The organism is Streptomyces poonensis (assembly GCF_014650915.1).
Classification (GTDB): domain Bacteria; phylum Actinomycetota; class Actinomycetes; order Streptomycetales; family Streptomycetaceae; genus Streptomyces; species Streptomyces poonensis.
In genome coordinates, this window is sequence record NZ_BMVW01000005.1 from 1 (window position 1) to 57671 (window position 57671).

At 72.2% G+C, this 57671-nt stretch carries 51 protein-coding genes and 1 riboswitch (1 of these 52 running past the window's edge); of the genes, 18 read left to right on the top strand and 33 right to left on the bottom strand.

Features of this window, described 5'->3' with window-relative positions; genetic code table 11:
* Positions 1-471: 3-deoxy-7-phosphoheptulonate synthase (locus tag IE242_RS14940; protein ID WP_189859293.1), on the bottom strand; the 471-nt coding region annotated here is incomplete at its 3' end.
* Between the two features lie 115 nt (positions 472-586).
* Here IE242_RS14940 and IE242_RS39540 point away from each other — a divergent pair.
* Positions 587-649, top strand: coding sequence for a trp operon leader peptide (locus IE242_RS39540; RefSeq protein ID WP_506417246.1), 63 nt, complete (start codon positions 587-589; stop codon positions 647-649).
* 137 nt (positions 650-786) lie between these two features.
* Complete coding sequence (locus tag IE242_RS14945; RefSeq protein ID WP_189859296.1) at positions 787-2655, top strand: anthranilate synthase family protein; 1869 nt, start codon at positions 787-789, stop codon at positions 2653-2655.
* A 105-nt stretch (positions 2656-2760) separates the two neighbouring features.
* Here the strand turns inward: IE242_RS14945 and IE242_RS14950 are convergent, their stop codons facing one another.
* The 4 genes from IE242_RS14950 to IE242_RS14965 all read right to left on the bottom strand — a co-directional run bounded on the left by IE242_RS14950 (position 2761) and on the right by IE242_RS14965 (position 6734).
* Positions 2761-3789 carry a 6-phosphofructokinase gene (locus tag IE242_RS14950; protein ID WP_189859298.1) on the bottom strand — a complete coding sequence of 343 codons (1029 nt, stop codon included), beginning with the start codon at positions 3787-3789 and terminating at the stop codon, positions 2761-2763.
* Between the two features lie 184 nt (positions 3790-3973).
* Positions 3974-4687, bottom strand: coding sequence for a response regulator (locus IE242_RS14955; RefSeq protein ID WP_189859300.1), 714 nt, complete (start codon positions 4685-4687; stop codon positions 3974-3976).
* A 55-nt stretch (positions 4688-4742) separates the two neighbouring features.
* Positions 4743-5990 (bottom strand): MacS family sensor histidine kinase, encoded by a 1248-nt coding sequence (macS, locus tag IE242_RS14960; RefSeq protein ID WP_373299523.1) that lies wholly within the window; start codon positions 5988-5990, stop codon positions 4743-4745.
* A 30-nt stretch (positions 5991-6020) separates the two neighbouring features.
* On the bottom strand, positions 6021-6734 hold the full coding sequence (locus IE242_RS14965) for a lysophospholipid acyltransferase family protein (protein ID WP_229858987.1): 714 nt from the start codon (positions 6732-6734) through the stop codon (positions 6021-6023).
* 255 nt (positions 6735-6989) lie between these two features.
* Between IE242_RS14965 and IE242_RS14970 the strand changes: the two genes are divergently transcribed.
* Together IE242_RS14970 and IE242_RS14975 are read left to right on the top strand one after the other, a co-directional pair.
* Complete coding sequence (locus tag IE242_RS14970) at positions 6990-7811, top strand: alpha/beta hydrolase (protein WP_189859302.1); 822 nt, start codon at positions 6990-6992, stop codon at positions 7809-7811.
* Positions 7804-8544: a hypothetical protein gene (locus IE242_RS14975; protein ID WP_189859304.1), complete on the top strand. Its 741-nt coding sequence runs from the start codon at positions 7804-7806 to the stop codon at positions 8542-8544. The genes IE242_RS14970 and IE242_RS14975 overlap by 8 nt, the downstream gene beginning before the upstream one ends.
* 27 nt (positions 8545-8571) lie before the next feature.
* Here the strand turns inward: IE242_RS14975 and IE242_RS14980 are convergent, their stop codons facing one another.
* The 6 genes from IE242_RS14980 to IE242_RS15005 form a co-directional block, all read right to left on the bottom strand.
* Entirely contained in the window at positions 8572-9330 is a 759-nt protein-coding gene (locus tag IE242_RS14980; RefSeq protein WP_189859306.1) for an endonuclease/exonuclease/phosphatase family protein, read from the bottom strand.
* Between the two features lie 137 nt (positions 9331-9467).
* Positions 9468-10421: an ROK family glucokinase gene (locus tag IE242_RS14985; RefSeq protein WP_189859308.1), complete on the bottom strand. Its 954-nt coding sequence runs from the start codon at positions 10419-10421 to the stop codon at positions 9468-9470.
* Positions 10422-10476: 55 nt separating this feature from the next.
* Positions 10477-10995: a DUF5304 domain-containing protein gene (locus tag IE242_RS14990; protein ID WP_189859310.1), complete on the bottom strand. Its 519-nt coding sequence runs from the start codon at positions 10993-10995 to the stop codon at positions 10477-10479.
* Positions 10996-11087: 92 nt separating this feature from the next.
* Positions 11088-12281, bottom strand: coding sequence for an ArsA family ATPase (locus IE242_RS14995; RefSeq protein WP_189859312.1), 1194 nt, complete (start codon positions 12279-12281; stop codon positions 11088-11090).
* Between the two features lie 142 nt (positions 12282-12423).
* Complete coding sequence (locus IE242_RS15000; protein ID WP_189859314.1) at positions 12424-12867, bottom strand: SRPBCC family protein; 444 nt, start codon at positions 12865-12867, stop codon at positions 12424-12426.
* Between the two features lie 198 nt (positions 12868-13065).
* Complete coding sequence (locus IE242_RS15005) at positions 13066-13821, bottom strand: metallophosphoesterase family protein (protein ID WP_189859939.1); 756 nt, start codon at positions 13819-13821, stop codon at positions 13066-13068.
* 339 nt (positions 13822-14160) lie between these two features.
* Here IE242_RS15005 and IE242_RS15010 point away from each other — a divergent pair, with 339 nt between their 5' ends.
* Complete coding sequence (locus IE242_RS15010) at positions 14161-15957, top strand: AMP-dependent synthetase/ligase (protein ID WP_189859316.1); 1797 nt, start codon at positions 14161-14163, stop codon at positions 15955-15957.
* 58 nt (positions 15958-16015) lie between these two features.
* Here the strand turns inward: IE242_RS15010 and IE242_RS15015 are convergent, their stop codons facing one another.
* Positions 16016-17158 carry a glycosyltransferase family 4 protein gene (locus IE242_RS15015; RefSeq protein ID WP_189859318.1) on the bottom strand — a complete coding sequence of 381 codons (1143 nt, stop codon included), beginning with the start codon at positions 17156-17158 and terminating at the stop codon, positions 16016-16018.
* Positions 17159-17284: 126 nt separating this feature from the next.
* Between IE242_RS15015 and IE242_RS15020 the strand changes: the two genes are divergently transcribed.
* Positions 17285-18514, top strand: a complete 1230-nt coding sequence (locus IE242_RS15020) for a glycosyltransferase 87 family protein (RefSeq protein ID WP_189859320.1) — start codon at positions 17285-17287, stop codon at positions 18512-18514.
* Positions 18515-18524: 10 nt separating this feature from the next.
* On the opposite strand, the gene IE242_RS15025 is transcribed toward IE242_RS15020, so the two are convergent.
* The 5 genes from IE242_RS15025 to IE242_RS15045 all read right to left on the bottom strand — a co-directional run bounded on the left by IE242_RS15025 (position 18525) and on the right by IE242_RS15045 (position 24135).
* A complete protein-coding gene (locus IE242_RS15025; RefSeq protein ID WP_189859322.1) occupies positions 18525-19736 on the bottom strand; it encodes a hypothetical protein in 1212 nt (403 codons plus the stop codon).
* A 51-nt stretch (positions 19737-19787) separates the two neighbouring features.
* On the bottom strand, positions 19788-20798 hold the full coding sequence (locus IE242_RS15030; RefSeq protein WP_189859324.1) for a C40 family peptidase: 1011 nt from the start codon (positions 20796-20798) through the stop codon (positions 19788-19790).
* A gap of 351 nt (positions 20799-21149) precedes the next feature.
* Positions 21150-22190, bottom strand: coding sequence for a C40 family peptidase (locus IE242_RS15035; RefSeq protein ID WP_189859326.1), 1041 nt, complete (start codon positions 22188-22190; stop codon positions 21150-21152).
* Positions 22191-22510: 320 nt separating this feature from the next.
* On the bottom strand, positions 22511-23860 hold the full coding sequence (locus IE242_RS15040) for an NYN domain-containing protein (protein WP_189859328.1): 1350 nt from the start codon (positions 23858-23860) through the stop codon (positions 22511-22513).
* A 35-nt stretch (positions 23861-23895) separates the two neighbouring features.
* Positions 23896-24135 carry a hypothetical protein gene (locus IE242_RS15045; RefSeq protein WP_189859330.1) on the bottom strand — a complete coding sequence of 80 codons (240 nt, stop codon included), beginning with the start codon at positions 24133-24135 and terminating at the stop codon, positions 23896-23898.
* Positions 24136-24290: 155 nt separating this feature from the next.
* Here IE242_RS15045 and IE242_RS15050 point away from each other — a divergent pair, with 155 nt between their 5' ends.
* From IE242_RS15050 to IE242_RS15080, 7 genes are all read left to right on the top strand, one after another.
* Positions 24291-25079 (top strand): rhomboid family intramembrane serine protease, encoded by a 789-nt coding sequence (locus IE242_RS15050; RefSeq protein WP_189859332.1) that lies wholly within the window; start codon positions 24291-24293, stop codon positions 25077-25079.
* 54 nt (positions 25080-25133) lie between these two features.
* Complete coding sequence (locus IE242_RS15055; RefSeq protein ID WP_189859334.1) at positions 25134-25415, top strand: Lrp/AsnC family transcriptional regulator; 282 nt, start codon at positions 25134-25136, stop codon at positions 25413-25415.
* Between the two features lie 143 nt (positions 25416-25558).
* Positions 25559-25915: a small secreted hydrophilic protein gene (locus IE242_RS15060; protein WP_229858949.1), complete on the top strand. Its 357-nt coding sequence runs from the start codon at positions 25559-25561 to the stop codon at positions 25913-25915.
* A 58-nt stretch (positions 25916-25973) separates the two neighbouring features.
* Positions 25974-27338 (top strand): sensor histidine kinase, encoded by a 1365-nt coding sequence (locus tag IE242_RS15065; RefSeq protein ID WP_229858991.1) that lies wholly within the window; start codon positions 25974-25976, stop codon positions 27336-27338.
* A complete protein-coding gene (locus tag IE242_RS15070; protein ID WP_189859338.1) occupies positions 27335-27997 on the top strand; it encodes a response regulator transcription factor in 663 nt (220 codons plus the stop codon). Before IE242_RS15065 ends, IE242_RS15070 begins: the two co-directional genes overlap by 4 nt.
* A 102-nt stretch (positions 27998-28099) precedes the next feature.
* Positions 28100-29518, top strand: coding sequence for an SLC13 family permease (locus IE242_RS15075; protein WP_189859340.1), 1419 nt, complete (start codon positions 28100-28102; stop codon positions 29516-29518).
* A gap of 97 nt (positions 29519-29615) precedes the next feature.
* Positions 29616-30779 (top strand): glycerate kinase, encoded by a 1164-nt coding sequence (locus tag IE242_RS15080; RefSeq protein WP_189859341.1) that lies wholly within the window; start codon positions 29616-29618, stop codon positions 30777-30779.
* Here IE242_RS15080 and IE242_RS15085 read toward each other — a convergent pair.
* The 7 genes from IE242_RS15085 to ctaE all read right to left on the bottom strand — a co-directional run bounded on the left by IE242_RS15085 (position 30769) and on the right by ctaE (position 40263).
* Positions 30769-33015, bottom strand: coding sequence for a serine/threonine-protein kinase (locus tag IE242_RS15085; RefSeq protein ID WP_189859343.1), 2247 nt, complete (start codon positions 33013-33015; stop codon positions 30769-30771). The genes IE242_RS15080 and IE242_RS15085 overlap by 11 nt on opposite strands.
* Positions 33016-33115: 100 nt before the next feature.
* Positions 33116-34477, bottom strand: coding sequence for an aminotransferase class V-fold PLP-dependent enzyme (locus tag IE242_RS15090; protein WP_189859345.1), 1362 nt, complete (start codon positions 34475-34477; stop codon positions 33116-33118).
* A 178-nt stretch (positions 34478-34655) separates the two neighbouring features.
* Positions 34656-34772: riboswitch (SAM riboswitch) on the bottom strand.
* Positions 34773-34849: 77 nt separating this feature from the next.
* Positions 34850-35914 (bottom strand): anthranilate phosphoribosyltransferase, encoded by a 1065-nt coding sequence (gene trpD, locus IE242_RS15095; RefSeq protein ID WP_189859347.1) that lies wholly within the window; start codon positions 35912-35914, stop codon positions 34850-34852.
* 129 nt (positions 35915-36043) lie between these two features.
* A complete protein-coding gene (qcrB, locus tag IE242_RS15100) occupies positions 36044-37687 on the bottom strand; it encodes a cytochrome bc1 complex cytochrome b subunit (protein WP_189859350.1) in 1644 nt (547 codons plus the stop codon).
* Complete coding sequence (qcrA, locus tag IE242_RS15105; protein WP_189859352.1) at positions 37684-38742, bottom strand: cytochrome bc1 complex Rieske iron-sulfur subunit; 1059 nt, start codon at positions 38740-38742, stop codon at positions 37684-37686. The genes qcrB and qcrA overlap by 4 nt, the downstream gene beginning before the upstream one ends.
* Positions 38739-39548 carry a cytochrome bc1 complex diheme cytochrome c subunit gene (gene qcrC / locus IE242_RS15110; protein ID WP_189859354.1) on the bottom strand — a complete coding sequence of 270 codons (810 nt, stop codon included), beginning with the start codon at positions 39546-39548 and terminating at the stop codon, positions 38739-38741. The genes qcrA and qcrC overlap by 4 nt, the downstream gene beginning before the upstream one ends.
* Positions 39549-39642: 94 nt before the next feature.
* Positions 39643-40263 carry an aa3-type cytochrome oxidase subunit III gene (gene ctaE / locus IE242_RS15115; protein ID WP_189859356.1) on the bottom strand — a complete coding sequence of 207 codons (621 nt, stop codon included), beginning with the start codon at positions 40261-40263 and terminating at the stop codon, positions 39643-39645.
* A 212-nt stretch (positions 40264-40475) separates the two neighbouring features.
* On the opposite strand from ctaE, the gene IE242_RS15120 reads away from it, so the two are divergent.
* Positions 40476-40877 carry a response regulator gene (locus tag IE242_RS15120; RefSeq protein ID WP_189859359.1) on the top strand — a complete coding sequence of 134 codons (402 nt, stop codon included), beginning with the start codon at positions 40476-40478 and terminating at the stop codon, positions 40875-40877.
* Between the two features lie 76 nt (positions 40878-40953).
* Here IE242_RS15120 and IE242_RS15125 read toward each other — a convergent pair whose 3' ends face one another.
* The 4 genes from IE242_RS15125 to ctaC form a co-directional block, all read right to left on the bottom strand.
* Positions 40954-42207 carry a L,D-transpeptidase gene (locus tag IE242_RS15125; protein WP_189859361.1) on the bottom strand — a complete coding sequence of 418 codons (1254 nt, stop codon included), beginning with the start codon at positions 42205-42207 and terminating at the stop codon, positions 40954-40956.
* Positions 42208-42337: 130 nt separating this feature from the next.
* Positions 42338-42736, bottom strand: coding sequence for a cytochrome c oxidase subunit 4 (locus IE242_RS15130; RefSeq protein WP_189859363.1), 399 nt, complete (start codon positions 42734-42736; stop codon positions 42338-42340).
* The gene (gene ctaD / locus IE242_RS15135; RefSeq protein WP_189859365.1) at positions 42733-44463 is read right to left on the bottom strand and encodes an aa3-type cytochrome oxidase subunit I; all 1731 of its coding nucleotides are present in this window, start codon (positions 44461-44463) and stop codon (positions 42733-42735) included. Before ctaD ends, IE242_RS15130 begins: the two co-directional genes overlap by 4 nt.
* Positions 44460-45425 carry an aa3-type cytochrome oxidase subunit II gene (ctaC, locus tag IE242_RS15140; protein WP_189859367.1) on the bottom strand — a complete coding sequence of 322 codons (966 nt, stop codon included), beginning with the start codon at positions 45423-45425 and terminating at the stop codon, positions 44460-44462. Before ctaC ends, ctaD begins: the two co-directional genes overlap by 4 nt.
* A 367-nt stretch (positions 45426-45792) precedes the next feature.
* Here ctaC and IE242_RS15145 point away from each other — a divergent pair, with 367 nt between their 5' ends.
* Complete coding sequence (locus IE242_RS15145) at positions 45793-47220, top strand: cysteine desulfurase/sulfurtransferase TusA family protein (RefSeq protein WP_189859369.1); 1428 nt, start codon at positions 45793-45795, stop codon at positions 47218-47220.
* Positions 47221-47245: 25 nt separating this feature from the next.
* On the opposite strand, the gene IE242_RS15150 is transcribed toward IE242_RS15145, so the two are convergent.
* Positions 47246-48220 (bottom strand): carbohydrate kinase family protein, encoded by a 975-nt coding sequence (locus IE242_RS15150; protein WP_189859371.1) that lies wholly within the window; start codon positions 48218-48220, stop codon positions 47246-47248.
* Positions 48221-48353: 133 nt separating this feature from the next.
* Between IE242_RS15150 and IE242_RS15155 the strand changes: the two genes are divergently transcribed.
* Positions 48354-48620: a hypothetical protein gene (locus IE242_RS15155; protein WP_229858952.1), complete on the top strand. Its 267-nt coding sequence runs from the start codon at positions 48354-48356 to the stop codon at positions 48618-48620.
* A 146-nt stretch (positions 48621-48766) separates the two neighbouring features.
* Entirely contained in the window at positions 48767-50473 is a 1707-nt protein-coding gene (locus tag IE242_RS15160; RefSeq protein ID WP_189859373.1) for a hypothetical protein, read from the top strand.
* A 136-nt stretch (positions 50474-50609) separates the two neighbouring features.
* On the opposite strand, the gene erpA is transcribed toward IE242_RS15160, so the two are convergent.
* Entirely contained in the window at positions 50610-50966 is a 357-nt protein-coding gene (gene erpA, locus IE242_RS15165) for an iron-sulfur cluster insertion protein ErpA (protein WP_181659496.1), read from the bottom strand.
* A gap of 347 nt (positions 50967-51313) precedes the next feature.
* Here erpA and nadA point away from each other — a divergent pair, with 347 nt between their 5' ends.
* Positions 51314-52498, top strand: a complete 1185-nt coding sequence (gene nadA, locus IE242_RS15170; protein WP_189859375.1) for a quinolinate synthase NadA — start codon at positions 51314-51316, stop codon at positions 52496-52498.
* 198 nt (positions 52499-52696) lie between these two features.
* On the opposite strand, the gene IE242_RS15175 is transcribed toward nadA, so the two are convergent.
* The 3 genes from IE242_RS15175 to IE242_RS15185 form a co-directional block, all read right to left on the bottom strand.
* Positions 52697-55840 carry an efflux RND transporter permease subunit gene (locus tag IE242_RS15175; RefSeq protein ID WP_189859377.1) on the bottom strand — a complete coding sequence of 1048 codons (3144 nt, stop codon included), beginning with the start codon at positions 55838-55840 and terminating at the stop codon, positions 52697-52699.
* A 202-nt stretch (positions 55841-56042) separates the two neighbouring features.
* The gene (locus IE242_RS15180) at positions 56043-56726 is read right to left on the bottom strand and encodes a response regulator (RefSeq protein WP_189859379.1); all 684 of its coding nucleotides are present in this window, start codon (positions 56724-56726) and stop codon (positions 56043-56045) included.
* Positions 56727-57128: 402 nt separating this feature from the next.
* Positions 57129-57671, bottom strand: the 3' end of a protein-coding gene (locus IE242_RS15185) for a sensor histidine kinase (RefSeq protein WP_189859381.1). It continues 720 nt past the right edge of the window; only the last 543 of its 1263 coding nucleotides appear in the window; its start codon lies off the right edge, out of view; the stop codon is at positions 57129-57131.

The following is a 57671-nucleotide window of genomic DNA, read 5'->3' on the forward strand; positions in this document are numbered from 1 at the left end:
CTCGGGGTCCGGGACGCGGGCCTCCTCCGTGAAGTCGAAGCCGTTGACGGAGTCGCCGCGGTAGGTCGGCAGGGTGACGCCGTCGCGGGTCTCGGTCGGCTTGGAGCGCGGCTTGGAGTACTGCCCCGCGATCCGGCCCACCTTCACCACCGGCACGGAGGCCGCGTAGGTGAGGACGGCGCCCATCTGGAGCAGCGTCTTGAGCTTGTTGCGGATGTGGTCGGCGGACACGGCGTCGAAGGCCTCGGCGCAGTCGCCGCCCTGGAGCAGGAACGCCTCGCCCCTGGCGACGGCTCCCATCCGGGCGCGCAGCTGGTCGCACTCGCCCGCGAAGACGAGCGGCGGATACGACTCGAGGTCCGCGATGACTGCGCGCAGAGCCTCGACGTCGGGGTACTCGGGCTGCTGCGCCGCGGGCAGGTCTCGCCAGGTGTTGCCAGCGCTCGCGCTGGTCTTAGCGTTCACGGTCACGACGTCAACATTACGGTGTCGTGTCGGCCGTCCATTCCCTTGCTCATCAAGTGAGACGAGCTCCGCTCGAAGGAAGGCTCGATCGGAGCAGCCCGCGTCCGGTAGGGTGCCGGGCATGTTCGCGCACTCGACCCAGAACCAGAACTGGTGGTGGACCGCTCCTCCGGCGGCCCGCTGACTGCGCGTACCCACACTTCGCGAAGGCCGCCCGAGAGGCGGCCTTCAGTGTTTTCCGGCAGGAGAACGGCCGCTTCTCTCCCACCGAGCTCCACGGGCTCTGCGAGCCCACCGGAGCCTCACCGAGAGGAACGCCCCATGCACCTGCTCGACCTGCTGGACGACCCCCGACCGTTCGCCCTGCTGCGCCGCCGCACCCCCGGTCACGACCAGGAGACGGTGGAGCTGCTGGTCGGACCGGTCACGACGTACGAGCGGCTCGCCGATCTCCCCGACGAGGGGCTCGCCCTCGTGCCGTTCCGCCAGATCCGCGAGCGCGGCTTCGACGTCCGCGACGACGGCACACCGCTGGCGGTGCTCACACCCGAGGAGACCCACCGCATCCCGCTGGAGCGGGCGCTCGCCGAGCTGCCCGGGCACGACGTGCGTGTCGAGGGCGGCGGCTTCGACGTGGACGACGAGGAGTACGCCGGGATCGTCGGGCGGGTGCTGCGCGAGGAGATCGGGCGGGGCGAGGGCGCCAACTTCGTGGTCCGGCGGACGTACGAGGGGGAGATCCCCGGGTTCGGCAGGGCCGACGCGCTGGCGCTGTTCCGGCGGCTGCTGGCGGGCGAACGGGGCGCGTACTGGACGTTCGTCGTGCACACCGGCGACCGCACCCTGGTCGGGGCCAGCCCGGAGGTGCATGTGCGGATGTCCGGCGGGACGGTCCTGATGAACCCGATCAGCGGGACGTACCGCTATCCGGCACAGGGACCGACGCCGGAGCACCTGCTGGACTTCCTCGCCGACGGCAAGGAGATCGAGGAGCTCTCGATGGTCGTCGACGAGGAGCTCAAGATGATGTGCACGGTCGGCGACATGGGCGGGGTCGTGGTCGGCCCGCGCCTGAAGGAGATGGCCCATCTCGCGCACACCGAGTACGAGCTGCGCGGACGGTCCTCGCTGGATGTGCGGGAGGTGCTGCGCGAGACCATGTTCGCGGCGACCGTGACCGGGTCGCCGGTGCAGAACGCGTGCCGGGTGATCGAACGCCACGAGGTGGGTGGCCGCGGGTACTACTCGGGCGCCCTGGCGCTGCTCGGGCGGGACGCGGGCGGGTCCCAGACCCTCGACTCCCCCATCCTGATCCGTACCGCCGACATCGCCGCGGACGGCCGCCTGAAGGTGGCGGTGGGCGCCACGCTCGTGCGCGGCTCGGACCCGGCGGGCGAGGTCGCCGAGACGCACGCCAAGGCGGCGGGCGTGCTGGCCGCGCTGGGCGTACGCCCCGGCAGGCCGCGTACGGAGGGGGCGCGGCCGCGGCTGGCGGACGACCCCCGGGTGCGGGCGGCGCTCGACGGGCGGCGGTCCTCGCTGGCGCCGTTCTGGCTGCGGATGCAGGCCCCGTCCGCGGATCTCACCGGGCACGCGCTCGTCGTGGACGGCGAGGACACCTTCACCGCGATGCTCGCGCACGTGCTGCGGTCGAGCGGCCTTACGGTCACCGTCCGGCGGTACGACGCGCCGGGGCTGCGGGAGGCGGTGCTCGCGCACAAGGGCCCGGTGGTGCTGGGGCCGGGCCCGGGCGATCCCTCCGACATGGGCGACCCCAAGATGCGCTTCCTGCGGGAGCTGACCGCCGAGGTGATCCGGGAACACCGGCACGGTGTGCTCGGCGTCTGCCTGGGCCATGAGCTGATCGCGGCCGAGCTGGGGTTGGAGATCGTGCGCAAGGAGGTCCCGTACCAGGGGGCGCAGACGGAGATCGACCTGTTCGGGCGCACCGAGACCGTCGGCTTCTACAACAGCTTCGTGGCGGCCTGCGGCGACGCGGCGGCGGCCGAGCTGGCGGCGCACGGGGTCGAGGTCAGCCGGAGCGGGTCGGGCGAGGTGCACGCGGTGCGGGGTCCCGGGTTCGCCGGTGTGCAGTTCCACCCGGAGTCGGTGCTGTCCCTGCGCGGCGCCGGGGTCGTACGGGAGCTGATCGGGCAGGTACAGGGCACTAGCGCGTTCCCGCGGCGCTAGGAGGCGGCCGCCGCACGGGCCGGGAGGACGGGCCGGGAGGACGGCCCGTCCGGTCCGGCCCGTGCGTCGGGCCCGCGGAAGGCCGGCCGGAGGGGTTGCCGCCGGTCAGCCGAAGAAGACCCCGATCTCCTCGTACAGCTTCGGGTCGACCGTCTTCAGCTTCGCCGTGGCCTCCGCGATCGGGACGCGGACGATGTCCGTGCCGCGCAGGGCGACCATCTTGCCGAAGTCGCCGTCGTGGACCGCGTCGATCGCGTGCAGCCCGAAGCGCGTGGCGAGCCAGCGGTCGAAGGCGCTCGGGGTGCCGCCGCGCTGGACATGGCCCAGAACGGTCGTCCGCGCCTCCTTGCCCGTGCGCTTCTCGATCTGCTTCGCCAGCCACTCGCCGACGCCGGAGAGCCGGACGTGCCCGAAGGAGTCGAGCGACTCGTCCTTGAGCACCAGCTCGCCGTCCTTCGGCATGGCCCCCTCGGCCACGACCACGATCGGCGCGTAGGAGGCCCGGAAGCGCGAGGTCACCCAGGCGCACACCTGCTCCAGGTCGAAACGCTGCTCGGGGATGAGGATGACGTTGGCGCCGCCGGCCAGGCCGGAGTGGAGGGCGATCCAGCCGGCGTGCCGGCCCATCACCTCGACGACGAGGACGCGCATGTGGGACTCGGCGGTGGTGTGCAGCCGGTCGATCGCCTCGGTAGCGATGCCGACCGCCGTGTCGAAGCCGAAGGTGTAGTCCGTGGCCGAGAGGTCGTTGTCGATGGTCTTCGGCACGCCGACGACGGGCACGCCGTACGCGTCGGTCAGCTCGGCGGCCACCCCGAGGGTGTCCTCGCCGCCGATCGCGACGAGCGCCTCGACCTCCTGCTTGGCGAGGTTCTCCTTGATGCGCCGGATGCCGTCGTCCCGCTTGAGGGGGTTGGTGCGTGAGGAGCCGAGGATGGTGCCCCCGCGGGGCAGGATCCCCCGCACCGTGGGGATGTCGAGCCGTACGGAGTCGTTCTCGAGAGGACCTCGCCAGCCGTCCCGGAAGCCGACGAAGTCATAGCCGTACTCCTGCACGCCCTTGCGGACGATGCCCCGGATGACGGCGTTGAGCCCGGGGCAGTCGCCGCCTCCGGTCAGTACTCCGACCCGCATGGAAATGTCCCTTCGCCATACGCGTGCCTGGCGTGCGTCACAGACGCACGGCACCTGACACCCGTCACGCTAATAGTGATCCAGGTCACTTTGGCATGCCATGAAAGGTCAATTCCGATGAAATACGGGCGACTTGATCAATAGGGATCAGTCGACGATCACCCGATGGGGTGCATTCACGGGTTTACGCCCCGTCGAGGCCTCTCTCTATGGCATAGCGCACCAGCTCCACGCGGTTGTGCAGCTGCAGCTTGCCCAGGGTGTTCTGCACATGGTTCTGGACCGTGCGGTGGGAGATCACCAGACGCTCCGCGATCTGCTTGTAGCTCAGGCCCTTGGCCACCAGGCGGAGCACCTCGGTCTCGCGCTCGGTGAGCCGGGGCGTGTCGGGCTCGTCGGTCCCCGGGGCCGGGGCGGGCTCGGCGGCCAGGCGCCGGTACTCGCCGAGGACCAGGCCCGCGAGGCCGGGTGTGAAGACGGGGTCGCCGACGGCCGTGCGGCCCACCGCGTCGATCAGCTCCTCGGTGGAGGCCGACTTCAGCAGATAGCCGGTGGCCCCGGACTTCACCGCCTCCAGCACATCCGCGTGCTCGCCGCTGGCCGACAGCACCAGGACCCGGAGTTCGGGGTCCGCGCCCACCAGCTCCTTGCACACCTGCACACCGGGCTTCAGGGGCAGGTTCAGGTCCAGGACGAGGACGTCCGGCGCGGCGGCCTGGGCGCGGCGCACCGCCTGCTCGCCGTCGCCCGCCGTGGCGACCACGTCGAAGCCGGCCTCGGTCAGGTCGCGGGCGACGGCGTCGCGCCACATCGGATGGTCGTCGACCACCATGACCCTGACCGGCCCCTGCCGCCCGGGCCCGTCGGGCCCGTGCTCCGTCTCCGTGCCGTCCGTCATCGCCGTCCCGCCCCCGCCCCGGCCCGCTCCGTGCTCGTCCGTCCCGGTGTCCCGGTCATCTCCGCTCCGCCTTCCCCCGTGTGCCGGTGGTGTCCTCGTGGGACCTCGGTACCTTCAGTTCGACTTCCGTGCCCTGCCCCGGAACCGAGATGATCTCGGCCTTGCCGCCGATGCCGCGCAGCCGTCCCCGGATGGACAGGGCGACACCGAGCCGGCCCTCGCCCTCGGCCTGGGCGAGCCGCCCCTCCTGGATACCGGGGCCGTCGTCGCGCACGGTCACGATCACCTCGTCCGGCTCGTCCTCGACCAGGATCCACGCGCGCGCGTCCGCGCCGGCGTGCCGTGCGACATTGTCCAGGGCCGCCCCGACCGCGGCGGCCAGTTCCCGCGCGGTGAGCGGGGCGAGCGACACCGGGGCGCCCGGTTCGGAGAGGGTGACCTTGGCGCCCGCGTACGGCGTGAGCAGCGCCCGCAGGTCCACCGGGCCCTCGGCGGTCCCGTCCGGCGCGTCCGGCTCCTCCACCAGCCGGACCAGCGCGCCCTCGGCCGCGTCCTCCGAGACCCGGGAGACCGGGGCGAGCCCCCCGGAGACCAGGCTGCGCAGCGCCACCTCCTGCTCGCCCGCCAGCCGGCCGAGCTCCGCCGCCTCGCCGCCGAGGGCGGTCCCGCGCCGCTGCACCATGGCGAGGACCTGGAGCACGCTGTCGTGGATGTCGCGGGCCAGCCGCTCCCGTTCCCTCGTCGCGGCCTCGATCTCCAGGGCGCGGGCGAGGGTGCGCTCGGAGGCACGGGCGACCTCGACGACGTAGCCGATGGCGATGGACGCGATCGTGACGAGCAGGACGTTGTGGACGGTGTCGCGGGTCGGGGCGCCCCGCTCGACGAGGTTGGCGGCGGCGACCAGCGTGGAGGCGAAGGCGGCCCAGCGCCAGCCGCCCTTGATGGCGAAGGCCAGTACGGCGCCGGCGGTCCAGATCGACGGCAGGGTCGGACCGCCGGCCTCGATCCGGGACACGTCGTCGGCGACGCGGGTGAGCAGGATGCCGACGAGCGCGAGCGTGAGATCCACGGCGAGGAACCGCTTGGTGCAGCTGGCCGCGTTGGCGACCCTCGGCAGGGTCGCCAGCGTCCACACGAAGAGGACGGCGAAGTAGGCGATGGCCGTACCGGGACGCACGAACTCGTCGTAGCCGCTGACGAACAGGCCTATCGCATAGAACAGGGTCAGGATGCGATACGCGGTCAGAGCACGCCACAGCGGCTGCTCGACCGACATCCTCATCACTTGCTCGCGCCTGGGCACACGGCTCACCCCCACCCCTGACGGACGCGTCTACGAACCCGAGCGTTCCTTCTGGGCCTGCTTCTCCGCCTTCGCCGCCTCCGCGAGCTGCCGCTTGGCGGCCGTCGCGTACATGTCGACGTACTCCTGGCCGGAGAGCTTCATGATCTCGTACATGACCTCGTCGGTGATCGCGCGCAGGACGAAGCGGTCGTGCTCCATGCCCTGGTAGCGACGGAAGTCGAGGGGCTTGCCGATCCGGATGCCGGGGCGCATCAGCTTCGGCACGACCTTCCCGGGCGGCTGGATCTTCTCGGTGTCGATCATGGCGACCGGGATGACCGGCGCACCGGTGGCGAGGGTCACACGCGCGAGGCCGCCGGGCTTGCCCCGGTACAGCCGGCCGTCGGGCGAGCGCGTGCCCTCGGGGTAGATCCCGAACAGCTCGCCGCGCTCCAGCACCTCGATACCGCTCTTGATCGCCGCCTCGCCCGCGCCGCGCGCCCCGGAACGGTCCACGGGCAGCTGGCCGACGCCCTTGAAGAAGGCGGCGGTCAGCCGGCCCTTGACGCCGGGCGTGGTGAAGTACTCCGCCTTCGCGATGAACGTCACCTTGCGGTCCAGGACCGCGGGCAGGAAGAACGAGTCGGAGAACGAGAGGTGATTGCTCGCGAGGATCGCGGGGCCCTCGGCGGGGACGTTCTCCAGGCCCTCCACCCACGGCCTGAAGGCGAGCTTCAGCGGCCCTCCGATGGACACCTTCATCGCGCCGTACAACAACCGAGTGCCTCCTGTGTTTCGTCGATCAGACCTTAACCCGGAGCGGTGACGTGCGGCCCGGCGGTCCGGGAGGCGGAACGCGTCCCGGACCGTGCCCGGCGGTCGCCGGAGGTCGTTCCGGGTGGCGAAAGCCCTGGTCGGTGTCAGTGCGGTCGCGTACGGTGAAGTACGCCTCGAAGCCTGTGCCGCGTCGGGGCCGTTTTCCCGGTCCTCACCTCCTCACCGAACAGGAGACCGAACGTGCCGGTCCTTCCTGGAGCCGAGCCGTACCGCCACGAGGGCGGGGAGGTCGGCGTCCTCCTCTGCCACGGCTTCACCGGTTCCCCGCAGTCGCTGCGCCCCTGGGCGGAGTACCTCGCCGAGCGCGGTCTGACCGTCTCGCTGCCGCTGCTTCCCGGGCACGGCACGCGCTGGGAGGACATGCGGCTCACCGGCTGGCAGGACTGGTACGCGGAGGTGGACCGCGAGCTGCGCGCCCTGCGCGGGCGCTGTGCGCAGGTCTTCGTCCTCGGGCTGTCCATGGGCGGTGCCCTGGCCCTGCGGCTGGCCGCGAAGCACGGGGACGACATCAGCGGGCTCGTCGTCGTCAACCCGGCGAACAAGGTGCACGGCCTGGCCGCGCACGCCCTCCCCGTGCTCCGCCACCTCGTCCCCACGACGAAGGGGCTGACCGGCGACATCAGGAAGAAGGGCGCCGTCGAGGTCGGCTACGACAAGGTCCCGCTGCACGCGGCGCACTCGCTGCGGACCTTCTTCCGGCTCGTCGACAAGGAGCTGCCGCAGGTCACCCAGCCGCTGCTGCTGCTGCGCAGCCCGGAGGACCACGTGGTGCCGCCGGCCGACTCCGCGCGCATCCTCGGCCGGGTGTCGTCGACGGACGTCACGGAGATCCTGCTGGAACAGAGTCACCACGTCGCGACGTTGGACAACGACGCGGATCTGATCTTCGAGGAGAGCCACGCGTTCATCGGCCGGCTCGCGCCCTCCGCCGACGCCGGCGAGGAGGCGGTCCCGGCGCCGGCGTCGGTGAAACAGCAGGAAGGGACGGCCACTGGTGGCTGAGCAGGACTCCGGGCACGAGCCGGAGGAGAAGGAGGCGCCCCTCGGCGAGCGCGGCGGCGACGCCCGCGGCGCCTCGTCCGGGGACTCCGCCGGTCCGTCCTCCGGCGCGGCTCCGGCTCCCGACACGGCTCCGGGCACGCCCCCGTCCGGCATGCCGTCGGGCGGCGAGCGGGAGGTCCCGTTCGACGAGGACGCCGCGTGGCGGGCGATCGTCGCCGGGTACGGGCAGGAGCCGCCGGACCCGCCGGGCGCGAGGCCGTTCAGGTCGATCGAGGACCTGGCGCTGCCGGAGGCGGAGCCGGACGACACCACCGGGAAGTCCGGCGAGCAGGCCCCCGACCAGCCGTCCGACGAGCAGGGCGGGCCCTCCGGGACCAGACCCCTGGGCAGCTCCGTCGCCTTCGCGCCCGGCGTCGGCGGACCGCGCGACTACCGGCTGGCCGAGCCCGGCGAGGACGACCTCGACGAGGACGACGAGGACGGCGAGGGCCACTTCGTACCGCCCGAGCCGCCCCCGCTGCCCGCGACCGACGCGACGGCCAGGTTCGCCTGGCTCGGGGTGGTCGGCGGGCCCGTCCTGCTGCTCCTCGCCGTGCTCCTCGGCTGGGACATGACCTGGTGGCTGACCACCCTCGGGATAGGCGGCTTCCTCGGCGGCTTCGCCACGCTGGTGATGCGCATGAAGGACGGCGACGAAGACGACGACGACCCCGGACGCGGCGCGGTCGTCTGACCGGCCTGCGACCAGTGCCCAGTCCGGTCAGGACGACGCGGGCACCCTGAGGGCGGCCAGCACCGGCAGATGGTCGGTGGCCGCCCTCAGGTCCGCCTCCGTCACCCCGGAGTGGCCCTGGGGCACCCCGCAGCCCAGTACCTCGACACCCCGCCCGGCGAAGACCGCGTCGATCCGCTTCTTCGGGTCCGTCGGCGTCGAGGTGTACTCGCCTCCCCAGGGGGCCGTCGCCCAGCCGTCCTGGAGCTCGGCGGCCAGCCGTTTGAAGCTCCGGCCGTCCGGGGTGTCGTTGATGTCGCCGCCCGCGACCGTGTGGTCCACGCCCATCCCGGCGAGCCGGTCGAGGAGCAGGCCGGCCTGCTCGTACCGCTCGTCCTTCTGCAGGCTCAGGTGACAGCTGAGCACTCCCAGCCGGGCACCTCCGAACCGTACGACCGCCGTCGCGAAGCCGCGCCGGTGCAGGCCGGGCGTGAGCGGCAGCAGGACGTCCTCGGTGCGTTCGACCGTCGCCCGGAGCGAGCACAGGAGCGCGGGACCGGCGGCGGTGGCGCCGCCCGAGAGAACGACCAGCCCCGAGGCCGCCGCCAGCCGCGCCAGCTGCTTGCGCCAGCGGAAGAACCGGGGGGCCTCCTGGATCAGCACCAGGTCCGGGGCACAGGCCGCGATCACCCGGGCCAGCGCGGCGGTGTCGTCGTGCATCGAGCGGATGTTGTAGCTCAGCACCCGTACGACGGCGGAGCCGTCGGCCTCGGTCCGGGAGGCGGGAAGCACCGTGGTGGTCGCCATGACGGTCAAGATACGCGGCGCCCGCCGCCCCCCGTGACCGGGGCGCGACGGGCGCTGCCGCACGAAGCCCTGCGGCTGTGCGAACGTACGAATCCAGGCGGCTGTACGGAGCCGTCCGGCTACCTGACCGGGTCGGGCTACATGACCGGGTCGGGCTCCCTGGCCAGGTCCGCCGCGCCCACCAGGCCGGCCTTGTTGCCGAGCTGGGCGGCGATCACGTCGGCCACCGGACGCCAGTTGCCGCCCACGAGCCAGCGCTTGTAGGACTTGCGGATCGGGTCGAGGACCAGCTCGCCCTCGTCCGAGAGCCCGCCGCCGACGATGAACGCGGACGGGTCGAACAGCGAGGCCAGGTCGGCGAGGCCGGCACCGGCCCAGCGGGCCAGCTCACGGTAGGAGTCGACGGCCACCGGGTCGCCCTGCCGCGCGGCCATGGAGATGTGCTTGCCCTCGATGCCGTCGGGGGAGCCGTCGCCCAGCGAGAGCAGGACCTCGGCGCGCTCCGGGGTGGCGTTGGCGCGCTGCTTCGCGTACCGCACGAGGGCGCGGCCGGAGGCGTACTGCTCCCAGCAGCCCTGCGAACCGCAGCCGCACAGCAGGCCGTCCGGCACCATCCGGATGTGGCCGAACTCGGCGGCCACGCCGAAGTGGCCGCGGCGCAGCTTGTTGCCGATGATGATGCCGCCGCCGAGTCCGGTGCCGAGCGTGATGCAGATGACGTTGCGGTGGCCCTTGCCCGCGCCGAACTTGTACTCGCCCCAGGCGGCCGCGTTGGCGTCGTTCTCCACCACGACCGGCAGGCCGACCCGCGCCTGGACCTTCTCCTTCAGCGGCTCCTGCCGCCAGTCGATGTTCGGCGCGAAGTAGACCGTCGAGCGCTGGCGGTTCACATAGCCGGCGGCGCCGATGCCGACACCGACGATCTCGTGCCCGGCCCGCGCGCCCTCGACGGCGGAGGCGATGGCGTCCACGATGCCCTCGGGCGTGCCCGGAGTCGGCACCTTGTGGGTCGAGAGGATGTTGCCTTCCTCGTCGACCACGCCGGCCGCGATCTTCGTGCCGCCGATGTCGACGCCGATGGTGAGTCCCATGAATCCCTCAGTTTCGGTCGAGCCCCGCTACGGCCAACCGTACCCGAGGGGACCCTCAGTCCACGTCGATGCGCTCCCCCGGGCCCGGGTCGTCGTCTCCGTCCCGGCCTCCGTCCCGGCGTCGGTCCCGGTCCTCGTCCCGCGCGGTGCCGCCCTGCGTCCAGCGCCGCTCCTGGTTCTCCACCGCCGAGCGGTAGGCGGCGAGCAGCTCGGAGCCGGCCGCGGCGAGATGGTCGAAGACCTGGGGGTTGCGCTCGATCACCGGTTCGACCGCGGCCCTGGCCTGGCGCACCACCTGGTTCACCACCTGCTGGGCCGCGCCCGAGGCGGCCGCCCCGAACAGCGGCGACTGCAGGGCGGACAGCTTGTCGGTGACGGCGTCGACCAGCTTGCGCAGCTCCTCGGCGGCCGAGCCCGGGGGCGGCCCGTACTGCGCGCGGCGCCGGGCCTTCTCCGCCTCGAGGTCCTCCTCGCAGGCCGTCGCCCAGGCGTCCGGGTCGGCCGGGCGGGCGGCTCGCGCCTCGTCGGCCGCCTCCTCCTGAGCGGCGTCGGACGTGGGGCGCTCTTCGCTCATGGCGGACTCCTGACTGGGGTTCGTGTCTTCGACGTTACCCGAACGGAGCCATGCGGTTCACCATGCCCGCCACACGGACGGTCCGGCGCCGTTCAGCGGCCCTTCGGCCACAGCTCCGGGTCCGGCGCGAACCGGATCCGCAGCTCCCCCTCGCGCAGGGAGGCGCCGCTCACCGTGCACCGGCGCAGGGCCGACGGCAGGGGCACGATCCGGCGGAACCGCCCGGCGGTGACGACGAGTTCGTCGCCGCGCCGGAGCAGGTCGAGCTCCTCGCGTATCGCGCCGGGCAGCGGGAGGTGCCAGATCAGTTCGCCGTCGTCGAGGAGCCGGTCGGCGACGGGCCACTCGACCGGGGCGGGCGCCGGGCCGGCCCCGGGCACGTCCAGCGCGAGGAGGTCGTCACCGCCGCGGGGATCGCGCCCGAGGTGGGCCACCTCGCGGACCGGAACGGAGGCGTCCGGACCGCTTCCGTACGTGTCCTGCCATTCCTCCAGGGTCTTGCGCTGCTGGGCCACGGCTCCGGCGAGCCAGGTGTCGCCCGTGGTGCACGGCAGGACGCGGTTGGCGACCAGCGCGTCGAGGCGCAGGCCGCGCAGGGCGAGACCGGTGGCGGCGGTACGCACCTGGTCGGCGCCGGCCGGACCGGGCTCGGCGACCAGCCGTACGGTCGTGGCCCGCTCCGCCAGGACGGCCTGGACGGCGGCCAGTTCGGCGTCCCAGCGGGCGGCCGTCTCGTACAGCCACCCGGCGGGCATGGGCACGCCGGCGAGGCGGCCGAGCATGGGGCGCAGGGCGCGGGCGGCCTGCCGTTCCGGGGGCAGCAGCCGGCGCAGATAGCGGCGCAGCTCCTCGGGGAGCGCGAGCAGGTCGAGGGCGTGCGGGGCCGGGGGCAGATCGACGACGAGCAGGTCGTACGCCTCCGAGAGGACCGCGTCGCGCAGGGCGCGCAGGAGGGCGAGTTCCCCGGCGCCGGGCAGCGGGGTGAGTTCCTCGGCGTCGAGGCGGGCGGCGCCGAGGAGGTCGAGGGCCGTGGCCGCGCGCTCCTGGAGGGCGACGAGGTCCGCCCGGAAGCCCTCGGCCGCGTCGGGGCGCCAGGCGGTGAGTCCGGGCGCCGCCTCGACGGGTCCGGTGCCGGTGGGGACGCCGAGCACGGCACCGAGGCTGTCGGTGCCGTCGGCGCTCAGCACGAGGGTGCGGGCGCCGTCGCGGGCGGCCGCCAGTGCGGTGGCCGCGGCGACGGTCGTACGGCCGCTGCCGCCGGGACCGGTGATCAGGATGGAGCGCATGGAGGTGAACGCTACCCGCGCCGCACGGCGGGGACGTTCGCCGTCCGGTGCGCGGCGCGCTCAGGAGCCGTCCGCCGCTCCGGGGCGGCGCGCTCACGGGCCGACCGCCGCGGGGCTCGTCGCCCCCGCCCGGTCCGGCGGGCTACTTCGCCTCCGACTCGACCGCCTTCTTCAGGCCGGCCAGCGCGCGGTCGATGATGACCTTCTCCGCCTTGCGCTTGATCATGCCGAGCATCGGGATCTTGACGTCGACCGTGAGCCGGTACGTCACCTCGGTCGCCTCGGCGCCGGCCGGCTTCAGCAGGTACGTGCCGTCGAGGGACCGCAGCATCTGGGACTTCACCAGGGTCCAGGAGACCTCGTGGGCGCCGGTCCAGGTGAAGGCGAGCACCTGGTCGTCCTTGATCGCGCCCGCGTCCATGACGAGGTGGACCTGCTCGGCGCGGCCCTGGTCGTCCGTCGCGAGCACCTCCGCCACCTTCACCTCGCCGGTCCACTCCGGGTAGCGGGCGAAGTCCGCGATCACGCCCATGACGTCGGCCGGTGCCGCCTCGATCGTGATGCTCGAACTGGTGTGTTCCGCCATCGCCGTGGCTCCTCCAGATGCGGTCCGGATCGAAGGTCGCCCCTGGCCGGCCGGGCCGGGCCCGGGGAGGGGGTGGGTACGCACGTGTGTGCAGCGTGAAGGCTACCGCGCGACCGCCGGACCTTTCTCATCCGACCTGCTGTTCGTCCGGTTCGCAAGGCCTTCCGCTTCCGGCGCCCTCCGGCCGCCGCGCCTCCCTCACCACTCCAGCACCCACGGCCTCCCGCTGCTCGCGAAGTGCCCGACGTTCACGCACTCGGTCGCCCCGATCCGCATCCGCCGCACCAGCGGCTGGTGGACATGGCCGAAGAGGGAGTAGCGCGGCCGGGTGCGGCGGATGGCGTCCAGCAGGGCACGGCTGCCGCGTTCGAAGCGCCGGGCGACCGTGTCGTACACGAGCTCCGGGACCTCCGGCGGGATGTGGGTGCACAGCACGTCCACCTCGCCGACCGCCTCTATCTTCGCCGCGTACTCCTCGTCGCTGATCTCGTACGGCGTCCGCATCGGCGTGCGCAGCCCGCCGCCCACGAAGCCGAAGGTCCACCCCCCGATCTCCACGCGCTGCCCGTCCAGCACGGTGATGCCGTCCCCGGCGTACTCCGGCCACAGGCGCGGCATGTCGACGTTGCCGTACGTGGCGTACGTCGGGGCGGGGAAGGCGGCGAAGAGTTCGGCGTACTGCTTGCGCACCGCCTTCTCCATCACCGCGGCCCGGTCCTCCTCGATCCCCGCCCACAGCCGGGCCCCGAGGGCGCGGGCCTCCTCGAAGCGGCGGGCGGTGCGCAGTTCGACGATCCGGTCGGCGTTCTCCACCCCGAAGAGGTCGGGGAAGATGCCACGCGAGTGATCGGCGTAGTCGAGGAAGAGCACCAGGTCGCCGAGGCAGATCAGGGCGTCGGCACCTTCCCCCGCCCTGGCGAGATCCCTCGCGTTGCCGTGCACGTCGCTGACCACGTGGACGCGTGTCCCGGTGTGTCCGCCAGTTGTGGATGCCATGTCGATCAAGGGTAGGGGTCATGGGGCAAACGTGAACAGAGATGCCCCTACCTGCGGTTACTCGCCAGTCCCGGAGGCTGTGGACTACTGTGCGCCAGGTAAGTCACCCACATGTGACGGAGAGAACATCTCGTCGGGACCCCCTGTTGGGAGGCCATACCGACGGGTAACGTCCGGGCAGTCCATCCGTGCTCAGGATGTCGGCCGACGACCCCCCGAGCACCAGCCCGATCCTTGGACCGCACCGTCGCAGCAACACAGAGTCGTGGCGCCGGCGCCCTATGAGGAGCAGCAGTCTTGCGCGAGTTCAGCCTTCCGGCTTTGTACGAGGTCCCGACGGACGGCAATCTCACCGACATCGTCCGCAGAAACGCCGCGCAGCACCCGGACGTCGCCGTCGTCGCCCGCAAGGCGGGAGGCGCCTGGCAGGACGTCACCGCCACCGCGTTCCTCGCCGAGGTGCAGGCCGCCGCCAAGGGCCTCATCGCCGCGGGCGTCCAGCCCGGCGACCGGGTCGGCCTGATGTCACGCACCCGCTACGAATGGACCCTGCTCGACTTCGCGATCTGGTTCGCGGGCGCCGTGACCGTGCCGGTGTACGAGACGAGCTCGCCGGAGCAGGTGGAGTGGATCCTCGGCGACTCGGGCGCCACCGCCTGCCTGGTGGAGCTGCCCGCCCACGCGGAGGCCGTGGAGTCGGTGCGGGAGAAGCTGCCCGCCCTCAAGCACGTGTGGCAGATCGAGGCCGGCGCGGTGGAGGAGCTCGGGCGGCTCGGCCAGGACGTCACCGACGAGACGGTCGAGGAGCGCGGCTCGCTGGCGAAGGCCGACGACCCGGCGACCATCGTCTACACCTCCGGCACCACCGGCCGCCCCAAGGGCTGTGTCCTCACCCACCGCAGCTTCTTCGCCGAGTGCGGCAACATCGTGGAGCGGCTGCGCCCCCTGTTCCGTACCGGCGAGTGCTCGGTGCTGCTCTTCCTGCCGCTCGCGCACGTCTTCGGGCGCCTGGTGCAGATCGCGCCGATGATGGCGCCGATCAAGCTGGGCTGCGTCCCGGACATCAAGAACCTCACCGAGGAGCTGGCCTCGTTCCGGCCCACGCTGATCCTCGGCGTGCCCCGGGTCTTCGAGAAGGTCTACAACGCGGCACGCGCCAAGGCGCAGGCCGACGGCAAGGGCGCGATCTTCGACAAGGCCGCCGACACGGCGATCGCGTACAGCCGCGCGCTGGACACCCCGTCGGGCCCGTCGATCGGCCTGAAGATCAAGCACTTCGTCTTCGACAAGCTCGTCTACGGCAAGCTGCGGGCGGTCCTCGGCCGCCGCGGCGAGTACGCCATCTCCGGCGGCGCCCCGCTGGGCGAGCGTCTCGGCCACTTCTTCCGCGGCATCGGCTTCACGGTCCTGGAGGGCTACGGCCTGACCGAGTCCTGTGCCGCGACCGCGTTCAACCCCTGGGACCGGCCGAAGATCGGCACGGTGGGCCAGCCGCTGCCCGGCTCGGTGGTCCGCATCGCGGACGACGGCGAGGTGCTGCTGCACGGCGAGCACCTGTTCAAGGAGTACTGGAACAACCCGGGCGCGACCGAGGAGGCCCTCGAGGACGGCTGGTTCCACACCGGTGACCTCGGCACCCTCGACGAGGACGGCTACCTCAGCATCACCGGCCGCAAGAAGGAGATCCTCGTCACCGCGGGCGGCAAGAACGTCGCCCCGGCCGTGATCGAGGACCGGATCCGCGCGCACGCGCTGGTCGCGGAGTGCATGGTGGTGGGCGACGGGCGGCCGTTCGTGGGCGCGCTGGTCACCATCGACGAGGAGTTCCTGGGCCGCTGGTGCGCCGAGCACGGCAAACCGGCCGGCTCCACGGTCGCGTCGCTGCGCGAGGACGCGGACCTGCTGGCCGCGGTCCAGGCCGCGGTCGACGACGGCAACGCCGCGGTGTCGAAGGCCGAGTCGGTGCGCAAGTTCCGTATCCTGTCCGCCCAGTTCACCGAGGAGTCGGGGCACCTCACGCCGTCCCTGAAGCTCAAGCGGAACGTGGTGGCGAAGGACTACGCGGACGAGATCGAGGCGATCTACCGGAAGTAGCCGGGCCCTGAACCGCTGATGGCGCCCACCCCCGTCGGGGGTGGGCGCCATCAGCGGTTCACAGCAGCTTCTTCAGCCGCTCCGCCAGCAGGTCCCAGCGCCACTTCTCCTCGACCCACTCGCGCCCCCGCTCCCCCATGCGGCGGCGCAGCTCCGGGTCGTCGAGGAGGGTGAGGACACGGTCGGCGGTCTCCTCCGCGGAGCCGCCGCGCACCACCCAGCCGGTCTCGCCGTCGAGGACCGCGTCGGGGGCGCCGCCCGAGTCGCCCGCGACCACGGGCAGTCCCGTCGCGGACGCCTCCAGGTACACGATGCCGAGGCCCTCCACGTCCAGCCCGCCCCGGCGGGTCCGGCAGGGCATGGCGAAGACGTCACCGGCGCCGTAGTGGGCGGGCAGCTCCGACCAGGGCACGGAGCCCGTGAAGCGGACGGAGGCGGCGACTCCGGTCTCCTCCGCGAGCTTGCGCAGGTCGCTCTCGTACGGGCCGCCGCCCACGACGAGCAGCACCGTGTCCGGCTGCCGGGCGAGGATGCGGGGCATGGCCCGGATGAGGGTGTCCTGCCCCTTGCGCTTCACCAGCCGGGAGACGCAGACGACCACCGGCCGGTCGGTGAGACCGAGCCGGGCGCGGACCTCGTCGCCGCCGGAGCCGGGGTGGAAGGTCTTCTCGTCGACCCCGGGCGGCAGTTGGACCATCCGGGCGGCGGCGTCCGGGCTGAGCGCGGTGGCGATGCGGGAGCGCGTGTACTCGCCCAGGTAGGTGATGGTGTCCGTGGACTCGCCGATCCGGCCGAGCAGCTGGCGCGCGGCGGGCAGCTGCGCCCAGCCGGCCTCGTGCCCGTGGGTCGTGGCCACCAGCCGCTCGGCGCCGGCCCGGCGCAGCGCGGGCGCCATCAGGCCGAGCGGGGCCGCCGCCCCGAACCACACCGAGGTGCAGCCGTGCTCCCGCAGCAGCGACACCGCGCGGCGGGTGGCGCCCGGCGTGGGCAGCAGCATCGTCGTGCGGTCGCGTACGACGGTGAAGGGCTGTTCCGCGTCGAAGGCGGCCGTCGCCTCCACGCCCTCCCGGCCGCGCTTCCAGGTGGAGGCGTAGACGACGATCCGCTCCGGGTCCAGGCGCAGCGCCATGTTGTGCAGGAACGCCTGGATGCCCCCGGGCCGGGGCGGGAAGTCGTTGGTCACGATCAGGGTCTTGTGCATCGCCGCCGACCCTACCGAACCGTCACCCCTGGCCGGGTCCGGCCGCGCCTCCCAGCCCACGCACAGCCGTGCGGGAGATAATGCCGTCCCCATCCGCGACGCACAGGAACAGGGGCACACGTGGACATGGCGGGCATACGGCGGATCCCGGTCCTGCTGCTGACGACCTGGGCCGCGACCAGACTGCTCCTGCTGCTGTTCGTCCTCAAGGTGATCGTCTTCCCCGGCCCGGACGTCACCACCGACGTGTCGTCCACCTACCAGGGCTGGTACGAGGTCCTGCGCGCCGGCACGTATCCGCTGGACGACGTGACCTGGCAGTACCCGCCCGTCGCCGCGCTGCCGATCCTCTCCCCCGCGCTGCTGCCGTTCCTGGACTACGCGCAGGCGTTCTTCGTCCTCGTCTGCCTCACCGACCTGGTGGTCCTGGCGCTGCTGCTGTACGCGGGCCGCGGCCCGGGCCGGACCCGGCGCGGCGCCTGGGTCTGGGTCGTGGGCGTGCCCCTGATGGGGCCGACCGTCTACGCCCGGTACGACGTGATGGTGACGGCGGTGGCGGTCGCGGCGCTGGTCGCGGGGGTGCGCCACCCGCGCGTGATGGGTGCGCTCGTGGCCTTCGGCGCGCTGCTGAAGGTGTGGCCGGCGCTGCTCCTGCTGGGCGCGGTCCGGCTGCGGGCGTGGGTCTCGGCGGCGGTGACCGCCGTGGCGCTGGCCGCGCTGTGCGCGCTGGCGATGCCCGGTGCGTTCGACTTCCTGACCTTCCAGCGCGAGCGGGGCACGGAGGTGGAGTCCCTCGGTGCGCTGGTGTTCCATGTGGCCCGCTGGTTCGGGTGGGACGGCGGCGTGTACTTCAACTACGGGTCGATGGAGTTCCTGGGCCCGCACGTCGACGTCGTCAGCCGGGCGGCCCTGCTGCTGAGCGTGCTGGCGTTCGGCTGGCTGCTGCTGTGGCGGCTGCGGGCACGGCGCCTGACGCCGCACACGCTCGCGGACGCCGCCTTCGTGGCGGTGCTGATGTTCACGGTGACGAGCCGGGTGATCAGTCCGCAGTACATGGTGTGGCTGGTCGGGCTCGCGGCGGTCTGCCTGTGCTTCCGGGGCAGCGTGATGGTGCGGCCCGCGTACTGTGTCGTGGCCGCGAGCCTGGTGACCGCGCTGGAGTTCCCGGTCTGGTTCGCGGAGGTGGTCGCGAGCGACTGGTGGGGCGTCACCCTGCTCGTCGTGCGCAACGGCCTCCTCGTCGCCGCCGCCGTGCTCGCCGCCCGGGAGCTGTGGCGGAGCACGGTCACCGCGCCGTCCTCCTCCGTCTCGGTCCCCGGTCAGGCAGCCCGCGCCAGGGAGCCTCTCACGTCCTGACCCGGGGCCCTCAGCCCAGCTGGTCCCGCAGATACTCCCGCCACTGCCCGGTGAACCGTGCGGGGGTCGTGCCGAGGACGTCCCGCAGCGCGTCCTCCACGGCCCCCGCCCGCCGCTCGTGGCCGCCCACGGCCCGGTAGAACGCGTTCAGCCGCTCCTCGCCCCACCGGTCCGCGATCATCCGGCAGGCCAGCCAGCCGCCCTCGTAGGCCATCGCCAGCCCGTTCGCGTCCCGGCCGAACCCGAAGTCCTCGTCGTCCGGCAGCGCGTCCGGCACCCGGCCCTCCCGTACCTCCCGCTGGAGCTCCGGCGCGATCTGGGCGGGGGTGCGTCCGGCCGACCGGTAGCCGACCCAGTCGGCGTACCCCTCGGAGAGCCACAGGGGCGTGGCCGCGGTCGTGTGCGCGCGGGTGGCCACATGCGTCGCCTCGTGGGTGAGGACGACCTGTCCGCCGAAGTCGCCGAGGACCGCGTACGCGTCGGGGTTGACGACGATCCGGTCCGCGGGCGTACGCCCCGAGCCGCCCGTCTCCCCGGTGGTGACCGCCGCGATGCCCCGGTAACCGGAGGCGGGCGCCCCGAGCAGCCCCGCCATCTCCTCCAGCGACTCCGGCACCAGGACGACGACGCGCTCCGCCCAGTCGTCGCCCCACGCCCCGCTCACCGCGGGCACCGCGCGGTCCGCCGCCTCGGCGTACGTACGCAGCTCCGCCTCCGTGCGGCCGACGCCCAGGACGAGGCTGTGCCGCCCCCGTACGGCCCGGACGGCACCCTGCTCCCACAGCTGCTCGGCGGCCTCGCGGGCGGGCTCGTCGGAGGCGACGTACCAGCTGCCGTCGTCGCGGGTCAGGGTCAGGGCGCGGGCGGCGGTGACCGGCGCCCGGTCGTACCCGCGGACGCGGTACCGCAGCTCCGCCTCGGCGGTGGCCCGGTCCCCGGAGCGGTGGAACCCGGTCAGCCGGTACGACCAGGAGGCGAGCGGCAGGCCCCGCAGGTTGGCGAACTCGGCCAGGCCCGTCGCGAGCCCGCCGCTGTCGGCCACCGGTGCCTCCGTGCCGCGGTAGGCGCTCTCGTCGCGTGCGAGGACCGCCTCGGCCCGCCGGTCGAGCACCCGCTGGACGTCCGCGCGGGCCGGGTCGGGCGCCTCGCTCCCGCCGCAGCCCGCCACGAGCGCGCACACCAGCAGCGGTACCGCCCCCGCCCCACGCCGTCGACCAGCCACGTTCCCGATCGTACGGTGACCGCGCGGCCTCGTCGCGGGCCGCGCGACCGGTCAGATCCGCGTCACCGACGTCACCGGCATCATCCCGACCGGGTCGTAGCGGACCGGCGCCCCCGGGTACGGCGCGTGGATCACCTGGCCGTTGCCCACGTACATCCCGACGTGGCTGGCGTCCGACCGGTAGACGACGAGGTCGCCGGGGAGCGCCTCGGACAGCGGCAGCTGCCGGCCGACGAACCGCTGCTGCTGCGAGGTGCGCGGCAGTCCGACCCCGGCCTGCGCGTACGACCACTGCATCAGGCCCGAGCAGTCGAAGCCGTGCGGCCCGCTGGCGCCCCACATGTAGGGCTTGCCGACGGCGGAGCGGACGGCGGCGACGGCGGCGGCCGCGCGGGCACCGGGCGCGACGGCGTCCCCGAGGTCGGGCACCTGCGGGCGGTCGCCGCGCGAGGCCCGGTCGTAGGCGGCGCGGTCGGCGGCGGCGAGGGAGTTGAGGAGCCGGCGGGCCTGCGCGAGCTTCCGCTCCACGGTGCGCTTGTGCCGGGCGACGGCCCGGCGGCTCACCTCCAGCTCCGTCAGCTTGCCGCCGGCCTCGTCGCGCTGCCGGGACAGCTCGCGCAGGGCTCCCTGGAGGTCCCTGAGCTCGTCCGCCTGGTGGGCGCTGATCCGGTCGAGGGTGGCGGCCTTGTCGAGGTACTCACCGGGGTCCTCGGAGAACAGCAGGGCGAGGGAGGGGTCGAGGCCGCCGGAACGGTACTGGGCGCCCGCGAGCGCCCCGATCGCCTCCCGCATGGTGTTGACGCGGTGCTGCTGGCGGGCGATCCGGTCCTGCGCGGCGCCGACCTGCGCACGCAGCACGCCGGCGCGTTCGCCGGCCCTGTTGTAGGCCTCGGTGACCTGCTCGGCCTCCTGGTAGAGGCGGTCCACCTCGGCACGGGTCTCCTCGGGCGGAGCGGCGACGGCCGACCCGGCGCCCAGGGCCGCGGCGGCGGACAGCACACAGAGGGCAGCGCTGACACCCCGGTCGAACCCGGACGGGGCGGAGCGGCGATGGGACCCCACGGGAAGCCGTACTCCCTTCGCTGTCGAAAGACACGAACCGTCTCCGCGACGCCGGGCGGGCAGCCCTGTGCTGCGGCAACCCGGTGCCGGGTCCGCGGTAGTCGGGGAAACGCGCCAGACAGTAGCCGTGCGCCCCGCGACGGCCAACGACCTCGGCGGGCACACAGCGTGACGCCCCGCCGAGAATCCAGTCATCAGCGGGGCGTGGGGTCAGTTCACGTCACCGGATTTCGCCCGTTCAGGCGGCCGGGTGTGGCGATCTCGCGGGTCCCCCGGAAGAGGTGCCTTCCGTCGGCGGGTCGACGGAGAGGCTGCCCTTCCGGGACGCGCCGGAGGTACGTCGGATCCGCGTCAGATCCGGACGCCGAACTGGAACGGCATGTTGTTGATCGACTCGTAGCGGACGACCGTGCCGGTGCGCGGGGCGTGCAGCACCTGGCCGTTGCCCGCGTAGAAGCCGACGTGGTGCAGGTCGCCGTAGAAGATGACCAGGTCGCCGACCTGGAGCTGGCTCTGCGAGTAGATGCGCGTACCGGCGTTGGCCTGGGCCTGCGAGGTGCGCGGGATGGAGACGCCGGCCTGGGCGTAGGCCCAGGAGGTGAGGCCCGAGCAGTCGAAGGAGTTGGGGCCGGTGGCGCCGTACACGTACGGCTTGCCGATCTGGCTCTGGGCGGCTGCGTAGGCGGAGCCGGAGCGGCCGGAGACGGGCTTGGCGTCGCTGCCGGCGCTGAGGGCGGTGCGCTCGCTGGCGCGGGTGGCCCGGTCCTCCTCCTCCTGGAGCGCCGCCTTCTCGGCCGCGGTGAGGGAGTTGAGGAGCTTCTGGGCCTCGGCGAGCTTGCCCTTGACCTCGTTCTTCTTCTTCTCGAGGGTCTCGCGGGTGTCGGCGAGGTCCTCGAGCTTCTCGGTGGCTTCCTGGCGCTGCTGGGCGAGCGAGCGCTGCTTCTCCTGGATCTTCTTCAGCGAGTCGACCTGCTGGGCGCTGAGCTGGTCGAGCGTGGAGGCCTTGTCGAGGTAGTCGTCCGGGTCCGCGGAGAGGAACAGCTGGACCGAGGAGTCGATGCCGCCGGAGCGGTACTGGGCGCTGGCCGCGAGCCCGATGTCCTCGCGCAGTGCGTTGAGGTCGTCCTGGCCGCGGGCGACGTTGTCCTGGAGCGTGGAGATCTGCTTCTCCAGCTTCTCCTGCTTCTCCTTGGCGCCGTTGTACTTCTCGGTGGCCTTCTCGGCCTCCTCGTACAGCTTGTCGACCTTGGTCTTGACCTCGTCCTTGCTGGGCTTCTCGCTGGGCGCCGCGTTGGCGGTCTGGGAGCCCAGGGCCACGGCGGCGGCCGCGGCGGTGGTCAGCACGGTCACTCGTGCGCGGCTCGGCTGCTTGGGTCGACGGTGGGACGCCACGGGGGCGAGCTCCTTCTTCCTCCAGCCGCCTACCGACACGCCGGTGGGCGGTGCCCCCCCGCCGTCACTCCCAATAAGTGATCAACCGAGCGGAGGTTCGACGCCCGACCCTAGTGACCTTCTTGTGATCAGTTCAAATCCTCTGGTGAAAAAAGTATGTGACGCTCGACATTTTCGTCCTACAACTCACGTGCAGTGGACGGCAGGTTGACGCTGCGTCGCACTCCCGCCCCACCAATCCCGGCATTCACGGCACATGTTGCGGTTGGGGCCTACGGAACGCATGGGACGTACGCCCCGAGAGGACGGGGCGTACGTTCTCAGCCACGCGAGAAGCGCTTGAGCAGCACCGCCGACGCCACCGGCCGGGCGCCCGCCCGGGCCACGCCGTCGGCCACCTCACGGTCCGTGGAGGCGACGATGACCGGCCGGCCGGGCGGTTCGGCGCGCACCAGCTGGCGGATCAGCTCGTCCGCGGTGACGCCGGGCTTGGAGAACAGCACCCGGACCCCGCGCGGCGGTGCGAGCAGCACGGGCGCGGCCAGCTCGGCACCGTCGAAGACACAGGTCACCTCGGCGCCCGTCTGCGCGGCGAGCTGCGAGAGCTGGCCGAGCAGCCTGAGGCGCTGCTTCTCCAGCGGCATCTGCGGATAGCCGGTCTTGGTGACGTTGTAGCCGTCGACGACGAGGTGCGCCTGCGGCAGCGCGAGCAACTGGTCCAGGATCGCGGGGTCGTTGTCGGACAGCGCGCGGGCGGCGATGTCCTTCGGGGTCATCCGGCCCGGCTCGACGGCGTCCACGGTCTCCGCGGGGCGCACGGACACGGGCGGCAGCGCGAGCTCCCGCCTGAGCCCCTGCGCCGCGTCCAGGACGGTGTCCAGGAGCAGCCGTACGCGCATGTCCTCGACGCTGCGCCCCTCGCGCGCCGCCCGGCGGGCGGCCTCCAGGGCGGCCTCCGTCTCGCCGAGGCGCGCCTTGAGCCGCCGGGTCTCGCTCTCGGCCGCGGAGACCTGCGCCTGGCTCTCGGCGCGCACGGTCTCGATCTCGCTCTGGACCTTGCGCATCGCGGCCTCGCCGCGCTTGACGTCGCTGAGGGCGGCGCGCAGCTTCCGGTGAAGCGATTCGGCTTCCTTCTTCGCCGTGTCCAGCTCCGCGCGCAGCCGCTCGGTCTCGGTCCTGGCGTGCAGCCGGGCCCGGTCGAGCTCCTCGCGCAGCCGCGCCAGTTCGGCCCGGCTCTCCTCGTCGGCGCGCTCGGCGTCCGCCCGCTGGGCCTCCTCGCCGGCCGCGGTCACCAGCTTGACCCAGCCGGCGGGGCGCAGCACATAGGCCGCGGCCGCCACGTCCAGCGGATCCGCGGCCGGGGGCGGCGAGCCTGCGTCGAGGGCGCCGGCGAGCTCCGGCTGGGCCTCTCTGAGCCGCTCCCCGATCCGTTGTCTGAAAAGCGCGTCGGTCTCCACGGCGGCCGCCATGGCGTTGCCCGCGAACTTGGCCCGGCGGTTCGGGGCGAACCGGGCGTACTGCCTCAGCTGTGCGGGCAGTTCCGCGACGGTCAGCCCGCCGAAGCCGTCCGAGACGATCTGCACGACGCGCTTGCGCACGCCTTCGGGCAGCGGACGGTCGAGCACCTCAGCGGCGCCGTCGTCCGGCCTCCCGCCCGCGGTCTCCACCATCCGTCACCCCTATACCTGTGCGGGGCCCGCTCCGTTCAGGAGCCGGCGCCCGGCCTGTCCACCAGTTCCACCTGATCCACCGCGTTGCACCAGCGGCAGCGCACCGACTCGATGGTCTCACTGACCACCTCGCGCTCCTCCACCTTCGGCTCTCCGGCGAGGTCGAGGTGCAGGTACTCGACGACCTTCGAGGAGCGGGTCACGTCGAAACGGGTGAGGTTGCCGCAGAGGGTGCAGCGCCAGCGGGTCGTCGCGGTCGGCAGGGGAACCGTCATCGTGGCTGCTCTTCCTTCTTCCAGTCTCCGTGACGCACCCGCTTCCCCGGTGCGTGTGGCTCGTAACCCTACGGCCTGGCGGGTCCCCCACGCCCGTCCGGTCACAGCGGCGAGGCGGTCTGTGCTGTTCGGTCCGGTTACGTCATGATCTGTTCATGATCGGCAAGCGGAGCGCGGCGACAGGCCGGACGGAACGGGGACCGTCGGCACCGGTGACGTACGGTCTGATCGCGGCCTGCTGTCTGGTCTTCGCGATCGGGCCGGCCTCCGGCCTCAGTCCCGGGTACGGCACCGGGGACGAGCTGCTCGCCGCGCAGCGGCTGTACTTCCGCCGCTGGGGCGTCGTGCCCGCCGAGCTGCTGGCCGGTGACCCGGGCGCGCTGCTCACACCCGTGACCGCGCTGTTCGTCCACGGCACCTGGCTGCACCTCCTCGGCAACATGCTGTTCCTGTACGTGTTCGGGGCGATGGCCGAGGAACGGATGGGCCGCGTGCAGTTCGTGCTGTTCTATGTGGGCTGCGGATATCTCGCCCTGGTCGGCTACGCGGCCGCCAACGCCGGTTCCTCGCAGACGCTGGTCGGCGCGTCGGGGGCGATCTCCGCGGTCCTCGGCGCGTTCCTGTACCTGTTCCCCAGAGCGCGGGTCACGAGCCTGTTCCCGTTCCTTTTCTTCCTGCCGCTGCGCTTCCCGGCCTGGGTGACCCTGCCGTTCTGGGTCGCCCTGCAGTGGGTGGCGGCGGGGCGGGCCACGCGGGGGCCGGGGGTCGCCTATCTCGCCCATGTCGTGGGATTCGCGCTGGGTTTCGCCTACGCGTGGGTGCGGTACGCGCGTCCGTCCGCGCCGTCCGCTCCCCCGGCCGCGTCCGCCGCGTCCGCCACATCCGCTCCGGGCGGCCCCGACGGGCCCCCGGCCGGTCCGCCCCGCCCCGGCGAAGCTGAGTAAGGTGAAATCCCCGTGCCGTAATCCCCGTGCCGTTCCCCAGGGAGAGAACCAGCCGTGATCACCGCGATCGTGCTCATCAAGACCAGCGTCGACCGGATCCCCGAGATCGCCGAGTCGATCGCCGCGCTGGACTCCGTCAGCGAGGTGTTCTCCGTGACGGGCACCTACGACCTGATCGCCATGGTCCGGGTACGGGCGCATGACGACCTCGCCGAGGTCATCCCGGGCCGGATCAGCAAGATCCCGGGCGTCGAGGCGACGGACACGCACGTCGCGTTCCGCACCTACTCCCAGCACGACCTGGAGGCGGCGTTCGCCATCGGGCTGGACAGCTGAGGACACGAGGCGAACCGCTGAGGACACGGGGCGACCCGCCCCCGTCGGAGGCCGGCCGCGCGGGCCCTCGCCCGTCGGCCCGATGAAGGATTCTTCATCTCCGGCTCATCCTGGCCTCCGGTCCGCCCGCGCAGGGTGGTCCCATGGCCTTCTCGCGCAGAATGGCGGCCCTGGCCGCCGTCGTGGTGGTCCCGCTGGGGATCGCCGCGACCAGTTTCGCCCTCACCGACAGCCCGGAGCCACCGAAGATCCCGGCCGAGGTGGAGCTGGAGAGCGGCACCCCCACGGCCACGCCCGGGCCGGACCGGTCCGAGCCGACGCCGAGCGACGAGATCGTGTCGCCGCCTCCGGTGACCGACGGCCCCTCGGACGATGACGACGACGACGGCCGCGGCCAGGACGCGGGGAGCGACGGACCCGGTGACGACGACGGACCCGACGACAACGCAACCGGTGACGACGACGGACCGGGCGACGACGGCCCCGGCGACGACGGCTGACGACCCGCGCCGGCGGATATCCGCGCGGGTCCGCATCCTGCTGTGGCTGCTGCTCGTGATGGCGGTCGCACTGGCCTCGGTGGCCACGACCACCCGCTCGATCCTGCTGCGGGACTCCGAACACCGGATCAACGGCCTGCTCGCCCAGGAGACCGGCGAGTTCAGCGCCTTCGAGGAGCGGGGGGTCGATCCGGAGACCGGCCGCCCGTTCACCGACCCGGCCCGGCTGCTGCGGGTCTTCCTGGAGCGCCAGTACGCCGATCCGGACGAGGAACTGATCGGGCTGGTGGGCCGCGAGGGACGCGGCCCCGCGCAGTTCATCCAGCCGCGTGACATCCCGGTCGCCGTGCCCCTGCACGAGGACCCGGGCGCCCGGCGCCGCATCTTCGACTCGCCCGACTCCAGCGGCACCCTGGACCGGCCCTCCGGCGAGATCCGCTGGGCCAAGGTCGCCGTCGCCCGGGCCGGCGGTGAGCCGGAGGCCGCGTTCGTCGTCGCCTTCCACCCGGGCCGCGAACAGCAGGGCGCGGACGACGTGTTCCGCGTCCTGCTCGCCATCTCGTGCGTGGCCCTGCTGCTGACGACCGGCATCGGCTGGGTGGTCGCCGGACGCATCCTGCTGCCCGTACGGCTGGTGCGCACCGCCGCCGCCGAGATCACCGAGCAGGACCTCACCCGCCGCATCCCGGTGCACGGCCGGGACGACATCGCCGCGCTCGCCGAGACGTTCAACGCGATGCTCGACCGGCTGGAGCGGGCCTTCGCCGCCCAGCGGGAATTCGTGGACGACGCGGGCCACGAGCTGCGCACCCCGATCACCATCGTGCGCGGCCATCTGGAGCTGATGGGCGACGATCCGGCCGAACGGGAGGAGACCGTCCGGCTGGTCACCGACGAGCTGGACCGGATGAGCCGCATCGTGGAGGACCTGCTGCTGCTCGCCAAGGCCGAACGTCCCGACTTCGTCACTCCCGAGCCGGTCCAGCTCGCCGAACTCACCGCCGACGTCTACGTCAAGGCCCGCACCCTGGGCGACCGCGACTGGCGGCTCGCCGAGGTCGCCGACCGCGAGACCCGGCTGGACCCGCAGCGGATCACCCAGGCCATGGTCCAGCTCGCGCAGAACGCCGTGCAGCACACCACACCGGGCCAGACCATCCGCATCGGCTCCCGCGCCGACGGCACGCGCGTGGAACTGTACGTCGCCGACTCCGGGCCCGGCGTGCAGCCGCAGGACGCCGAGGTCATCTTCGAGCGCTTCCGGCGCGGCACCGCCCGCCGCGGCGCGCGCGGCTCGGGCGCGGGGCTCGGACTGTCCATCGTCCGGGCCATCGCCGAGGCCCACGGCGGCCGGGTCCGGCTGCACGACACCGAGGGCGGCGGCGCCACCTTCGTACTCACCCTGGAAGAGGCACGTACGTGAACCGCATCCTCATCGTGGAGGACGAGGACCGCATCGCGTCCTTCGTCGAGAAGGGCCTGCGCGCCAACGGCTTCACCACCACCGTGGTCGGTGACGGCGACGCGGCCTACGAGTACGCCCTGACCGGCGGCTTCGACCTGGTCGTCCTGGACATCGGGCTGCCCGGCCGGGACGGCTTCACCGTACTGCGCGAACTGCGCGAGGCCCGGGTGACGGTCCCCGTGATCGTGCTGACCGCGCGGGACTCCGTACGGGACACCGTGGCCGGTCTGGAGGGCGGCGCCGACGACTGGATGACCAAGCCCTTCCGCTTCGAGGAGCTGCTCGCGCGCGTGCGCCTGAGGCTGCGTACGGCGGCCCGGGCGCCCGAGGTGACGGTGCTGCGCAGCGGCGAGCTCAGCCTGGACCTGCGCACCCGCCGGGCCCGCGCGGACGGGCGGACGGTGGACCTGACGGCCCGTGAGTTCGTACTGCTGGAGCTGTTCCTGCGGCATCCGGGGCAGGTGCTGTCCCGGGAGCAGATCCTGTCGCACGTGTGGGGGTACGACTTCGACCCCGGCTCCAACATCGTCGACGTGTATGTACGGGCGCTGCGGAAGAAGCTGGGCTCGGAGCGGGTGGAGACGGTGCGGGGAATGGGGTACCGGCTGCCGGGGTGAGACGGGAGCGCGCGAGTGAGGCCCGCGCGCGGGAGCGCCGCGTGAAGTTTCCTTCATCCACGGCTCATCGACGGCTCACCGCCCGGCCGAACCCTGGATGACGTGACCCTGAACCCCCGCCTCGCCCTCGCCCTCTGCGTGTCGCTGTCCCTGTGCGCGCTGCTCGCGGTGCCCGGGAACCTCCCCGGCCTCGGGGCCGACGCCCGGCTCACGCTCGCCGTCTTCGCCCTGGCGACCTGCGCCTGGATCGCCACGCCGATCGACGACACGTACATCGCGCTCGGCGCCGGGCTGGCGCTGACGGTGACCGGGGTGATCAGCAGCGACACGCTGTTCGGCACCCTGGGCGACTCGACCGTGTGGCTGCTGATCTGCGCTTTCGTGCTGGCGGCGGCGGTGACCCGGACGGGGCTCGCGGGACGCGTGGCGGTGTTCCTGGTCGGCGGGGCGCGCACGGTGCGGCAGCTGACGCATCTGACGACGGCCGCGCTGGTGGTCACGGCGTTCGCGGTGCCGGCCACCTCCGGCCGGGCGGCCCTCGCGCTGCCGGTGTTCCTGGCCCTCGCCAAGGCGCTCGCCGACCGGAAACGACTGGTCGTGATGCTGGCGTTGCTGTTTCCGACCGTCATCCTTCTGTCGGCGGTGGCGACCCTGATCGGTGCGGGTGCGCATCTGATCACGGTGTCGGTGCTGTGGGAGGCGACCGGGGACCGGGTCGGTTTCGTGGAGTGGCTGCTGCTGGGGCTGCCGCTGGCCGTCGTCAGCTCCCATCTCGCCGCCGAGGCCGTGCTCCTGACGACCACGCGGCGTGCGGACCGCGAGGGCCCGGTGCGCATCACGCCCGAGGAGATACAGGAGCACAGCGACCGGCCGGTCACCGGTGCCTGGTCGCAGGCGGAGACGCGGTGCGCGGCGCTGCTCGGGACGGTCGTGGTGCTGTGGTGCAGCGAGCCGTTGCACCAGGTCTCCCCCGCGGTGGTCGCACTGATCGGCGCGGTCGTCGCGTCCTCGCCCGCGCTCGGCACCGTGCGCCTGAAGGACGCGCTGAGGACCGTCCCCTGGTCGCTGCTGCTGTTCATGGCGGCGACGATGGCGATGGGCGTCGCGCTCGCCGACTCGGGCGCGGCGAAGTGGCTGGTGGGCGGGGTGCCGACGGGCGGTGTCCCCCCGGCGCTGTTCCTGGCCGTCGTGATCGTCGTCAGCACGGCGGCCCACCTGGTCCTCCAGTCCCGTTCGGCGCGCTCCTCGGTGCTGGTCCCCCTCGTGGTCGCGGCCGCCGTGGGCGCCGGGGTCAACCCGGTCGCGGCCGCCCTCGCCTCCACCGCCGCCGCGGGCTTCTGCCACACCCTGCCGGCCTCCGCCAAGCCGGTCACGCTCTTCGCCGAGATCCCCGGCACCCCGACCTACACCCCACGTGACCTGCTGCGGCTGTCCGCCGTCCTGGCGCCGCTCACGGCCGCGCTGGTCCTGCTCTTCGCCGTCGCGGTGTGGCCGCTGCTCGGCGTGCCCGTCGTCCGCTAGCCCGTCGCCCGCCGGCCCGCCAGCCCGCCAGCCCGCCAGCCCGCCAGCCCGCCAGCCCGTCAGCACGTCAGCCCTTCGGCCCCTGAGGAGTTCACCCATGCTCACCCGTATCGCCGTCGCCCCCAGCGGCTTCAAGGAGTCCCTGTCCGCCCAGGCCGCCGCCGACGCCATCGCGGCCGGTGTGCGCCGTGTCGTGCCCGGCGCCGAACTCGACCTGATCCCGCTGGTGGACGGCGGCGAGGGCACGGCCGCCGCGCTGGCCGCCGCGACCGGGGGCCGGCTGGTCGCGCTCGCCGCCACGGGCCCGGTCGGGGAGCGGGTCGGCACCCACTTCGCCCTCCTCGGCTCCCACGGCACGGCGGTGGTCGAGATGGCCGCCGTCGCGGGGCTCTCCCTCGTCCCGCGCTCCCTGCGCGACCCGGGCGCCACCACCACGTACGGCGTCGGCGAGCTGATCCGCGCCGCGCTCGACACGGGCGTACGGCGCGTCCTGGTCGGCTGCGGCGACTCGGGTACGTCCGACGGGGGCGCCGGCGCGCTCCAGGCCCTGGGCGCCCGGCTGCTGGACGCGGACGGCTTCGAACTCCCGCCGGGCGGCCGGGAACTGGTCCGGCTGCACCGCGTCGACCCGTCCGGCCTGGATCCCCGGCTGGCGGACACCGAGCTGCTCGTCGCCTGCAACCCGTACAACGTGCTGTGCGGCGAGCGCGGCGTCGCCCGCGTCTTCGGCCCCCAGAAGGGCGCGACGCCCGCGCAGGTGGAGGAGCTGTCGGCGGGCCTCGCGAACTGGGCGCGCGTCCTCACCCGCGATCTCGCCGTCACCGGCACCGATCTGCGCCACGGCCCCGGAACCGGCGCTTCCGGCGGCCTGGGGGCGGGCCTCGCCGCCCTGGGCGCCCGGCTGCTCCCCCGCTTCGACGTGCTCCTCGACCACCTCGACCTGGACGCCCGGCTGGCCCGCGCCGACCTGGTCCTCACCGCCGAGGGCGCCCTGGACCGCCAGACGCCCCGCGGCAAGGTCCCGGCCGAGGTGGCCCGCCGCGCCAAGCTGCACGGACGGCCGGTGCTGGCCCTGGCGGGCACCCTCGGCGAGGGCGCCCACGACGTGCCCGGCGTGGACGCCTGCCATGGCATCCTGCCCGCCCCCATGGCCCTGGCGGAGGCGCTGCTGCGGGCCGGCGAACTCCTCACGGACGCCACCGAGCGCGCGCTGCGGATGATCCTGCTGGGGGCGCGGGTGACGGAGGCCGTCAGGCGGTGATGTCGAGGGCGGTGAAGCCGTCCGACGAGAGGGCGTAGAGGCGCCGGCCGCCCCGCAGGACCGGGGCCGCGGTGTACTCGGCGGTACCGATCGGGGCCGTCCAGCCCTGCTTCCCGTCCGGGGTGACGGCGTGCACCTCCGTCGTCGTCGACACGTAGACGACACCGTCTCCGACGGCCGGCCCGCCGATGTGACCGTAGGCGCCGTACTCCCAGAGCACTCGCCCGTCCTCGTCGAGCGCCCTCAGGACCCCTGAGTCGTTCACCCCGAGGAAGGCGACGTCCCCCAGGCCCCGGGCCGGAACGTACTGACCTGCGAGATCCTCCCGCGTCCACGCCCGCCGCCCGTCGGTGCGGATGCCGAACAGCTCGTCGGCGCCACCGTTCGTACTGACGACGATCATGTCTCCGGACACGGCGGGCTGCAGGACGTCCCCGTCCAGGGCGGTCTTCCACGCGACGGTGCCGTCGGCCTCGATCGCGTACAGGTGGTTGTCCATGCTCGGTACCAGCACACGGTCGCCCATCACCACCAGGCCGGCGTAGGGACCGGCCTGGAGGGGGGTCGACCACACCTGCACGCCGTCCGCGTCGTACGCCAGGACGCAGCCCGGTCCGTCGAAGTCGCCGATGCTGCCGCCGACGAGGACCCGGCCGCCGAGCGCCACGGGCTGCTCGACGGAGCCGTCCATGGCCAGTTCCCGGGACCACAGCAGCTCGCCGCCCGTGCTCACCAGCGCCAGCCGGTTGACGAGCTGCTCCTCGTCGGTGGCGAAGACGACGACCACGAAGATCCCCTCCGGTGTCACCACCGGACATTTCATGAGGGTCTGGTGGTCACCGAGGTCGACCTGCCAACGCTTCTCGCCGTCATCGCCGACGGCGTGCAGCGTGCCGTCCGACATCGGGACGTAGAGCACCTTTCCGTCCGGCGAGAGCGCGCCGAAGGGTCCCTGGTCCCCGATCACCGGCATGCCGCCCGAGTACTTCCAGCGCACCTGTGCCCCCGCCCCGGCCTTCTTCCCGGCGGAGGACGACCCCGAGGGACGCGCACCGGCCTTCGTACCGCCGTCGCCGTCCGGCTCCCGCAGCCACAGCCATCCCCCGCCCCCGGCCACGGCCGCCACCGCGGTACCCGCTCCGAGGGCCCGCAGGAGCCCTCGCCGCGAGGTGTTCCGCGGCGCGGCCGTCGTCACCGTCGTCACGGTCGGCACCGTGGTCACGGTCGGCACCGTCGGCTCGGCGGCCTCGGCGGCCACCGGCCCCGCGGTGTCCGCCACCGTCACCGGCGCCACGTACTCGACCCGGCTCGCCCGCTCCCCCGTCTCCCGGCCGGGCAGCCACCGCTCGCCGTCCCCGGCGGCCCCGTCCGGGCCGGCGGGGGCGCCGGTGAACCACCCCGGCCGTACCGCCTCGCGCAGTGACCCCGCCGTGTGCCCGGCCGCCCGGACCACCTCCTCCGGGGTGGGGCGCTCCGCGGGATCCTCCAGGAGACAGGACTCGATCAGCGGCCGGACGCCCTGCGGTACGCCGGACAGGTCGAAGTCCCGGGTGATGACGCGCATCAGGATCACCGCGTCCTGGCCCTCGCCGAAGGGCTCGCAGCCGGCGGCCGCGTGGGCGAGCACCGCGCCCAGCGAGAAGACGTCGCTCGGCGGCCCCACCCGGCCGCCGTTGCGGATCTGCTCGGGCGACACGTAGCCGACCGAGCCGACGACCGCTCCGGTGCGGGTCAGCGCGGTCGCCTCCAGGGCCCGTACGATCCCGAAGTCGATGACCCGGGGGCCGTCCGCCGCCAGCAGGATGTTGGAGGGCTTCAGGTCCCGGTGGACCATCCCCTTCGCGTGGATCGCGGCCAGCGCCTCGCCGAGGGCCGCGGCCAGCACCCGTACCGCGTCCTCGGGCAGCGCCCCGTGGTCGAGGACGGCGTCCCGCAGGCTGGGCCCGTCGACGAACTCCGTGGCCATCCAGGGCCGTTCGCCCTCGGTGTCCGCGTCGAGGACCCGCGCGGTGTAGGTGCCCGCGCCGCCGACGGTCTGCGCGGCCCGCACCTCCTGCTTGAACCGGGCCCGGAAGGTGCGGTCCTCGGCGTGCTCGGCCCGCACCACCTTCACGGCCAGTCTCAGCCCGGTGCGCGACTCGGCGAGATAGACCTCGCCCATGCCGCCCGCCCCGAGCCTGCCCAGCACCCCGTACGGCCCGATCCGCCGCGGATCCGCCTCGCGCAGCGCCTGCACCCCGTGCCCCCTGTTCCCCCGTCCGACTGCCAGAGGGGAGCGTATACGGCGCGTACGCGTCAAGACAGCCGCCGACCGGACGTCACCCGCCTCCCGTCCGTCACACCGCCGGCACGCACCGCCCGTCCTCCGTGCGGTAGTTCCACTGCGCGCCGTCCCGCACGAGTTCGCGGACGGCGTGCACGAACCGCACCACGTGCTCGTCCGGCGTGCCCGCGCCGAAGCTGACGCGGATGGCGTTGAGGGACTTCTCACCGGGCGCGGCCTCGGGGGCACCGCACTCCCCCTGCGTCTGCGGGTCGCTGCCGAGCAGGGTGCGCACCAGCGGGTGGGCGCAGAAGAGGCCGTCACGGACGCCGATGCCGTACTCGGCGGAGAGCGCGGCGGCGAAGTGCGAGCTGTTCCAGCCCTCGACGACGAAGGAGAGGACGCCGACGCGCGGGGCGTCGTCGCCGAACAGGGAGAGCACCTTCACCTCGGGCACCTCGGCCAGCCCGGCCCGGACCTTCCCGATCAGGTACTGCTCGCGGGCGACGAGGGCGTCGAACCCGGCCTCGGTGAGGGCCTTGCAGGCGGAGGCGATGGCATAGGCGCCGATGACGTTGGGCGAGCCGGCCTCGTGCCGCGCGGCGCTGTCGTGCCACTCCACGTCGACCCCGCCGTCCGCCCGCCGCGTGACCTTCCGCGAGGCGCCGCCGCCCGCGAGGTACGGCTCGGCCTCCCGCAGCCAGTCCGCGCGCCCGGCGAGGACCCCGGAGCCGAACGGCGCGTACAGCTTGTGCCCGGAGAAGGCGACCCAGTCGACGTCCAGGTCCCGTACGGAGACGGGGTGGTGGGGCGCGAGCTGGGCGGCGTCGAGCACGATGCGGGCACCGTGCGCGTGCGCGGCGGCGGCCAGCTCACGCACCGGCCACAGCTCGCCGGTGACGTTGGAGGCGCCCGTGACGCAGACCAGGGCGGGACCATAGGGGTCACGGTCGGCGAGGGCGCGTTCCAGGGTGGTGACGGCCTCGTCCGGCGTCCGCGGGGCGTCCAGGTAGGTCACCCGGGCGTTGCGCCACGGCAGCAGCGAGGCGTGGTGCTCGGTCTCGAAGACGAACACCTGGCAGCCGGCGGGCAGCACGGCGGCCAGCAGGTTGAGCGAGTCGGTGGTGGACCGGGTGAAGACGACCTGGTCCCCGTCACGGCAGCCGAGGAACTCGGCGACGGCCGCGCGGGCGTTCTCGAACAGCTCCGTGGACAGCTGCGACAGGTACCCGGCGCCCCGGTGGACACTCCCGTAGTACGGCGCGTACGCGGCGACGTCGTCCCACACCCGCTGGAGGGCCGGGGCGCTGGCGGCGTAGTCGAGCGCGGCGTAGGCGACCTCACCGCCGGTGACGAGCGGGACGGTGACATCCCCGCCCAGAACGGGCAGCGGGGCACAAACGGACTGGTCGACGGCAGCGGTGGAGACAGACATGGCGAACTCCGGTGAGAGGCAGGCGAGATCACCGTGCCGGACGCCGGAGGGTGCGCGTCGACGACACGGGAAAGGTGAAGGGGTGCGAAGGGGTATGCGGAGGCGGGGCTCTACGCCCTATCGCATTCGCTTGCTCACAGAAGGCTCCTCGACGACCAGGACCCCTGGTGGCGCGAGGGGTCCGCGCTTGCCACGCACCTTGCTGTGCACGGCCTGGTCCTCACCCGGGGCACCCCGCCACGGACGGAGGGTTGCCGGACAGCCGGCCGGGGCCGCATGACTGTCGCTCATGACCTGGTACGAAAACCTACGTAACTGATCGTCGTCCCGCAACCCGTGTCCGGATCGCGGGACGTCACCCGTGCCCGGACGCTACGCGTTGCTGGCGGCCGCCCAGCGGTCCAGGGCCTGCTTGGCCGCCCCCGAGTCGATCGACTCCGCGGCCCTCTCCATTCCGGCGCTGATCCGCTCGGCCAGCGTCCCGGTGCCCGGCTCCAGGGCGACCAGGGCCGCCGCCGAGTTGAGCAGCACGGCGTCCCGTACGGGACCCGTCTCGCCGTTCAGCAGACGGCGCGCCACATCGGCGTTGTACGACGCGTCGGCGCCGCGCAGCGCCTCGACCGGCACCAGTTCGATCCCGACGTCCCTCGGGTCGAAGGTCTCCTCGGTCACCTTGCCGTCGCGCACGACCCACACGCGGGACGTGGCCGTGGTGGTGAGCTCGTCGAGGCCGTCGTCGCCGCGGAACACCAGGGCGGAGTTGCCGCGCTCGGCGAAGACGCCGGCGACGATGGGCGCCATCCGGGGGTCGGCGACCCCGACCGCCTGGGAGCGCACCTTGGCCGGATTGGTCAGCGGACCGAGGAAGTTGAACACCGTGCGGATCGCCAGCTGGCCGCGCGCGGCGGCCACATGGCGCAGCGCCGGATGGAACTTCACCGCGAAGCAGAAGGTGATCCCGGCCTCCTCGGCGACCTCCGCCACCCGCTGCGGCGTCAGCTGCAGATTGACGCCGAGCTTCTCCAGGACGTCGGAGGCCCCGGACGCCGACGACGCGGCCCGGTTGCCGTGCTTGACGACCTTCGCGCCCGTGCCGGCCACCACGATCGCCGACATGGTGGAGATGTTGACCGTCTTGGCGCCGTCGCCGCCGGTGCCGACGATGTCGACCGTGTTCCCCGGCACCTCGATCACGTTCGCGTGCTCGTACATCGTGCGGACCAGACCGGAGATCTCCTCGACGGTCTCCCCCTTGGCCCGCAGCGCCACCGCGAACCCGGCGATCTGCGCGTCGGTCGCCTCACCGCGCATGATCACGTCCATCGCCCAGGCGGTCTCGTCCGCGGACAGGTGCCGGCCCTCCAGCAGGCCGTTCAGCAGGACGGGCCAGGAGCGGCCCGCCGCGGTGTCGCCTCCAGCGGGGGTCACAGCGCTCATCAGCCGCTCCTGGGTTTCCTAGGCAGGTGGGTAAAAGACTGGCTCCACCCTATCCACCCCCTGACACGGCGAGGGGCCCCGTCCGGTGTACGGACGGGGCCCCTCGCTGTGGTGTGGCGAACGCAGTGATCAGTGGTGGCCGTGGCCGCTCGTGATCTCCTTGTACTCCTCGACGGTCGGCTTGGGGATCTGGCTCTCCTCGCCGAAGTAGCCCTTGCTGAGCTTGGCGCGCAGCTTCTCGGTGCCCTTCACCTTGCGCTTGACGCCGTTCTCGTCGACCTCGGGGCCGATCTCGGCGGGCCGGTACTGCTCGTGCGCGGTGAGCGTGTACAGCTGCTCCTGGCTGAGCGGCTCGTGCACCTCGATGAACTCACCGTGCGGCAGGCGCTTGATGATGCCGGTCTCACGGCCGTGCAGCACCTTCTCGCGGTCCCGGCGCTGCAGGCCGAGGCAGATGCGCTTGGTGACGACGAAGGCGACGACCGGTGCGACGAAGAACGCGATGCGGACGAACCAGGTGACCGCGTTGATCGACATGTGGAAGTGGGTGGCGATCAGGTCGTTGCCACCGCCGATCAGGCCCACCATGTACCAGGTCACCCAGGCGACACCGAAGGCGGTGCGGGTCGGCGCGTTGCGCGGGCGGTCCAGGATGTGGTGCTCGCGCTTGTCACCGGTGACCCAGGACTCCAGGAACGGGTAGAGCGCGATGACGCCCAGCACCAGACCGAAGACGACCAGCGGGATGAACACACCCAGGACGAGCGTGTGACCCCAGAGGTTGATCTCCCAGCCCGGCATGGCGCGGACGAGACCCTCGGCGAAGCCCATGTACCAGTCGGGCTGGGCACCGGTGGACACCTGGTCCGCGCGGTACGGGCCGAGCGCCCAGATCGGGTTGATCGTGAACAGGCCCGCGATCAGCGCGATGACACCGAAGACCAGGAAGAAGAAGCCTCCGGCCTTGGCCATGTAGACCGGCAGCAGCGGCATGCCGACCACGTTCTGGTTGGTCTTCCCGGGACCCGCGTACTGCGTGTGCTTGTGGTAGAAGACCAGGATCAGGTGCGCCACCATCAGGCCGAGCATGATGCCCGGCAGCAGCAGGATGTGGATCGAGTAGAAGCGGGCCACGAAGTCGTCGCCCGGGAACTCGCCGCCGAACAGGAACATCGAGATGTACGTGCCGACGATCGGCACGGACAGGATCGCGCCCTGCGTGAAGCGGACACCCGTACCGGAGAGCAGGTCGTCCGGGAGCGAGTAACCGGTGAAGCCGGTGAACATGCCGAGGGCGAACAGCAGGAAGCCGAACAGCCAGTTGATCTCACGCGGCTTGCGGAACGCGCCGGTGAAGAACACGCGCATCATGTGCACGAACATGCCGGCGAGGAAGATCAGCGCGGCCCAGTGGTGGATCTGCCGGATGAGCAGACCGCCACGCACGTCGAAGCTGATGTCCAGCGTCGACTTGAAGGCCTCGCTCATCATCTGGCCCTGCATCGGGATGTAGCTGCCGTGGTACTCCACCTCGTTCATCGACGGGTGGAAGAACAGCGTCAGGTACACACCCGTGAGGATGATGATGATGAAGCTGTACATGCAGATCTCGCCCAGCATGAACGACCAGTGGTCGGGGAAGATCTTGCGCATGTTGGCCTTGGCCAGGGAGTAGATCCCGAGGCGGCCGTCGGCCCAGTCGGCGACGCGTTCGCCGGCCGGTGCCTTCCCGCGCGGGCGCGAGTCGGCGGCGGTGGTGTTCGTAGTACTCATCCGCGCTCCCAGAAGGCAGGACCGACGGGCTCTTCGAAGTCGCCGAGCGCCTCGAGGTAACCCTCGTCGTTCACGCCGATCCGCAGCTGCGGCAGGGCGTGACCGGCGGGACCGAAGATCACCCGGCCGCCGTCGGACAGGTCGAAGGTGGACTGGTGGCAGGGGCAGAGGACGTGGTGCGTCTGCTGCTCGTACAGGGAGATCGGGCAACCCACGTGGGTGCAGATCTTCGAGTACGCCACGATGCCCTCGTGGGACCACTCGAGCTCTTGCTTGTCCTTGATGTCCTCCGGGTGGAGCCGGATGATCATCAAGGCGGCCTTGGCGATCTCGTTCTGGAACCCGTGGTCGTGCTCGTCCAGGCCCTCGGGCTTGCAGAAGGTGAGTGAGCCGACCGCGATGTCGGAGGCGCGCAGCGGCTCGTCCGTGTTCTGGTTGACGAGCAGCGTGCCCTTCTTCCACAGCGTGTGGCGGAGCTTGGTCTCGGGCAGCGGGCCGAGGTCGCGCAGCAGCACGACGCCGGAGAGCGGCACCAGGGCCAGCGCGCCGAACATCGTGTTGCGGATCAGCTTGCGGCGGCCGAGCTGGGACTCCTCGGCACCCTGCTTGAAGTCGGCGAGGACCTTGGCCCGGACCTCCGGGGCGGCCTCGATCGGGTGGCGCTCGTCGGCGACCTCCACGTCCGACATCAGCGTGCGGGCCCAGTGGACCGCGCCGGCGCCGATGCAGAACAGGGCGATGCCGAGGGTGACGCCCAGCGCGAAGTTCAGCGCGCTGATGTGGCCGAGCGTCCAGATGTAGACGTTCTTGTCGACCGGGATCGCCACGTACGAGGCGATGAAGCCGATGGTGGCCAGCATCGACACCGTGAACAGCAGGGCGACCGTGCGCTCGGAGCGCCGGGCGGCCCGCTCGTCGATGTCCTGGATGCGGTGCTCGTGGGGCGGCAGGCCCGGGTCGGCGAACGGGTGCTTCTCGTCCGCCACGTCCACGGTGCCGTGCGCGGTGTCCTGCGCTACGGGCAGGTTCTCTTCGGGAATGTCTTGGCTACTCATGACTTCTTGGCCTTTGCGGTCCGAGCGGCGACCCAGACGGCGACGGCGATCATCGCGCCGAGACCGAAGACCCAGGCGAACAGGCCCTCGGCGACCGGACCGAGCCCACCGAGGGCGTTGCCCCCGGGCTCGACGGTGTCGTCGCTGTTGACCGCGTCGAGGTACGCGATGATGTCCTTCTTGTTCTCCTCCGACAGCGTCGTGTCGGGGAAGGACGGCATGTTCTGCGGGCCGGTCTGCATGGCCTCGTAGATGTGCTTCGGGTCGACGTCTTCCAGGGTCGGCGCGAACTTGCCCTTGGACAGCGCACCGCCCTTGCCGGTGAAGTTGTGGCACTGCGCGCAGTTGGTGCGGAACAGTTCGCCACCCTCGGCGATGTCGGCACCCGCGGGGTCGTACTGCTCCTCGGTCGGGACCTCAGGACCGGCACCCAGCGAGGCGACGTACGCGGCGAGCTGGTCGATCTGGGCCTGGGTGTAGATGACCTTCTTGCGCGGGACCTGCGCGCCCGGCTGCTGGGCCGGCATGCGTCCCGTGCCCACCTGGAAGTCGACGGCCGCGGCACCCACGCCCACCAGGCTCGGCCCGTCGGTCGTGCCCTGACCACCGGTGCCGTGGCAGCTGGCGCAGCCGACGGCGTAGAGCTTCTTGCCCTCGTCGATGGCCAGGGACTGGGCGGTCTCGTCGGCCTGCGCCTTGTCAGCGGGCGCGAAGACGGCGTACAGCCCCCCGGTGGCCGCCAGCGCGATGAGTAGGACGACGATCGCCGCCAGCGGATGGCGTCGTCGTGCGGAGAGCTTTTTCACGGATTACCCCGGTGTCAGGATCTTCTGCGTCGATGCTTGTCGGTAAATGGATCGGTCCGTCGCGGTGTCTGGTCCACCGCCGGCGGCGCCCGATTTACTTGATCATGTAGATCGTGGCGAAGAGGCCGATCCAGACGACATCGACGAAGTGCCAGTAGTAGGACACGACGATGGCGGCGGTCGCCTGCTCGTGGGTGAACCTGCGGGCCGCGTACGTACGGCCGAGGACCAGCAGGAAGGCGATGAGGCCGCCCGTCACGTGCAGGCCGTGGAAGCCGGTGGTCAGGTAGAAGACCGAGCCGTACGGGTCGGACGAGAGCGACAGGCCCTCGTGCTTGACCAGCTCGGTGTACTCGAAGACCTGACCGCCGATGAAGATCGCGCCCATCACGAAGGTCACGATGAACCACATCCGGAGCTTCTTCACGTCCCCGCGCTCGGCGGCGAACACGCCGAGCTGGCAGGTCAGCGAGGAGAGCACCAGGATCGTGGTGTTCGTCATCGAGAACGGGAAGTTCAGGGCGTCGGCCTTCTCGCTCCAGAACTCGGGACCGGTCACCGATCGCAGGGTGAAGTACATCGCGAAGAGGGCCGCGAAGAACATCAGCTCGGAACTCAGCCAGATGATGGTTCCGACGCTGGTGAGGTTCGGTCGATTGACCGACGGGTGCGCGTGCCCGGTTTCTACTGTCGTTGCTGTCGCCACGACCGACATTATGTCGGTCGCTTATCCCGCCCTCACTCCGGGGGGTGCCGTTCGGGGTGTTCGCGCCTCGTGCGCTGCCCGTATGGCCCATCGAAGCCGTGGCAGAACCGGTGCTGACGCACTGTTCGAAGGAGTAGCATCCGCGCAACGGTCTTGTCAGTTCCGCTCCAGTTCCGCTCCGCTCCATTGCGTACGTACGACGCCGACGTCCCGGAGGAAGCATGCAGCCGACCGCCACGGTGCTGGTCTACAGCGACGACTCCAACACCCGCGAACAGGTACGGCTCGCGACCGGGCGCAGGCCCGCCCCCGACGTCCCCGCCGTGGAGTTCGTCGAGTGCGCCACTCCGGCCGCCGTCGTCAAGGAGCTGGAGAGGGGCGGCATCGACGTCTGTGTGCTGGACGGCGAGGCCGTACCCATGGGCGGCATGGGCGTGTGCCGCCAGATCAAGGACGAGATCTTCCAGTGCCCGCCGGTGCTGCTGCTGATCGGCCGCCCGCAGGACGCCTGGCTGGCCACGTGGAGCCGGGCGGACGCGGCGGTGACGCTGCCGGTGGAGCCGGTGGAGTTCGCGGACGCGCTCGCCGCCCTGCTGCGCCGCAGGGCGGCTGTGAGCGCCTGAGCGTCCGGCTGACGGGCGGTTCAGGCGGTTGGGACGGTATGTCCCCCGGACGGCGGTCGCGGGCCTCCTGCGGCCGTCACAGGGACTCCGGGCGCAGTCTGGCCCGGTCGTCCGGGTGGGGGGCGTCCGCGCCGGCCACCAGGGCGCTGCCCGCGCGCCACTTGCGCCAGTCGAGGTTCCAGTCGCCGAAGCCGTTGCCGAAGGGCGCCATCGTGTCGCCGCCGGAGTTCACGACCTTGACGATGTCGCCCTCCTGCACGGTGTCGAAGAACCACTCGGCGTTGCCGGTGCTCATGCCGGTACAGCCGTGGCTGACGTTCGCGCTGCCCTGGGAGCCCTCCGACCAGGGGGCCGCGTGGACGTACTCGCCGCTCCAGGTCACCCTGGCCGCGTAGTAGACGGGCAGGTCGTAGGAGTCGGAGCTGCCGCGCGGTATGCCGATGCTCTCACCGCGCATCCGTACGAAGTACTCCTTGCCCAGGACGACCTTGACGCCGTTGCGGGTCTCGAAGCCGGGCTTGCCGGTGGTCACCGGGATCTCCTTGATCGCCTCGCCGTCGCGGTAGACGGTCATCAGGTGCGCGGCGGCGTCCGTGAGGGCGATCAGCCGGTCGCCCGTGGTGATCCTGAGCGGTTTCGACCGGCCGCCGCGGAGGCGGTCGCCGATCCGTACGCCCTCCAGGGCGCTGCGGGCGCGGATCGTCGCGTGCGCGGGCCAGTACTCCTCGGGGCGGTAGTGCAGCTTCCGGTCGTCCACCCAGTGCCAGGCACCGGCCACCGCCGGCGTGGACTCGACCTTCAGGGCGCGCTCGACGACGGCCCGGGCGGCCCGGTCGCGGACGGGCGCGCTGAGCTCGGCGACGACGGGCTGGCCGACGCCGTACTCGCCCTTCTTGGGGCCGAAGGTGACGTTCAGCCGCTTGGTGGTGGTGGGTCTGCCGGTGCGCAGGGTGAGGTCCGTACGGCCGGGCCGGCCGTCCTCGTCCTCGGTGCTCACGCGGACCGTGTAGCGGGCGCCGGACGCGAGGGGGGACGTGCTGTGCCAGCGGCCGCCGTCGGCGGAGAGTTCGCCCGCCACGTACCGTCCCGCCGCGTCCACGGCCGTGACGTCCGTGAGGCGTCCGTCGCCGTCGGCGGTGATGTCCAGGGGCCGGTCCGGGTCGGCCGTGCCGCCCTTGTCCGTGGGGGCGTGGAACGAGATGTCGTCCGCCGCGTCGTACGGGGCCGCCGCGAGCGGATGGCCGCCGCCGCAGGAGGTGACGGCCGATCCCAGGGCGGCCAGCAGCGCGGTGGTGCCGACGGCCGTGCAGTGACGCGGAGTGCGGTTCATGGCCTCACCGTAGGAAGGGCCGTCCGCCCGGGCGCGGCGGATGGCCCGTCCGGGGGAATCCGGTGCGGCAGACGAGGGAGCCCGGACCCTCCTCGGCGGAGTGTCCGGGCTCCCGTGCGCTCAGCGCGTGTTACTGGTTCTGGTTCTCACCGCGGTAGTACTCGAAGACCCAGCCCCACAGGCCGATCATGATGATCGGCAGCGAGAAGTACAGCAGCCACCAGCCGAAGACGACGCCCAGGAAGGCGAGCGCGCCACCGACGGCCAGGGACAGCGGCTGCCAGCTGTGCGGGCTGAAGAAGCCCAGCTCGCCGGCGTCGTCCGCGACATCGGCCTCCTTGTCGTCCTGAGCGCCCACGTCGACCCGCCGGGCCGTGAAGGCCAGGTAGTAGCCGATCATGATGCTCAGGCCGAACGCGAGGAAGAGCGCCGTGGTACCGGCCGGCTCCTTCGACCACAGGCCATAGACGATGGCCATGGCGAGGATGAAGACGGCCAGCCAGATGAACATCTTGCCCTGGATCTTCACTTGCCGGCCTCCTTGCCACCAGCGAGGGCCTTCTCACCGTGACCGGCGTTCTCGAGCTGGTCGAGAGCGGCGACCTCCGGGTGGTGCAGGTCGAACGCCGGGGATTCGCTGCGGATCCGCGGCAGGGTGGTGAAGTTGTGCCGCGGCGGCGGGCAGGACGTCGCCCACTCGAGCGAGCGGCCGTAGCCCCACGGGTCGTCGACCTCGACCTTCTTGCCGTACTTGGCGGTCTTCCAGACGTTGTAGAAGAACGGCAGGATCGACAGGCCGAGCACGAACGAGGCGATCGTCGAGATCGTGTTCAGGGCGGTGAAGCCGTCGGCCGCGAGGTAGTCCGCGTAACGGCGCGGCATGCCCTCGGCACCCAGCCAGTGCTGCACCAGGAACGTGCCGTGGAAGCCGATGAACAGCGTCCAGAAGGTGATCTTTCCGAGCCGCTCGTCGAGCATCTTGCCCGTCCACTTCGGCCACCAGAAGTGGAAGCCGGAGAACATCGCGAAGACGACGGTGCCGAAGACGACGTAGTGGAAGTGCGCCACCACGAAGTACGAGTCGGAGACGTGGAAGTCCATCGGCGGCGAGGCCAGGATGACACCGGTCAGACCACCGAAGGTGAAGGTGATCAGGAAGCCGGTCGCCCAGAGCATCGGTGTCTCGAAGGACAGCGAGCCCTTCCACATCGTGCCGATCCAGTTGAAGAACTTCACGCCGGTCGGGACCGCGATGAGGAACGTCATGAAGGAGAAGAACGGCAGCAGCACGCCACCGGTGACGTACATGTGGTGCGCCCACACGGTCACGGACAGACCCGCGATGGACACGGTCGCGGCGACCAGGCCCATGTAGCCGAACATCGGCTTGCGGGAGAAGACCGGGATGACCTCACTGATGATGCCGAAGAACGGCAGCGCGATGATGTACACCTCTGGGTGGCCGAAGAACCAGAAGAGGTGTTGCCACAGCAACGCTCCGCCGTTGGCGGCGTCGAAGATATGGGCGCCGAACTTGCGGTCCGCCTCCAGGGCGAACAGGGCCGCGGCCAGGACCGGGAAGGCGAGCAGGACCAGGACACCGGTCAGCAGCACGTTCCAGGTGAAGATCGGCATGCGGAACATCGTCATGCCGGGGGCGCGCATGCAGATGATCGTGGTGATGAAGTTGACCGCACCGAGGATCGTGCCGAAGCCGGAGAAGGCCAGACCCATGATCCACATGTCGGCGCCGACACCCGGCGAGCGGACCGCGTCCGACAGCGGGGAGTAGGCGAACCAGCCGAAGTCGGCCGCGCCCTGCGGGGTCAGGAAGCCGCCCACCGCGATGAGCGAGCCGAACAGGTACAGCCAGTACGCGAACATGTTGAGCCGCGGGAACGCCACGTCGGGCGCGCCGATCTGCAGCGGCATGATCCAGTTCGCGAAGCCGGAGAACAGCGGGGTGGCGAACATCAGCAGCATGACCGTGCCATGCATGGTGAACGCCTGGTTGAACTGCTCGTTCGACATGATCTGCGTGCCCGGACGGGCCAGCTCGGCGCGCATGAGGAGCGCCATCACGCCGCCGATGCAGAAGAACGCGAACGACGTGACGAGGTACAGCGTGCCGATCGTCTTGTGGTCAGTGGTGGTCAGCCACTTGATGACCACGTTGCCGCGCTGCCGGCGCCGTACCGGCTGCTCGCTCTGGTACGTGTCGGCCGCGGCACCCTGGGGTTCGTTGAGGATGCTCACAGCTGGTTCGCCTCCCGCTCCTTCGAATGGTCGGTCTGCTCGATGCCGGCCGGGGCGTAACCGGTCTGACCCTTCTCCGCGAGCTCCTTGACGTGCTGCTCGTAGCGCTCGGGCGAGACGACCTTCACGTTGAACAGCATGCGGGAGTGGTCGACACCGCACAGCTCGGCGCACTTGCCCAGGAAGGTGCCCTGCTTGTTCGGGGTCACCTGGAAGGCGTTGGTGTGGCCCGGGATGACGTCCTGCTTCATCAGGAAGGGCACCACCCAGAAGGAGTGGATGACGTCACGCGAGGTGAGGACGAAGCGGACCGTCTTGCCCTCGGGGAGCCAGAGGGTCGGGCCGGGGTTGTTGGTCTGGGGGTTGCGGTCGCCCGGGATGCCGCAGTCGTAGACGCCGCCCGCGTTCTCCGGGAAGTCCTTCTTGAACCGCTCCGGGATCGCGTCCAGGTTCTCGTCCGTCTTCGCGTCGCCGGTGGAACCGTCGACCTGCTCGACGTAGTTGAAGCACCAGCTCCACTGGAAGCCGACCACGTTCACCGTGACGTCGGGCTTCTTGGAGGTGTCGAGGAGCTTCGACTCGTCGCGGGCGGTGAAGTAGAAGAGCACCGAGACGATGATCAGCGGGACGACCGTGTACAGGGCCTCGATGGGCATGTTGTACCGGGTCTGCGGGGGGATCTCCACCTTGGTGCGGCTGCGCCGGTGGAAGAACGCGCTCCACAGGATCAGGCCCCACACCAGCACGCCGACGGCGAGTGCGGCCGCCCAGGAACCCTGCCACAGGGAGAGGATCCGCGGAGCCTCTTCCGTGGTCGGGGTGGGCATACCAAGGCGGGGGAAGTCTTCCCAGTTGTACGAGCAACCGGTGGCTGTCGCCAGGACCAGGCCCGCAGTCAGTGCCTGCAGCAGCTTCCGCCGCATCGGGCGCCGCGGCGAGCGGTCGGAGCCGTTGGGACTCACGTAGCGCCTTCCCGAGAGTCTCGCCCGCGCGGTCGGCTGCGGCCTTCTCGCTGGTCGGTCGCCGCCCTGCGTCGGGCAGGGGTTTGGATGTTTATGCGGACCAAACCCTACTGGACGCCATTTGGGGTCGCGCGGGGAGGGTGCCCAACGCGCCGCCGGACACCCCGAAGGGGTGGAATGACCGGCTCCGCACCCCGTCTGACGGCCCCTTGGGAGGTTTACCGACGCGGGCGCCCCGCGTGTACCGCCAGCTGCCGGGTTCGCAGGGGCGGACAGGGGGCGCGCATGTCCCGTGCGCGCTGCCCGGCAGTACGTGAGCCCGCCCGCCCCGCGCGGCCGCGGCACCGGCACGGGTTAGCGTGGCGGCGTGTCCTACTTCGACGCGGCGTCCTCCGCTCCCCTGCACCCCGTCGCCCGGCAGGCTCTGACCGCCTCGCTCGACGAGGGGTGGGCCGATCCCGCCCGGCTGTACCGCGAGGGGCGGCGGGCCCGGCTGCTGCTCGACGCGGCGCGCGAGGCGGCCGCCGAGGCGGTGGGCTGCCGCCCGGACGAGCTGGTGTTCACCTCCTCGGGCACGCACGCGGTGCACTCCGGGATCGCGGGCGCGCTGGCGGGGCGCCGGCGGGTGGGGGCGCATCTGGCCGTGTCGGCCGTCGAGCACTCCTCGGTGCTGCACGCGGCGGAGGTCCATGAGGCCGGCGGCGGCACGGTGACGCGGGTCCCGGTGGGCCGTACAGGTGCGGTCGACCCGTCCGGGTACGCCGCGGCGCTCCGTCCTGACACCGCGCTCGCCTGCCTCCAGTCCGCCAACCACGAGGTGGGCACCGAGCAGCCGGTCGCCGAGGTGGCCGAGGCGTGCCGGGCGGCGGGGGTGCCGCTGCTGGTGGACGCGGCGCAGTCACTGGGCTGGGGGCGGGTGGAGGGCGACTGGTCCCTGCTGGCCGCCAGTGCCCATAAGTGGGGCGGGCCGGCCGGGGTCGGGCTGCTCGTCTTGCGCAAGGGGGTGCGGTTCGCGCCGCAGGGCCCGGCGGACGAGCGGGAGTCGGGGCGGGCGGCCGGGTTCGAGAACATCCCGGCGATCGTGGCGGCGGCGGCCTCGCTGCGGGCCGTACGGGCCGAGGCCGCCGCGGAGGCCGCCCGCCTGCGGGAGCTGACGGACCGGATCCGGGCGCGGGTGCCGTCGCTGGTCCCGGACGTGGAGGTGGTCGGCGACCCGGAGCGCCGGCTGCCCGGCGTCGTCACCTTCTCCTGTCTCTATGTCGACGGGGAGACCCTGCTGCACGAGCTGGACCGGGCGGGTTTCTCGGTGTCGTCCGGCTCGTCCTGCACCAGCAGCACGCTGACGCCGAGTCACGTACTGAAGGCGATGGGCGTGCTCAGCGAGGGCAACGTCCGGGTGTCGCTGCCGCCGGGTGCGGCGGAGGAGGACGTCGAGCGGTTCCTGTCGGTGCTGCCGGGCGCGGTCACGGCGGTGCGCGGGAAGCTCGGGGCGCCCGCGCCCGCGGCCACTGCCGAGGCGGCCGGGGCGGCTGAGGCTGCCGGGGCGGCCACCGTACGGGACGGCTCCGGAGACGCCCTCGTCGTGGACTCCCTCGGCAAGCGGTGCCCGATCCCGGTCATCGAGCTGGCCAAGGTGTTCGGGGACGTACCGGTGGGCGGCACGGTCCGGGTCCTGGCCGACGACGAGGCGGCCCGGCTGGACATCCCGGCGTGGTGCGAGATGCGGGGACAGGAGTACGTCGGGGAGGAGCCGGCGGACCGGGGCTCGGCCTATCTGGTCCGCCGGGTCTCCTAGTCCCCCGGCCTCCTGGCGTCCGCCGTCAGCCCAGGTGGGCCTGGACCTCGGCGGCCGCGTCGTGGCCGTACGCCTTGGTGAAGCGGTCCATGAAGTGGGCGCGGCGCAGCTGGTACTCCTGGGTGCCGACCGTCTCGATGACCAGCGTGGCGAGCATGCAGCCGACCTGGGCGGCGCGCTCCAGGGAGACACCCCAGGCGAGACCGGAGAGGAAGCCCGCGCGGAAGGCGTCGCCGACGCCCGTCGGGTCGGCCTTGCGCTCCTCCTCCGGGCAGCCGACCTCGATCGGCGCCTCGCCGACCCGCTCGATGCGCACGCCCTGCGCGCCGAGGGTGGTCACGCGGTGGCCGACCCGGGAGAGGATCTCGGCGTCCGTCCAGCCGGTCTTGGACTCGATGAGCCCCTTCTCGTACTCGTTGGAGAAGAGGTACGTGGCGCCGTCCAGCAGCAGCCGGATCTCCTCGCCGTCCATGCGCGCGATCTGCTGCGAGAAGTCGGCGGCGAAGGGGATGGACCGGGCGCGGCACTCCTCCGTGTGGCGCATCATCGCCTCGGGGTCGTCCGCGCCGATCAGCACCAGGTCCAGGCCGCCCACGCGGTCCGCGACGGTCTTGAGCTCGATGAGGCGGGCCTCGCTCATGGCGCCGGTGTAGAAGGAGCCGATCTGGTTGTGGTCGGCGTCCGTGGTGCACACGAAGCGGGCCGTGTGCAGCGTCTCGGAGATGCGTACGGACTGGGTGTCGACGCCGTGCCGGTCCAGCCAGGCCCGGTACTCGTCGAAGTCGGCGCCCGCCGCGCCGACCAGGATCGGCTGCGTACCGAGCTGGCCCATGCCGAAGGCGATGTTCGCGCCGACACCTCCCCGGCGCACGTCGAGGGCGTCGACCAGGAAGGAGAGGGAGACCGTGTGCAGCTGGTCCGCGACGAGCTGGTCGGCGAAGCGGCCGGGGAAGGTCATGAGGTGGTCGGTGGCGATGGAGCCGGAGACTGCGATACGCACGGCGAGGACACGCTCCTGCGACGGGAGGGGATTGACAGTTCACGCTACCCGGTCGCCCGAGCGAGCAGAAGCAGACAGAACTACCCGATAGTAGGGCTTTTTCCATGGCTCCGGCGGTGCTTACCGTTCCGCTATGACGAACCTCGAGCGCCTGGGCGTTGCCGGATCCGCCACCCCGCTCCGCCCGGAATCCCTTGACGTCCTGGACGTCCGGGCCGTCCCGGACGTCCAGGACGGGGGCCTCGCGGAGCTGCGTGGCGACTGCGCCCGGATGGTGCCGCACTGGGCGGCCCCCGAAAGGATCACCGATCGGCCGGTGTCCCCGGCGCTGATCCACGGCGTGACGGTCCCGCCCGGATCGGCCCGGCTGCTGGACGCGATGTCCGAGTACGGCGACTGAACGTCTGAACGGGGAACCGCACTCTCCCCCGCCGCGTCCCATCGCTGTCCCCCGTCAAGGGGGCCCGGTGTACGGCTCTTCCTCGCCCCCGCCGCCGCGCGGGACCGGGTCACCAGGGACAGCTGTGGAGCCGAAGGAGCGATGCGGTGAACACCGAGCGACCCGAACCCGAGGACTACGACGCGACGCCCGGCGCCACCGGCGGCGCCCACGAGGCGGAGAGCGGTGCGCGCGCGGCGCAGGAAGCGGAGGGTGCGGCGCGCTCCGGGAGCTCGGTGCGTCCCGACGAGGGGCCGGTGGGTGCCGGGAGCGGTCGCAGCCGCGCGGGCGACGGCAGCACGGGCGACCGGAGCGGCGACGGCTCGGGCAGGCAGCGGCGGACGCGGCGGCGGACGCCGACGGTCATCGCCTCGATGGCGGCGGCGGTGCTGCTCGTCGGGGGCGGCGGAGCGTATCTGGCGGCGACCGCCACGGGCGGCGGTTCCGGCGGCGGCAGCGGCCCGGACACCTCCGGCGCCGCTGGCGCTCCCCCTCCGCTGTCCCTCGACAGCTACGCCCAGGACACCGCGGAGGGCATCGCCCCGGGCGAGCCGGCCCCCAACGGTGTGATCTACCGCGCCGACGGAAACCTCCCCGGCGGCCCGGACTCCGCCCCCGTGTACCGCGCGGCCGGCGAGGTCACCGCCGCCGAGGTGGCCCGGCTCGCGAAGGCCCTGGGTGTCGAGGGCACACCCCGGGCCGAGGGCGGGACATGGCGGGTCGGCGGCACGAAGGACGGTTCCGGCCCGAACCTGACAGTGAACGGGCAGGCCCCGGGCACCTGGACCTTCAGCCGGTACGCGCCGGGCACCGACGACTGCGGGAAGCCGGACGTCTGCGCCCCGGACACCGCGGCCGGGGGCACCCCGGTGGGCGAGGCCGCGGCGAAGAAGGCGGCCGCCCCGGTACTGAAGGCCGTGGGGCAGGACACCGCGAAGCTCGACGCCGGCCAGGTCATGGGCGCCGTCAGGGTGGTCAACGCCGATCCCGAGATGGACGGGCTCCCCACGTACGGCTGGGCGACCGGCCTCCGGATCGGCGCGGACGGCCACGTGGTCAGCGGGAGCGGCAACCTCAAGGCGCCGGTGAAGGGCGACACGTACCCGGTGGTCGGCGCACGGAAGGCGCTGGACCTGATGAACGGGACGGGCCGGGGCGACGTCGGCGGCAGCGCGGACCCCGTACCGCTGGAGGGCCGGGCCGGGAAGCCGTACGCGGCACCGACCGCAGCACCCACCACGGCACCGACCGTGGCACCCACCGTCGCTCCGGAACCGGCGCCCGTCACCGTCGAACGCGCCACCTTCGGGCTCGCCGCGCACCATGTGGACGGCCGGCCGGCGCTGGTGCCGTCCTGGCTGTTCGAGGTCCGGCCGAACGGGCCGGGCCGGAGCTTCACGGTGACGCATCCGGCGGTCGCCCCCGAGTACCTGGCGGCACCGGAGCGGCCCGCGCCGGCCGGGGACGACAAGTCGACGCGGCTTCCCGGCAAGCCCGGGGCCGATGTGCCGGGCGCGGCTCCGGCGCCGCGCGAGGTCGACATCGAGGGCTACACGACGAGCGGCCGGAACCTGACCGTGAGCTTCTGGGGCGGGGTCTGCAACAAGTACTCCGCGTCGGTGGACGAGGGAACCGGCAAGGTGACGGTCACGGCGACCGAGACGCCCTCGGACCGGGTCTGCGTCCTGATCGCCGAGACCGTCGAGCGGACGGTGCGCCTGGACGCCCCGCTGGGCGACCGCGCGGTGGTCGGCTCGGACGGCAGGGCGATCCCGGAGGGCGACCTGGGCGACGGCCCTCCCCCGGGGAAGTAGCCGTACAGCGGCACGGCAGCCGTACAGCGGCACGACAACAGGGCAGCGAGCAGCGGAACAGCGGGCACAACGCGAAGGCGGCGTCCCCCGAGGGGAACGCCGCCTTCGTACGCGTGCGGACAGGCGCCGCCGCGGCTCAGCTGAAGGAGTCGCCGCAGGCGCAGGAGCCCGTCGCGTTCGGGTTGTCGATCGTGAAGCCCTGCTTCTCGATGGTGTCCACGAAGTCGATGGACGCGCCGCCGAGGTACGGGGCGCTCATGCGGTCGGTGACGACCTTGACGCTGCCGAACTCCTTGACGACGTCGCCGTCGAGGGAACGCTCGTCGAAGAAGAGCTGGTAGCGCAGGCCGGAGCAGCCACCGGGCTGGACGGCGACGCGCAGCGCGAGGTCGTCACGGCCTTCCTGGTCGAGCAGGGCCTTGACCTTGGCCGCGGCGGCGTCGGTCAGGATGATGCCGTCGGTGACGGTGGTGGTCTCGTCCGATACGGACATCTACATCTCTCCCGGTTTGTACGGAGACTGCTTGCCGACGAGTGCAACCGGCCTGGCCCCGGATTCATTCCGGACCGGGCGGATTTCCTTCGCGTCTTACTTTCATGCTCGCACACGGGTCGCGCACCGGACAGTGAGCTGTGGGCGACCGCACGGGCGCCCCGTGCCGCGCGGGCGCCCCCGCGACCGGCGTCTCCGGGATTCACGTCACATCGACGCAATGGGCATCGTCAAAGTGACGTGAAGCGGTTATGATAGATAACGTCATTTCGACGAAAAGGTCAGTCACATGTCCCGCCGCCCCGCCACCCGGGCCGGCGTGCCGCAGAACAGAAAGGGTGCGTGTCGTGACCACCGCCCAACCCCAGGAGCTCGACGTCCAGCCGACGCCCCTCGCCCTGCTGCTGCTCGGCCGCGAGGCCGACCCGAGGAGCGAGCGCGGTGTCGAGTGCCCCGGTGACCTGCCCTCGCCGTCCGACCCGGACCTGGTGGAGCGCGCCCGCGCGGCCAAGGAGAAGCTCGGCGACAAGGTCTTCGTGCTCGGTCACCACTACCAGCGCGACGAGGTCATCCAGTTCGCGGACGTCACGGGCGACTCCTTCAAGCTGGCCCGGGACGCGGCGGCGCGCCCGGAGGCGGAGTACATCGTGTTCTGCGGTGTCCACTTCATGGCGGAGTCCGCGGACATCCTGACCTCCGACGACCAGAAGGTGGTCCTGCCCGACCTCGCCGCGGGCTGCTCCATGGCCGACATGGCCACCGCCGAGCAGGTCGCCGAGTGCTGGGACGTGCTGACCGAGGCCGGTATAGCGGAGCAGGTCGTACCCGTCTCATACATGAACTCCTCGGCGGACATCAAGGCGTTCACCGGGAAGCACGGCGGCACGATCTGCACGTCCTCGAACGCGAAACGGGCCCTGGAGTGGGCCTTCCAGCAGGGCGAGAAGGTCCTGTTCCTGCCGGACCAGCACCTCGGCCGCAACACCGCCGTCCGCGACATGGGGATGTCCCTGGACGACTGCGTGGTCTACAACCCGCACAAGCCGGGCGGCGGCGTGACCGTCGAGGAGCTGCGCGCCGCGAAGATGATCCTCTGGCGCGGCCACTGCTCGGTGCACGGCCGCTTCAGCCTCGACTCCGTGAACGACGTACGGGCCCGTATCCCCGGCGTCAACGTCCTCGTCCACCCCGAGTGCAAGCACGAGGTCGTGGCCGCGGCGGACTACGTGGGCTCGACCGAGTACATCATCAAGGCCCTGGAGGCGGCCCCGGCGGGCTCGAAGTGGGCGATCGGCACGGAGCTGAACCTGGTCCGGCGCCTGGCGAACCGTTTCGCTCCCGAGGGCAAGGAGATCGTCTTCCTCGACCGGACGGTCTGCTTCTGCTCCACCATGAACCGCATCGACCTCCCGCACCTGGTCTGGACCCTGGAGTCGCTGGCCGAGGGGAAGCTGGTCAACCGCATCGAGGTCGACAAGGAGACCGAGGCGTTCGCGAAGCTGGCGCTGGAGCGGATGCTGGCACTGCCGTAGCCCTCCGGGCGGGTTCGCGGCAGCCCTCCGGGGCGGTTCGCCGGACTGTTCCGGTCGTACGTCGAAGGGGCGCCCCTGGGTGGGGGCGCCCCTTCGACGTACGAACCGCCGGTCCGGTGCGGGCCCGCGCGGCCGCGGGCAAAGGGGCGCCCCTCCGTTCGAGGGGCGCCCCTTCGTCGTGCGGGCCTGGGCCGTCGGTCAGACCTTGGCCGGCTCCGGCTCGCCGGAGTCCGCGTCGGCGGATTCCGCGGCCGGGCCGCCGGCCTTCCTCTCCCGCTTCGCCGCCCTCTTCTTCGCCCGGCGCTCCTTGCGGAGCTCGACCATCGCGTAGAGGGTCGGGACCAGCAGCAGGGTCAGCAGCGTCGAGGTGATCAGACCGCCGATCACGACCACCGCCAGCGGCTGGGCGATGAAACCGCCCTCGCCCGTGATGCCGAGGGCCATCGGCAGCAGGGCGAAGATCGTCGCCAGGGCCGTCATCAGGATCGGGCGGAGGCGGTGCCGGCCGCCCTCCAGGACGGCCTCCACCACGCCGTAGCCCTGGCGCCGGTACTGGTTGATCAGGTCGATCAGGACGATCGCGTTGGTGACCACGATGCCGATCAGCATCAGCATGCCGATCATCGCGGGGACGCCCATCGGGGTGCCCGTGGCGATCAGCAGGCCGATGGCGCCCGTCGCCGCGAACGGGATGGAGACCAGCAGGATCAGCGGCTGGATCAGCGAGCGGAAGGTCGCGACCAGCAGCATGAACACGATCGCGATCGCCGCGAGCATCGCGAGGCCGAGGTTGGCGAACGCCTCGTCCTGGTCCTCGGAGACACCGCCGATGGTGGCCGTGGCGCCCGCCGGGAGGTCCAGCTTGTCGAGCTTCTCGGTCAGGTCCAGGCTCACCGCGCCCGTGTTGTCACCCTGCGGCTTCGCCGTGACGGTGGCCGAGCGCTGGCCGTCGATCCGGGTGATGGAGACCGGGCCGTCGACCAGCTCGACGTCCGCGATGTCGCCCAGCTTCACCGGGCCCAGCGGCAGCGCCTTCAGCTCGGCCAGCGTGTCGGCCGGCTTCGCCGACTTGATGACGATGTCACGCTCGGTGTCGTCGAGGGTCGCCGTGCCGCTCGTCGTACCGCGCACCGCCTGGCCGACGACCGCGGCGAGCGTCTGGTCGTTGAAGCCCGCCGCGGCGGCCTTCTCGTTGGCCCGGACGGATATCCGGGGCACGCTCTGGGCCAGGTCGCTGGTGACGTCGCTGACGTCGTCCAGCGAGGCCACCGCCTTGCGGACCTGCTCCGAGGCCTTGCGCAGCACGTCCGCGTCGGCCGCCTTCACGACGACGCTGAGGTCCTGGCTGCCGAAGCCGCCGTCGGCCGCGATCGTCGTCGTGCCGATGCCGGTGCCGGAGATCTTGCGGAGGCCCTTCTCGATGCGCTCCTGGACGTCCTCGGAGGACGCGTCGTCCTCCAGCATGACCGTGTACGACGCCTGGTTGGTGTCCGTACCACCGCCGAAGGCCGCCATCCAGCCGGACGAGCCGACCGTGACCTGGTAGTCCTTGACGCCCTTGACCCCGTCGAGCACCTTCTCGACCTTCTTGGCGGCCGCGTCCGTCTTCGCCAGGCTGGTGCCGGGCTGGAGCTCCTGATTGATGCTGAGGACCTCCTGCTCACCCGCGTCGAAGAAGTTGGTCTTCAGCAGGGGCGCCATGCCGAACGTACCGATGAGGACGACGACCGCGATCGCCACGCTCGTCATCCGGCGGCGCGTCGCGAAGCGCAGCACCGGGACGTAGAAGCGCTGGAGGCGGCTCTTCGCCTCCTTCTCCTCGGCCTGGCGGCGCGCCTCCTCGGCGTCCTCCGGCGTGCCCTTCGGGGCGCGCAGGAACCAGTACGACAGCACCGGCACGACCGTCAGCGAGACGAGCAGGGAGGCCAGCAGCGCCGCCGTCACCGTCAGCGAGAAGGACCCGAACAGCTGGCCCACCATGCCGCCGACCAGGCCGATCGGCAGGAAGACCGCGACCGTGGTGAGGGTGGAGGAGGTGACGGCGCCCGCGACCTCGCGGACGGCCTTGAGGATCGCCTCCTGGCGCTCCTCGCCGTAGCCGAGGTGGCGCTTGATGTTCTCCAGGACCACGATCGAGTCGTCGACGACGCGGCCGATGGCGATGGTGAGCGCGCCGAGCGTGAGCATGTTGAGGGAGAGGTCGCGGGTCCACAGCACGATCAGCGCGAGGACCACCGACAGCGGGATGGACACCGCGGTGACCAGCGTCGAGCGGATCGACGCCAGGAAGACGAGGATGATGACGACCGCGAAGACCAGGCCGAGCGCGCCCTCGGTCGTCAGTCCTTCGATGGACTTGGCGACGGCCGGACCCTGGTCGGAGACGACGGTGACCGTCGCGCCGGACCCGAGGTCGTCGCGCATCTCGGGCAGCGCGTCCTGGACGGCGTCGGAGATGGCGACCGCGCTGCCGTCACGGTCCATGGTGACCGCCACGGCGAGGCTGGGCCTGCCGTTCGTCCGGGTCAGGGAGGTGGCCTGCGCCTCCGCCTCCTTGACGGTGGCGACGTCACCGAGGCGTACGGGCTTCGCGTCCTCGCCCTCGCCGGTGACCATCAGGTTCTCGATCTGCTTCAGCGAGGTGAAGCCGCCGCCGACCTGGACCGTGCGGTTGGCGCCGTCCTCGTCGAAGGAGCCGCCCGGCAGGGTCGCGCCGCCGGCCTGGAGGGCCTGGCCGAGGGCGGCCGTGGTGAGGCCGGCCCCCGCGAGCTTCCTGTCGTCGGGGGTGACGGTGACCTGGAGGTCCCGTACGCCGTCGACCGTGACCTGGCCGACGCCGTCGATGTCCTCCAGCGTGGGCACGACGGTCCGGTCGAGCCGGTCGGCGAGGGCCTGCTGGTCCTGGCCGGAGGTGACGGCGAGGACGACCGCCGGGAGGTCGTCCGTCGACCCGGCGACGACCTGCGGGTCGACGTCGTCGGGGAGCATGGCCCGGGCCCGGTTGACGGCCTGCTGGACGTTGGCGACCAGCTGGTCGGTGTCGGGGCCGTAGTCGAAGGACGCCATGATCACGGCGTTGCCCTCGGCCGCCGTGGAGGTGATGCCGCTGATGCCGTCGACGGCCTCGAGGTTGTTCTCGAGCGGCTCGACGACCTGCTTCTCGACCACGTCGGGGGACGCGCCCTGGTACGGCGCCAGCACGGACACCATGGGCAGTTCGATGGTGGGCAGCAGCTGCTGCTTGAGCTGGGGTATCGCGATCGCCCCGAAGGCGAGCGCAATGATGGACATCAGCCCTATCAGGGCCCGTTGTGCGAGGCTGAATCGCGACAGCCAGGACATGGGTCAGCGTCTCTCTTCTGTGGCCTGAGCGGAGAAAGGGCGCATGCGGGCGCCCACCCCTACACCCTGGGCCATAGGTCACCGCCGATCCGTCGCCCCTGGGTCCATTTCCTGGTGCGGTGTGTACTGCGAGCGCAGTAGGACGGTCCCCGGGGCGGTCCACCCTTGGGCGTACCGGCGCACGTAGCGGTCCGTCGCCGCCTCACTCGACACGCGGACGGACCAGCCCGGACTCGTACGCGATCACGACCAGCTGGGCCCGGTCGCGGGCGCCCAGTTTGGCCATGGCCCGGTTGACGTGCGTCTTCACGGTCAGCGGGCTCACTTCCAGCCGTTCGGCGATCTCGTCGTTGGAGTGGCCCCCGGCGACCTGGACGAGGACCTCGCGCTCCCGGCCGGTGAGGGAGCCCAGCCGTTCGGAGCGGGCGGGGTCGCGGCCGTCGTCGGCGGCGCCCTCCTGGGCGAGGAACCGGGCGATCAGCCCCTTGGTGGCCGCGGGTGACAGCAGCGCCTCGCCGCCCGCCGCGATCCGGATGGCGTTCAGCAGCTCCTCCGGCTCGGAGCCCTTGCCGAGGAAGCCGGAGGCACCCGCGCGCAGCGACTGCACCACGTACTCGTCGACCTCGAACGTCGTCAGCATCACCACGCGGACATGGGTGAGCGCGGGGTCGGCGGTGATGAGCCGGGTGGCGGCGAGGCCGTCGGTGCCGGGCATACGGATGTCCATCAGCACGACGTCCACCCGCTCCTCGCGCGCGAGCCGCACGGCCTCCGCCCCGTCCGACGCCTCCCCCACGACCTCCATGTCCGGCTCCGAGTCCACGAGGACGCGGAAGGCACTGCGCAGCAGCGCCTGGTCGTCGGCGAGCAGGACGCGGATGGTCATGCGGAGTCCCCTCCGGGGCGGTGACGGTCTTCCGGGTGGCCGTACGGGCGGACGGTACTGGGCTGTCCGTCGCTGTCCGTACAGGCTGACGGTACCGGGGTGTCCGTACGGGCGGACGCTACTGCAGGAACCGTCCGGGCGGGCCGTACGGACGGTGCTTCCCTGCCTGTGCGAGCGGGTGGTGCCCCTACGCCCGCGAGCGAGCGGTGGCCCGTGCGTGGACGGGTGGTTGCCCGGCCCGGGCAGGCGGGCGATCCGGCCGCCCGCGAACGGACGGCCCGACGCGAACGGGCGGTGCCGGTGCGGGGCGGACGGCCGACGTGCGGTCGGCGGACGACCGACGTACGCCCAGCGAACGGCCGACCTGCGGCATCCGGGCCGGATGCCGCACGCGGTCCCGCGTCACACGGTGTCCGCGGCGGCAGCCGTCCGGCTGTCGACCGGCAGGATCGCGTGGACCCGGAAGCCGCCGCCGTAGCGGGGGCCCGCGGTGCAGGTGCCGCCGAGCGCGGTGACGCGTTCCCGCATGCCGAGCAGGCCGTGCCCGCCGCTGTCCTCGACCGGCCCGTGCCCGCTTTCGGCGCGGGCGCCGTCGTCGGCGCGGCCGGCGCGGGTGCCCGTGCCGTCGTCGAGCACCGTGATCTCGATGTCCGGTCCCACCCGGACGACGCTGACCTCGGCCTTCGCCGCCGGGCCCGCGTGCTTGCGCACGTTGGTGAGGGCCTCCTGGATGACGCGGTACGCGGCGAGGTCGACGGCGGCCGGGAGTTCGGTGCCGTGGTCGGCGCGGGCGACCTCGACGGTCAGCCCCGCGTTGCGGAAGGTGCCGGCGAGCTCGTCCAGCCGGTTCAGGCCGGGGGCGGGCTCGGTGGGGGCCTCCGGGTCACCGGACTGCCGCAGCAGACCGACCGTGGCGCGGAGCTCGTCGAGCGCCGAACGGCTGGC

What these genes read in the sequence shown, in the direction of transcription:
- IE242_RS14945 (WP_189859296.1), top strand. Translation starts at nt 787, where the DNA reads ATGCACCTGCTCGACCTGCTGGACGACCCCCGACCGTTCGCCCTGCTG.
- IE242_RS14950 (WP_189859298.1), bottom strand. Translation starts at nt 3,789, where the DNA reads ATGCGGGTCGGAGTACTGACCGGAGGCGGCGACTGCCCCGGGCTCAAC.
- IE242_RS14955 (WP_189859300.1), bottom strand. Translation starts at nt 4,687, where the DNA reads ATGACGGACGGCACGGAGACGGAGCACGGGCCCGACGGGCCCGGGCGG.
- IE242_RS14965 (WP_229858987.1), bottom strand. Translation starts at nt 6,734, where the DNA reads ATGAAGGTGTCCATCGGAGGGCCGCTGAAGCTCGCCTTCAGGCCGTGG.
- IE242_RS14980 (WP_189859306.1), bottom strand. Translation starts at nt 9,330, where the DNA reads ATGGCGACCACCACGGTGCTTCCCGCCTCCCGGACCGAGGCCGACGGC.
- IE242_RS14985 (WP_189859308.1), bottom strand. Translation starts at nt 10,421, where the DNA reads ATGGGACTCACCATCGGCGTCGACATCGGCGGCACGAAGATCGCGGCC.
- IE242_RS14990 (WP_189859310.1), bottom strand. Translation starts at nt 10,995, where the DNA reads ATGAGCGAAGAGCGCCCCACGTCCGACGCCGCTCAGGAGGAGGCGGCC.
- IE242_RS14995 (WP_189859312.1), bottom strand. Translation starts at nt 12,281, where the DNA reads ATGCGCTCCATCCTGATCACCGGTCCCGGCGGCAGCGGCCGTACGACC.
- IE242_RS15000 (WP_189859314.1), bottom strand. Translation starts at nt 12,867, where the DNA reads ATGGCGGAACACACCAGTTCGAGCATCACGATCGAGGCGGCACCGGCC.
- IE242_RS15015 (WP_189859318.1), bottom strand. Translation starts at nt 17,158, where the DNA reads ATGCACAAGACCCTGATCGTGACCAACGACTTCCCGCCCCGGCCCGGG.
- IE242_RS15020 (WP_189859320.1), top strand. Translation starts at nt 17,285, where the DNA reads ATGGCGGGCATACGGCGGATCCCGGTCCTGCTGCTGACGACCTGGGCC.
- IE242_RS15040 (WP_189859328.1), bottom strand. Translation starts at nt 23,860, where the DNA reads ATGGTGGAGACCGCGGGCGGGAGGCCGGACGACGGCGCCGCTGAGGTG.
- IE242_RS15045 (WP_189859330.1), bottom strand. Translation starts at nt 24,135, where the DNA reads ATGACGGTTCCCCTGCCGACCGCGACGACCCGCTGGCGCTGCACCCTC.
- IE242_RS15050 (WP_189859332.1), top strand. Translation starts at nt 24,291, where the DNA reads ATGATCGGCAAGCGGAGCGCGGCGACAGGCCGGACGGAACGGGGACCG.
- IE242_RS15060 (WP_229858949.1), top strand. Translation starts at nt 25,559, where the DNA reads ATGGCCTTCTCGCGCAGAATGGCGGCCCTGGCCGCCGTCGTGGTGGTC.
- IE242_RS15065 (WP_229858991.1), top strand. Translation starts at nt 25,974, where the DNA reads ATGGCGGTCGCACTGGCCTCGGTGGCCACGACCACCCGCTCGATCCTG.
- IE242_RS15080 (WP_189859341.1), top strand. Translation starts at nt 29,616, where the DNA reads ATGCTCACCCGTATCGCCGTCGCCCCCAGCGGCTTCAAGGAGTCCCTG.
- IE242_RS15090 (WP_189859345.1), bottom strand. Translation starts at nt 34,477, where the DNA reads ATGTCTGTCTCCACCGCTGCCGTCGACCAGTCCGTTTGTGCCCCGCTG.
- trpD (WP_189859347.1), bottom strand. Translation starts at nt 35,914, where the DNA reads ATGAGCGCTGTGACCCCCGCTGGAGGCGACACCGCGGCGGGCCGCTCC.
- qcrB (WP_189859350.1), bottom strand. Translation starts at nt 37,687, where the DNA reads ATGAGTACTACGAACACCACCGCCGCCGACTCGCGCCCGCGCGGGAAG.
- qcrA (WP_189859352.1), bottom strand. Translation starts at nt 38,742, where the DNA reads ATGAGTAGCCAAGACATTCCCGAAGAGAACCTGCCCGTAGCGCAGGAC.
- ctaE (WP_189859356.1), bottom strand. Translation starts at nt 40,263, where the DNA reads ATGTCGGTCGTGGCGACAGCAACGACAGTAGAAACCGGGCACGCGCAC.
- IE242_RS15120 (WP_189859359.1), top strand. Translation starts at nt 40,476, where the DNA reads ATGCAGCCGACCGCCACGGTGCTGGTCTACAGCGACGACTCCAACACC.
- IE242_RS15125 (WP_189859361.1), bottom strand. Translation starts at nt 42,207, where the DNA reads ATGAACCGCACTCCGCGTCACTGCACGGCCGTCGGCACCACCGCGCTG.
- IE242_RS15155 (WP_229858952.1), top strand. Translation starts at nt 48,354, where the DNA reads ATGACGAACCTCGAGCGCCTGGGCGTTGCCGGATCCGCCACCCCGCTC.
- erpA (WP_181659496.1), bottom strand. Translation starts at nt 50,966, where the DNA reads ATGTCCGTATCGGACGAGACCACCACCGTCACCGACGGCATCATCCTG.
- IE242_RS15175 (WP_189859377.1), bottom strand. Translation starts at nt 55,840, where the DNA reads ATGTCCTGGCTGTCGCGATTCAGCCTCGCACAACGGGCCCTGATAGGG.
- IE242_RS15180 (WP_189859379.1), bottom strand. Translation starts at nt 56,726, where the DNA reads ATGACCATCCGCGTCCTGCTCGCCGACGACCAGGCGCTGCTGCGCAGT.